Source organism: Borborobacter arsenicus (assembly GCF_003934165.1).
Taxonomy (GTDB): Bacteria; Pseudomonadota; Alphaproteobacteria; order Rhizobiales; family Rhizobiaceae; genus Pseudaminobacter; species Pseudaminobacter arsenicus.
In genome coordinates, this window is the sequence record NZ_ML133510.1 from 56534 (window position 1) to 112482 (window position 55949).

The 55949-nt window shown below is 62.4% G+C and carries 57 protein-coding genes and 1 tRNA gene (1 of these 58 cut by a window edge); 29 read left to right on the forward strand and 29 right to left on the reverse strand.

What is annotated here, in order from left to right; genetic code table 11:
• Positions 1-131: 131 nt before the first annotated feature.
• Positions 132-2087, reverse strand: coding sequence for an acetate--CoA ligase (gene acs, locus EET67_RS03900; RefSeq protein WP_128624912.1), 1956 nt, complete (start codon positions 2085-2087; stop codon positions 132-134).
• A gap of 304 nt (positions 2088-2391) precedes the next feature.
• Here acs and EET67_RS03905 point away from each other — a divergent pair, with 304 nt between their 5' ends.
• Positions 2392-2664, forward strand: coding sequence for an usg protein (locus EET67_RS03905; protein WP_128624913.1), 273 nt, complete (start codon positions 2392-2394; stop codon positions 2662-2664).
• A gap of 165 nt (positions 2665-2829) precedes the next feature.
• On the forward strand, positions 2830-3936 hold the full coding sequence (locus tag EET67_RS03910; protein WP_128624914.1) for an ABC transporter substrate-binding protein: 1107 nt from the start codon (positions 2830-2832) through the stop codon (positions 3934-3936).
• Between the two features lie 67 nt (positions 3937-4003).
• Here the strand turns inward: EET67_RS03910 and EET67_RS03915 are convergent, their stop codons facing one another.
• Positions 4004-4666, reverse strand: a complete 663-nt coding sequence (locus tag EET67_RS03915; protein ID WP_128624915.1) for a YggS family pyridoxal phosphate-dependent enzyme — start codon at positions 4664-4666, stop codon at positions 4004-4006.
• A 147-nt stretch (positions 4667-4813) separates the two neighbouring features.
• Between EET67_RS03915 and leuS the strand changes: the two genes are divergently transcribed.
• Both leuS and EET67_RS03925 read left to right on the forward strand, forming a co-directional pair.
• On the forward strand, positions 4814-7432 hold the full coding sequence (gene leuS, locus EET67_RS03920; protein ID WP_128624916.1) for a leucine--tRNA ligase: 2619 nt from the start codon (positions 4814-4816) through the stop codon (positions 7430-7432).
• Complete coding sequence (locus EET67_RS03925) at positions 7419-7988, forward strand: LPS assembly lipoprotein LptE (protein WP_128624917.1); 570 nt, start codon at positions 7419-7421, stop codon at positions 7986-7988. The genes leuS and EET67_RS03925 overlap by 14 nt, the downstream gene beginning before the upstream one ends.
• A 56-nt stretch (positions 7989-8044) precedes the next feature.
• On the opposite strand, the gene fsa is transcribed toward EET67_RS03925, so the two are convergent.
• Positions 8045-8698: a fructose-6-phosphate aldolase gene (fsa, locus tag EET67_RS03930; protein ID WP_128624918.1), complete on the reverse strand. Its 654-nt coding sequence runs from the start codon at positions 8696-8698 to the stop codon at positions 8045-8047.
• A gap of 93 nt (positions 8699-8791) precedes the next feature.
• Between fsa and EET67_RS03935 the strand changes: the two genes are divergently transcribed.
• The 7 genes from EET67_RS03935 to EET67_RS03965 all read left to right on the forward strand — a co-directional run bounded on the left by EET67_RS03935 (position 8792) and on the right by EET67_RS03965 (position 16902).
• Entirely contained in the window at positions 8792-11002 is a 2211-nt protein-coding gene (locus EET67_RS03935) for a primosomal protein N' (RefSeq protein WP_128624919.1), read from the forward strand.
• Positions 11003-11104: 102 nt separating this feature from the next.
• Positions 11105-11500, forward strand: coding sequence for an AGROH133_08824 family phage infection protein (locus tag EET67_RS03940; RefSeq protein ID WP_128624920.1), 396 nt, complete (start codon positions 11105-11107; stop codon positions 11498-11500).
• Between the two features lie 236 nt (positions 11501-11736).
• On the forward strand, positions 11737-12297 hold the full coding sequence (locus tag EET67_RS03945; protein WP_128624921.1) for a F0F1 ATP synthase subunit delta: 561 nt from the start codon (positions 11737-11739) through the stop codon (positions 12295-12297).
• Positions 12297-13826, forward strand: coding sequence for a F0F1 ATP synthase subunit alpha (gene atpA, locus EET67_RS03950; RefSeq protein ID WP_128624922.1), 1530 nt, complete (start codon positions 12297-12299; stop codon positions 13824-13826). Before EET67_RS03945 ends, atpA begins: the two co-directional genes overlap by 1 nt.
• A gap of 16 nt (positions 13827-13842) precedes the next feature.
• Entirely contained in the window at positions 13843-14718 is an 876-nt protein-coding gene (locus EET67_RS03955) for a F0F1 ATP synthase subunit gamma (protein WP_128624923.1), read from the forward strand.
• 77 nt (positions 14719-14795) lie between these two features.
• Positions 14796-16403: a F0F1 ATP synthase subunit beta gene (gene atpD, locus EET67_RS03960; RefSeq protein ID WP_128624924.1), complete on the forward strand. Its 1608-nt coding sequence runs from the start codon at positions 14796-14798 to the stop codon at positions 16401-16403.
• 100 nt (positions 16404-16503) lie between these two features.
• A complete protein-coding gene (locus EET67_RS03965) occupies positions 16504-16902 on the forward strand; it encodes a F0F1 ATP synthase subunit epsilon (RefSeq protein WP_128624925.1) in 399 nt (132 codons plus the stop codon).
• A gap of 192 nt (positions 16903-17094) precedes the next feature.
• Here EET67_RS03965 and typA read toward each other — a convergent pair whose 3' ends face one another.
• Both typA and EET67_RS03975 read right to left on the reverse strand, forming a co-directional pair.
• A complete protein-coding gene (gene typA, locus EET67_RS03970) occupies positions 17095-18921 on the reverse strand; it encodes a translational GTPase TypA (protein WP_128624926.1) in 1827 nt (608 codons plus the stop codon).
• A gap of 117 nt (positions 18922-19038) precedes the next feature.
• Positions 19039-21096, reverse strand: coding sequence for a M3 family metallopeptidase (locus EET67_RS03975; RefSeq protein ID WP_128624927.1), 2058 nt, complete (start codon positions 21094-21096; stop codon positions 19039-19041).
• A gap of 124 nt (positions 21097-21220) precedes the next feature.
• On the opposite strand from EET67_RS03975, the gene EET67_RS03980 reads away from it, so the two are divergent.
• The gene (locus tag EET67_RS03980) at positions 21221-21697 is read left to right on the forward strand and encodes a MarR family winged helix-turn-helix transcriptional regulator (RefSeq protein ID WP_128624928.1); all 477 of its coding nucleotides are present in this window, start codon (positions 21221-21223) and stop codon (positions 21695-21697) included.
• Entirely contained in the window at positions 21694-22929 is a 1236-nt protein-coding gene (locus EET67_RS03985; protein WP_128624929.1) for a multidrug effflux MFS transporter, read from the forward strand. Before EET67_RS03980 ends, EET67_RS03985 begins: the two co-directional genes overlap by 4 nt.
• A gap of 28 nt (positions 22930-22957) precedes the next feature.
• On the opposite strand, the gene EET67_RS03990 is transcribed toward EET67_RS03985, so the two are convergent.
• From EET67_RS03990 to EET67_RS04005, 4 genes are all read right to left on the reverse strand, one after another.
• A complete protein-coding gene (locus EET67_RS03990) occupies positions 22958-23368 on the reverse strand; it encodes a nuclear transport factor 2 family protein (protein WP_128624930.1) in 411 nt (136 codons plus the stop codon).
• A gap of 42 nt (positions 23369-23410) precedes the next feature.
• The gene (locus EET67_RS03995) at positions 23411-24055 is read right to left on the reverse strand and encodes a carbonic anhydrase (protein WP_128624931.1); all 645 of its coding nucleotides are present in this window, start codon (positions 24053-24055) and stop codon (positions 23411-23413) included.
• A 78-nt stretch (positions 24056-24133) separates the two neighbouring features.
• Positions 24134-25018 carry a pyridoxal kinase PdxY gene (pdxY, locus tag EET67_RS04000; protein ID WP_128624932.1) on the reverse strand — a complete coding sequence of 295 codons (885 nt, stop codon included), beginning with the start codon at positions 25016-25018 and terminating at the stop codon, positions 24134-24136.
• A 4-nt stretch (positions 25019-25022) separates the two neighbouring features.
• The gene (locus EET67_RS04005) at positions 25023-25277 is read right to left on the reverse strand and encodes a hypothetical protein (protein WP_245450719.1); all 255 of its coding nucleotides are present in this window, start codon (positions 25275-25277) and stop codon (positions 25023-25025) included.
• Positions 25278-25415: 138 nt separating this feature from the next.
• On the opposite strand from EET67_RS04005, the gene EET67_RS04010 reads away from it, so the two are divergent.
• The 5 genes from EET67_RS04010 to ppa all read left to right on the forward strand — a co-directional run bounded on the left by EET67_RS04010 (position 25416) and on the right by ppa (position 28903).
• Positions 25416-26048, forward strand: coding sequence for a LemA family protein (locus EET67_RS04010; RefSeq protein WP_128624933.1), 633 nt, complete (start codon positions 25416-25418; stop codon positions 26046-26048).
• A 45-nt stretch (positions 26049-26093) separates the two neighbouring features.
• Positions 26094-26909: a TPM domain-containing protein gene (locus EET67_RS04015; protein WP_245450729.1), complete on the forward strand. Its 816-nt coding sequence runs from the start codon at positions 26094-26096 to the stop codon at positions 26907-26909.
• On the forward strand, positions 26909-27553 hold the full coding sequence (locus tag EET67_RS04020) for a TPM domain-containing protein (RefSeq protein WP_128624934.1): 645 nt from the start codon (positions 26909-26911) through the stop codon (positions 27551-27553). The genes EET67_RS04015 and EET67_RS04020 overlap by 1 nt, the downstream gene beginning before the upstream one ends.
• 126 nt (positions 27554-27679) lie before the next feature.
• Positions 27680-28186, forward strand: a complete 507-nt coding sequence (locus tag EET67_RS04025) for a GNAT family N-acetyltransferase (protein WP_128624935.1) — start codon at positions 27680-27682, stop codon at positions 28184-28186.
• 177 nt (positions 28187-28363) lie between these two features.
• Positions 28364-28903 (forward strand): inorganic diphosphatase, encoded by a 540-nt coding sequence (gene ppa / locus EET67_RS04030; protein ID WP_128624936.1) that lies wholly within the window; start codon positions 28364-28366, stop codon positions 28901-28903.
• Between the two features lie 66 nt (positions 28904-28969).
• Here ppa and EET67_RS04035 read toward each other — a convergent pair whose 3' ends face one another.
• Both EET67_RS04035 and EET67_RS04040 read right to left on the reverse strand, forming a co-directional pair.
• Positions 28970-29290 carry a DUF167 family protein gene (locus EET67_RS04035; protein WP_128624937.1) on the reverse strand — a complete coding sequence of 107 codons (321 nt, stop codon included), beginning with the start codon at positions 29288-29290 and terminating at the stop codon, positions 28970-28972.
• 13 nt (positions 29291-29303) lie between these two features.
• Positions 29304-29594: a YggT family protein gene (locus EET67_RS04040; RefSeq protein ID WP_128624938.1), complete on the reverse strand. Its 291-nt coding sequence runs from the start codon at positions 29592-29594 to the stop codon at positions 29304-29306.
• 138 nt (positions 29595-29732) lie between these two features.
• Here EET67_RS04040 and EET67_RS04045 point away from each other — a divergent pair.
• The 9 genes from EET67_RS04045 (at position 29733) to EET67_RS04085 (ending at position 38586) form a co-directional block, all read left to right on the forward strand.
• A tRNA-Ala gene (locus tag EET67_RS04045) sits at positions 29733-29808 on the forward strand.
• Positions 29809-30011: 203 nt separating this feature from the next.
• Positions 30012-30212 (forward strand): hypothetical protein, encoded by a 201-nt coding sequence (locus EET67_RS04050; RefSeq protein WP_128624939.1) that lies wholly within the window; start codon positions 30012-30014, stop codon positions 30210-30212.
• A gap of 11 nt (positions 30213-30223) precedes the next feature.
• The gene (gene kdpF, locus EET67_RS04055) at positions 30224-30313 is read left to right on the forward strand and encodes a K(+)-transporting ATPase subunit F (protein WP_128624940.1); all 90 of its coding nucleotides are present in this window, start codon (positions 30224-30226) and stop codon (positions 30311-30313) included.
• A gap of 9 nt (positions 30314-30322) precedes the next feature.
• Entirely contained in the window at positions 30323-32026 is a 1704-nt protein-coding gene (gene kdpA, locus EET67_RS04060; protein WP_128624941.1) for a potassium-transporting ATPase subunit KdpA, read from the forward strand.
• Positions 32027-32051: 25 nt separating this feature from the next.
• Positions 32052-34145 carry a potassium-transporting ATPase subunit KdpB gene (kdpB, locus tag EET67_RS04065; RefSeq protein WP_128624942.1) on the forward strand — a complete coding sequence of 698 codons (2094 nt, stop codon included), beginning with the start codon at positions 32052-32054 and terminating at the stop codon, positions 34143-34145.
• 11 nt (positions 34146-34156) lie between these two features.
• Positions 34157-34726 (forward strand): potassium-transporting ATPase subunit KdpC, encoded by a 570-nt coding sequence (gene kdpC, locus EET67_RS04070; RefSeq protein WP_128624943.1) that lies wholly within the window; start codon positions 34157-34159, stop codon positions 34724-34726.
• 10 nt (positions 34727-34736) lie between these two features.
• Entirely contained in the window at positions 34737-35189 is a 453-nt protein-coding gene (locus tag EET67_RS04075) for a PTS sugar transporter subunit IIA (RefSeq protein WP_128624944.1), read from the forward strand.
• Positions 35190-35203: 14 nt separating this feature from the next.
• Positions 35204-37900: a sensor histidine kinase gene (locus EET67_RS04080; protein ID WP_128624945.1), complete on the forward strand. Its 2697-nt coding sequence runs from the start codon at positions 35204-35206 to the stop codon at positions 37898-37900.
• Positions 37897-38586, forward strand: coding sequence for a response regulator (locus EET67_RS04085; protein WP_128624946.1), 690 nt, complete (start codon positions 37897-37899; stop codon positions 38584-38586). The genes EET67_RS04080 and EET67_RS04085 overlap by 4 nt, the downstream gene beginning before the upstream one ends.
• Here EET67_RS04085 and EET67_RS04090 read toward each other — a convergent pair.
• The 5 genes from EET67_RS04090 to EET67_RS04110 form a co-directional block, all read right to left on the reverse strand.
• Positions 38546-38812 carry a hypothetical protein gene (locus EET67_RS04090; RefSeq protein ID WP_245450721.1) on the reverse strand — a complete coding sequence of 89 codons (267 nt, stop codon included), beginning with the start codon at positions 38810-38812 and terminating at the stop codon, positions 38546-38548. The two genes, EET67_RS04085 and EET67_RS04090, sit on opposite strands and share 41 nt — an antisense overlap.
• 70 nt (positions 38813-38882) lie before the next feature.
• Positions 38883-39203: a metal-sulfur cluster assembly factor gene (locus EET67_RS04095; protein WP_128624947.1), complete on the reverse strand. Its 321-nt coding sequence runs from the start codon at positions 39201-39203 to the stop codon at positions 38883-38885.
• Between the two features lie 2 nt (positions 39204-39205).
• Positions 39206-39730 carry a DUF2249 domain-containing protein gene (locus tag EET67_RS04100; protein WP_128624948.1) on the reverse strand — a complete coding sequence of 175 codons (525 nt, stop codon included), beginning with the start codon at positions 39728-39730 and terminating at the stop codon, positions 39206-39208.
• Positions 39731-39752: 22 nt separating this feature from the next.
• The gene (locus EET67_RS04105) at positions 39753-41108 is read right to left on the reverse strand and encodes a hypothetical protein (RefSeq protein WP_128624949.1); all 1356 of its coding nucleotides are present in this window, start codon (positions 41106-41108) and stop codon (positions 39753-39755) included.
• Positions 41109-41165: 57 nt separating this feature from the next.
• Positions 41166-41408, reverse strand: a complete 243-nt coding sequence (locus EET67_RS04110; RefSeq protein WP_128624950.1) for a DUF2249 domain-containing protein — start codon at positions 41406-41408, stop codon at positions 41166-41168.
• 482 nt (positions 41409-41890) lie between these two features.
• Between EET67_RS04110 and EET67_RS25535 the strand changes: the two genes are divergently transcribed.
• Positions 41891-42055, forward strand: coding sequence for a hypothetical protein (locus EET67_RS25535; protein ID WP_165899782.1), 165 nt, complete (start codon positions 41891-41893; stop codon positions 42053-42055).
• 4 nt (positions 42056-42059) lie between these two features.
• On the opposite strand, the gene EET67_RS04115 is transcribed toward EET67_RS25535, so the two are convergent.
• From EET67_RS04115 to EET67_RS04140, 6 genes are read right to left on the reverse strand one after another with little or no spacing between them, the layout of a single operon-like run.
• Positions 42060-43655, reverse strand: a complete 1596-nt coding sequence (locus EET67_RS04115; protein WP_128624951.1) for a GMC family oxidoreductase — start codon at positions 43653-43655, stop codon at positions 42060-42062.
• 6 nt (positions 43656-43661) lie between these two features.
• Entirely contained in the window at positions 43662-44642 is a 981-nt protein-coding gene (locus tag EET67_RS04120) for a branched-chain amino acid ABC transporter permease (protein ID WP_128624952.1), read from the reverse strand.
• A 2-nt stretch (positions 44643-44644) separates the two neighbouring features.
• Positions 44645-45532 carry a branched-chain amino acid ABC transporter permease gene (locus EET67_RS04125; RefSeq protein ID WP_128624953.1) on the reverse strand — a complete coding sequence of 296 codons (888 nt, stop codon included), beginning with the start codon at positions 45530-45532 and terminating at the stop codon, positions 44645-44647.
• A gap of 7 nt (positions 45533-45539) precedes the next feature.
• Entirely contained in the window at positions 45540-46250 is a 711-nt protein-coding gene (locus tag EET67_RS04130; protein ID WP_128624954.1) for an ABC transporter ATP-binding protein, read from the reverse strand.
• Positions 46243-47022 carry an ABC transporter ATP-binding protein gene (locus EET67_RS04135; protein WP_128624955.1) on the reverse strand — a complete coding sequence of 260 codons (780 nt, stop codon included), beginning with the start codon at positions 47020-47022 and terminating at the stop codon, positions 46243-46245. Before EET67_RS04135 ends, EET67_RS04130 begins: the two co-directional genes overlap by 8 nt.
• A gap of 20 nt (positions 47023-47042) precedes the next feature.
• Positions 47043-48251 carry an ABC transporter substrate-binding protein gene (locus EET67_RS04140; protein WP_128624956.1) on the reverse strand — a complete coding sequence of 403 codons (1209 nt, stop codon included), beginning with the start codon at positions 48249-48251 and terminating at the stop codon, positions 47043-47045.
• Between the two features lie 248 nt (positions 48252-48499).
• Here EET67_RS04140 and EET67_RS04145 point away from each other — a divergent pair, with 248 nt between their 5' ends.
• Positions 48500-49411 (forward strand): LysR family transcriptional regulator, encoded by a 912-nt coding sequence (locus EET67_RS04145; RefSeq protein WP_128624957.1) that lies wholly within the window; start codon positions 48500-48502, stop codon positions 49409-49411.
• Between the two features lie 9 nt (positions 49412-49420).
• Here the strand turns inward: EET67_RS04145 and EET67_RS04150 are convergent, their stop codons facing one another.
• The 7 genes from EET67_RS04150 to EET67_RS04180 form a co-directional block, all read right to left on the reverse strand.
• Positions 49421-50170: an ABC transporter ATP-binding protein gene (locus tag EET67_RS04150; RefSeq protein ID WP_128624958.1), complete on the reverse strand. Its 750-nt coding sequence runs from the start codon at positions 50168-50170 to the stop codon at positions 49421-49423.
• Positions 50167-51000: an ABC transporter ATP-binding protein gene (locus EET67_RS04155; RefSeq protein WP_128624959.1), complete on the reverse strand. Its 834-nt coding sequence runs from the start codon at positions 50998-51000 to the stop codon at positions 50167-50169. The genes EET67_RS04150 and EET67_RS04155 overlap by 4 nt, the downstream gene beginning before the upstream one ends.
• On the reverse strand, positions 50997-51914 hold the full coding sequence (gene nikC / locus EET67_RS04160; RefSeq protein ID WP_128624960.1) for a nickel transporter permease: 918 nt from the start codon (positions 51912-51914) through the stop codon (positions 50997-50999). Before nikC ends, EET67_RS04155 begins: the two co-directional genes overlap by 4 nt.
• A 5-nt stretch (positions 51915-51919) precedes the next feature.
• Positions 51920-52963: an ABC transporter permease gene (locus EET67_RS04165; RefSeq protein WP_425359503.1), complete on the reverse strand. Its 1044-nt coding sequence runs from the start codon at positions 52961-52963 to the stop codon at positions 51920-51922.
• A 39-nt stretch (positions 52964-53002) separates the two neighbouring features.
• Positions 53003-54646, reverse strand: a complete 1644-nt coding sequence (locus EET67_RS04170) for an ABC transporter substrate-binding protein (protein WP_165899783.1) — start codon at positions 54644-54646, stop codon at positions 53003-53005.
• Between the two features lie 49 nt (positions 54647-54695).
• Positions 54696-55748 carry a dipeptidase gene (locus tag EET67_RS04175; protein WP_128624962.1) on the reverse strand — a complete coding sequence of 351 codons (1053 nt, stop codon included), beginning with the start codon at positions 55746-55748 and terminating at the stop codon, positions 54696-54698.
• A gap of 99 nt (positions 55749-55847) precedes the next feature.
• Positions 55848-55949 carry the 3' portion of a hypothetical protein gene (locus EET67_RS04180; protein ID WP_128624963.1) on the reverse strand. It continues 147 nt past the right edge of the window, so 102 of the gene's 249 nt are visible here — the last part of the coding sequence; its start codon lies beyond the right edge, outside the window; its stop codon occupies positions 55848-55850.

Here is a 55949-nt window from a genome sequence, read left to right on the forward strand (position 1 = left end):
CGCAAATGCGTTCTGGCGGAGGCTTTCGTCGGCTGCCGCCTCGTCGGTGCAGGCAAGCCTGCAGCCGCATATGAAAAAGGCCGGTGCGAAGCGGTACGCACCGGCCTTTTTGTCTGATGTTCAGATAGTGATCAGGCGCGCTTGTTCTGCCTGTTTTCGATCAGGTCGTCGACGACGGTGGGGTCTGCGAGGGTGGAAGTGTCGCCGAGCGAGCCGAAATCGTCCTCGGCGATCTTGCGCAGGATGCGGCGCATGATCTTGGCCGAGCGGGTCTTGGGCAGGGCCGGTGCGAACTGGATCTTGTCGGGCGTGGCGATGGCGCCGATTTCCTTGCGCACATGCGCAATCAGGTCCTTGCGCAAGGTCTCGCTCGGCTTCTCGCCTTCGGAAAGCGTGACATAGCAGTAGATGCCCTGGCCCTTGATGTCGTGAGGATAGCCGACGACGGCTGCCTCCGACACCTTGTCGTGAGCGACCAGCGCCGATTCCACTTCGGCCGTGCCCATGCGATGGCCCGATACGTTGATGACGTCGTCAACGCGGCCGGTGATCCAGTAGTAGCCGTCCGCGTCGCGGCGGCAGCCGTCGCCGGTGAAGTATTTGCCCTTGTAGGTGGAGAAGTAGGTCTGGATGAAGCGCTCGTGGTCGCCGAACACGGTGCGCATCATGCCGGGCCACGGCTCCTTGATGCACAGATTGCCGTTGCCTTCACCTTCGATGGTGTTGCCGTCCCCGTCCACGATCTCGGGCACGACGCCGAACAGCGGCCGCGTCGCCGAGCCGGCCTTCAGGTCGGTCGCGCCGGGCAGCGGCGCAATCAGGATTCCGCCATTCTCGGTCTGCCACCAGGTATCGACGACCGGGCATTTCTTCTCGCCGACGACGTTGAAATACCACTCCCAGGCTTCCGGATTGATCGGCTCGCCGACCGAGCCGAGAATGCGCAGCGACTTGCGCGAGGTCTTCTTCACCCATTCGTCGCCCGCACCACGCAGCGCGCGGATGGCGGTCGGGGCGGTGTAGAAGATGTTGACCTTGTGCTTGTCGATCACCTCCCAGAAGCGCGACGGTGTCGGATAGTTCGGCACACCCTCGAACATCAGCGTGGTGGCGCCATTGGCCAGCGGTCCGTAGAGGATGTAGGAGTGGCCCGTCACCCAGCCGACATCGGCCGTGCACCAGTAGATGTCGCCGTCATGGTAGTCGAACACATATTGGTGGGTCATCGACACATAGACGAGATAGCCGCCGGTGGTGTGCAATACGCCCTTGGGCTTGCCGGTCGAACCCGAGGTGTAGAGGATGAACAGCGGGTCCTCCGCCTTCATCTTTTCCGGCTTGCAGTCCGGCTTGACCGAGGCTGCTTCCTCATGATGCCAGACATCACGGCCTTCCACCCAGTCGATCTTGGCACCTGTACGGCGAACCACGACCACCTTCTCGACCTTGGTGCCTGCTTTGGCGGCGATCTCGATGGCCTTGTCGGTATTGTCCTTCAGCGGGATGTGCTTGCCCGCGCGTAGGCCCTCGTCGGCGGTGATGACGAAATGCGACTTGCAGTCCTCGATGCGTCCGGCCAGCGCCTCCGGCGAGAATCCGCCAAACACCACCGAGTGGATCGCGCCGATGCGGGTGCAGGCAAACATCGCATAGGCGGCCTCAAGGATCATCGGCATGTAGATGGTGACCCGGTCGCCCTTCTTCACGCCGTGCTTCTTGAGCACATTGGCAAAGCGGCACACATGCTCGTGCAGCTCGTTATAGGTGACCTTCTTCTCGTCGTAGGGATTGTCGCCCTCCCAGATGATGGCGACCTGGTTGCCGCGCTTCTTCAGATGGCGGTCGATGCAGTTATAGGAGACGTTGGTGAGGCCGTCCTCGAACCACTTGATTGAAACCTTGCCTGTGAACGACGTGTTCTTCACCTTGGTATAGGGCTTGAACCAGTCGATGCGCTTGCCGTGCTTGCCCCAGAACTTGTCGGGGTTCTTGATGCTGTCGGCGTACCATTTCAGATAGGTGTCATTGTCAATCAAAGCGTTCTTCTTCCACGCCGGCTGGACGCGGTGGACTATCTCGTCTGACATTTCGATATTCTCTCCCCGGAATAACTGCGGCAGGGCGCCGCCGATTGCGCTGAGTGGCGCGGATACGGGAACTAATAACATTCCTCCGCCCTAGGCAACATTAGACCTTGGATTTGGCCGCTGTCACGAGGCGGGCGGCCGCTCCACCCCCGGGCAGGATCAGCAGCACTTCAGGCTGCTTGCTGCCAAGCTTTTGATTTCATGCATAAATACCGGAATCGTGCTAGACTGGCCATGCTGGTCGAGCCGTGTATCGCTCCACCCCGCGATTCGCGGCAGATCGAAGACGGGCGGGAGAACGATCATGCGCGACAATTCCGAACTGGAACTGATGCTGAAGGGTTATGGGCTGACCACGGCGCAGTTTCTCTATCACATGCCGGACCACCCGCATCTGCTGCAGACATTCATCTGGCAGGATTACGATCTGGCGCCGGACTTTCCGGGCCTGTTCACCTTCATCGACTTCTGGCGGGCAAAGCTCGACGGTCCGCTGCATTCGGTCAGCTACACGCATAAGAGGCTGATAGCGCCGAACGAGTGGCGCAACGTGCATGGCGAATTCCTGCTGAACTAGGTCCTGACCCTAGCGGCTGACGGGAATTGGCCGGGGGAGCGCTGGCACAAGCCAATAGCTGCGGATGCCGCGGCTGGGCCGATTGCCAATGTTGCCCCGGAACGGTATTGCCTGATCCAGAACTTTCGTCGAACCCGAACAGTTCGCCGTTTGAGGAGTAGGATCATGAACATAAAGTCATTCGCGGGCATGACGCTCGCCGCTTCCCTTGCGTTTGTGCCAGCAGCCCAGGCCGATATCGTCATCGGCCTCATTGCCCCGCTCACCGGCCCGGTTGCGGCCTATGGCGATCAGGTCAAGAACGGCGCCGAGGCCGCCGTTGAGGTCATCAACAAGAATGGCGGCATCCTCGGCGAGACCGTGGTGCTGAAGCTTGCAGACGACGCAGGCGATCCCAAGCAGGGCGTCTCCGCCGCGAATAATCTGGTCGGCGATGGGATTCGCTATGCCGTGGGCCCGGTCACATCGGGCGTGGCGATGGCCGTCTCGGACGTTTTGGCCGAGAATGGCGTTCTGATGGTTACGCCGACGGCCACCGCACCCGACCTCACCAATCGCGGCCTGACCAATGTGCTGCGCACCTGCGGCCGTGACGATCAGCAGGCGGAAGTCGCCGCCAAATACGTCCTCGAGCACCTGAAGGACAAGAAGGTCGCCGTACTCCATGACAAGGGAACCTATGGCATGGGCCTGGCCGACGCCTTCAAAAAGGTGCTGAACGAAGGCGGGGTGACGGAAGTTCTCTATGAAGGCCTCACTGCGGGTGAGAAGGATTATTCGGCAATCGTCGGCCGGCTGAAGCAGACCGGCGCCGAGGTCATCTATTTCGGCGGCTACCATCCCGAGGGCGGCCTGCTTGCCCGCCAGCTCGCTGACGGCGGCGTGAAGGCGCAGATCATCGGCGGCGAAGGCCTGTCCAACACCGAATATTGGGCCATCGGCAACCAGGCGGCTGCCGGCACGCTGTTCACCAATGCTTCCGATGCTCTGAAGAGCCCCGATTCGGCCGAAGCCGTCGAGGTCCTGAAGGGCAAGGGCATTCCCGCGGAAGCTTTCACGCTCAACGCCTATGCAGCCGTGCAGGTGCTGAAGGCGGGCATCGAGAAGGCCGGCAAGGCTGACGACACCGCTGCCGTCGCTACGGCCCTGAAGGACGGAGCGCCGATCCAGACTGCCATCGGCAAGCTGACCTATGGCGAGAATGGCGACCTCTCCTCGCCGAGCTTCTCGCTCTACAAGTGGGAAGACGGCAAGATCGTCGCCGCCGAGTAAAATCGGTCAACTGTTGTATTGAAAGAGGCCGGGCGGCTCGCTCCGGCCTTTTTCTTTCGGTGTCGGGTTACCGACTGCCGAAGATCGCAGAGCCGACCCGCACACAGGTCGCGCCGAAGGCGATGGCAAGCTCGTAGTCTGCGGACATGCCCATGGAGAGCTTTTCCACGCCGGCCTGCCGGGCGAGTTTTTCCAGAAGCGCGAAATGCGGACCGGGGTTCTCATCCGCCGGGGGAATGCACATGAGGCCCTCGACCTCGATGCCGTGGACTTCCCGGCAGCGGGCGACGAAGGCAACGGTCTCCTTTGGCTCCACGCCCGCCTTTTGCGGCTCGGAGCCGGTATTGACCTGTATGTAAAGGCGCGGCGACTTGCCCTGCTTGCGCATTTCCTTGGCGAGTTCGGCGGCGATCTTCTCGCGATCGACGGATTCGATGACATCGAACAGCGCGACGGCTTCCTTCGCCTTGTTGGATTGGAGCGGCCCGATCAGATGAAGCTCCGTGTCCAGGAATTCCTCGCGCAGTGCCGGCCATTTGCCTTGGGCTTCCTGCACCCGGTTCTCGCCAAAGACACGCTGGCCGGCTTCGAGCGCGGGGCGGATCGCGCCGGCATCGAAGGTTTTCGAAACGGCGACCAGCGTGACGGAGCCGGCAGCTCGCTTTGCTTCCCGTTCTGCCGCCGCGATCCTGTTTCGCACTGTTTCAAGCCGTTCGAGCGTGTCTGTCATGATAAAGTCCTGCTGCTTTTCGTCGCCGGAAGATTTGCTTGGAGTTGACGGGTCCGGCAATCCGTGTTGAACACCCGCCCATGGATTTTGCGAACTGCCGGATGGCGGCCCGCAGCTTGATGCAAGCTTTTAAGTGAAACGCACCCGATGGCAACCGAACGATACAATCCGCGCGCGGCAGAACCCAAATGGCAGAAGGCCTGGGACGCCAGGAAACTGTTCGAGACGAAGAACGACGATCCACGCCCTAAATATTACGTCCTCGAGATGTTCCCCTATCCATCGGGACGCATCCATATCGGCCATGTCCGCAACTACACGATGGGCGATGTGGTGGCGCGGTTCAGGCGTGCGCGCGGCTTCAACGTGCTGCACCCGATGGGCTGGGACGCCTTCGGCATGCCGGCCGAGAACGCCGCCATGCAGAACAATGTCCATCCCAAGGACTGGACCTACCAGAACATCGCCACGATGCGCGGCCAGCTCAAGACGATGGGGCTGTCGCTCGACTGGAGCCGTGAGTTCGCCACCTGCGATGTCGACTACTACCACCGCCAGCAGATGCTGTTCCTCGACTTCGTCGACAAGGGGCTGGTGACGCGCAAATCGTCCAAGGTGAACTGGGACCCGGTCGACATGACGGTGCTCGCCAATGAGCAGGTCATCGACGGGCGCGGCTGGCGCTCGGGCGCGCTGGTCGAGCAGCGCGAACTGACGCAGTGGTTCTTCAAGATCACCGATTACGCCGAGGACCTGCTGGTCTCGCTGGATGAACTGAACGAGTGGCCGGAAAAGGTGCGCATCATGCAGCGCAACTGGATCGGCCGGTCGGAGGGCCTGCTGATCCGCTGGGAGCTGGCGCAAGGCACCGCCCCTGAAGGCGAGAGCGAGCTGGAAGTCTATACGACGCGCCCCGATACGATCTTCGGCGCTTCCTTTATGGCGGTTGCCGCCGATCATCCGCTGGCGAAGAAGGCCGCGCAGAACAATCCGGCGCTGGCCGCCTTCATAGACGATGTGCACCATATGGGCACCTCGGTCGCGACGCTGGAAGCCGCGGAAAAGAAGGGCATGGACACCGGCATCCGGGTTGTCCACCCGTTCGATCCGAACTGGACGCTGCCCGTCTATGTGGCGAATTTCGTGCTGATGGACTACGGCACGGGCGCGATCTTCGGCTGCCCGTCGGGCGACCAGCGTGACCTCGACTTCGCCAATAAATACGGCCTGCCGGTGGTGCCGGTGGTGATGCCGGAGGGTGGCGATGCGGCCACGTTCCAGATCACCGATGAAGCCTATGTCGATGACGGCGTGATGATCAATTCGCGCTTCCTCGACGGCATGAAGCCGCAAGCCGCCTTCGATGAGGTGGCAAAGCTGCTGGCCGACAGGACCGTCGGCAACCGCCCGATGGCCGAGCGCAAGGTGAATTTCCGCCTGCGCGACTGGGGGATTTCGCGCCAGCGCTATTGGGGCTGCCCGATCCCCATGATCCACTGCGAGGATTGCGGCGTGGTGCCGGTGCCGCGCGCCGACCTGCCGGTGAAGCTGCCGGATGACATCGAGTTCGACCGGCCGGGCAATCCGCTCGACCGGCATCCGACCTGGCTTAATGTGAACTGCCCGAAATGCGGCAAGGCAGCGCGGCGCGAGACCGACACGATGGACACCTTCGTCGATTCGTCGTGGTATTTTGCCCGCTTCACCGCGCCATGGGAAAGCGAGCCCACCGACCGCAAGGCCGTCAACGAATGGCTGCCGGTCGATCAGTATATCGGCGGTGTCGAGCATGCGATCCTGCATCTGCTCTATTCGCGCTTCTTTACACGCGCGATGCGTGAGACCGGCCATCTCGATCTGGCCGAGCCGTTCAAGGGCCTGTTCACGCAAGGCATGGTCGTCCACGAGACCTATAAGGGTCCCGATGGCTGGGTGCTGCCCGCAGATGTCAAGGTCGAGGAAATCGACGGTAAACGGCAGGCCAGGCTGATCGCCACCGGCGAGAAAGTCGAGATCGGCTCGATCGAGAAGATGTCGAAGTCGAAGAAGAATGTCGTCGACCCGGACGACATCATCGCCAGCTATGGCGCCGATACGGCGCGCTGGTTCATGCTTTCCGACTCGCCGCCGGATCGCGATGTGATCTGGACCGAGGCAGGCGTCGAAGGCGCGCATCGTTTCGTCCAGCGTGTGTGGCGGCTGATTTCGGAAGCCGCCCCGGCGCTCGCTGCTATCAAGCCGCAGGCGCAGGGCGCGGGCGATGCGGGGGCTGTCTCCAGATCAGCCCACAAGATATTGAAGGCGGTCGGCGACGATATCGGCAAGCTTGCCTTCAACCGGGCGGTGGCGCGCATCTATGAGCTGGTCAATCTGCTCCAGGCTCCAGTGGCCGAGATCACTGCCGGCAAGGCTTCTGCCGAAATGCAGGGCGCGGTGCGCGAGGCGGTCGACATCCTGGTTGCTATGATTGCGCCGATGACGCCGCATCTGGCGGAAGAGTGCTGGGAGGCCCTGAAAGGTTCTGGCCTGGTGGCCGAGCGGGCCTGGCCGGATTTCGATCCGGCGCTGATCGTGGACGACCAGATCGTCTATCCGGTGCAGGTCAACGGCAAGAAGCGCGGGGATTTGACAATCGCGCGCGACGCAGATCAATCTGCGGTCGAAAAGGCAGCGCTCGATCTCGACTTCGTGCAAAAGGCGCTGGAAGGAAAGACGCCGCGCAAGGTAATCGTCGTGCCGCAAAGGATCGTCAATGTCGTTGCCTGATCAGACGCGCAAGTCCTCGGCCCACATTTCACATCGAGCGATTATCCTCGGCCTGTCGCTGTCGCTGGCTGCCCTGTCGGCCTGCACGGTGCGTCCGCTCTATTCCGATGCCGGGATGGCTGCGGGGGCACATGCCGGCGCGAGCGCGGGATTGTCCTCGATTGCGATCAAGCCGGTGACCACGCGTTATGCGCAGGAAGTACGCAACCATCTGATCTTCGGTTTCAATGGCGGCGCGGGTCAGCCGGCGAACCCGCTTTATTCGCTGACGCTGAACGTTACCGCGCTGGCTACTTCGGCCGCCAATATCCAGCGCGCGCTTGAAGAGGAGCCGACCGCCAGCATGATGACGGTGGGCGCGACCTATGTGCTGACCGATGCCAAGACCGGCAAGGTGGTGGCACGCGGGCGGCGCGAAGCGTCGTCCTCCTATGACGTGCCGCGCCAATCATTTGCAGCGTTGCGCGCCCAGCGCGACGCGGAGAACCGTGCTGCGCGCGAGCTTGCCGAACTGCTGCGGCTGGCGATCGGGCAGGACCTTGCCAAAGCCCGCTGAGTGGGCCACGCGGCGTATTCCTGGGATATGCCGCGTAAGACCTGAAAATCTCGGATTCAGCCGATCTTCTGGCCGGTCTTGGCCCAGTCGGCGAGGAAGCTTTCCAGCCCCTTGTCGGTGAGCGGGTGCTTGACCAGCGCCTTCAACGTTGCCGGCGGGATGGTGGCGACATCGGCGCCGATCAGGGCCGCCTGCTTGACATGGTTGACGGTGCGGATCGAGGCGGCGAGGATTTCGGTCTGGAAATGATAGTTGTTGTAGATCTGCCGGATCTCGGCGATCAGTTCCATGCCGTCGATGCCGATATCGTCAATGCGGCCGATGAAGGGCGAGATGAAGGTCGCGCCGGCCTTGGCGGCAAGCAGCGCCTGGTTTGCCGAGAAGCACAGCGTGACATTGACCTGGCGGCCATCGGAGGTGATGGCCTTGCAGGCCCGCAGCCCGTCCAGCGTGAGCGGCACCTTGATGCAGATATTGTCGGCGATCTTCGATAGGACCTCTGCCTCGCGCATCATCTCAGCATATTCGGTGGCGACGACCTCGGCCGAGACCGGACCCTTGACGATGTTGCAGATTTCCTTGGTGACTTCCGCGATATTGCCGCCGGATTTTAGGATCAGCGAGGGGTTGGTGGTGACGCCGTCAAGCAGCCCAAGCTCGTTCAGTTCGCGGATTTCCTTCACATCAGCGGTATCGACGAAGAATTTCATCGCCATTCTCCTTGATCTTTTTCAGCGCTCCGTGAGCAAGCGCTGCTGGTTCGGCCTTTGCTCTAACCTAAAGTCCGGGCAAGGTCACGCACCATGAAACAAGATTCGCCCCAACGCCTGACAGAGGAAAAACCGGCTGCCGGCCGTTCGGTTCCGGTGCTGGTGCCGATGCCGGCGGAGCGTCCCTATAGCTATGCGGTGCCGGGCGATATGTGTGTCGAGCCCGGTTCGATCGTACGCGTGCCGCTCGGCCCGCGGCAGGTGGCGGGCATCGTCTGGGACGGCGAGTGTGAGGCCATCGACCCAAGGAAACTGAGGCCGATCAGCCATGTCTTCGACTGCCCGCCGATCGATGCCGACATGCGCCGCTTCATCGACTGGATCGCCGCCTATACGCTGTCGCCGCCCGGCATGGTGGCGCGCATGATCCTGAGGGCGCCGGAGGCTTTCGATCCGGAACCGTGGGTGGAGGGCCTGCAGGCGACCGGCGCGGGACCCGACCGGCTGACGGCGGCGCGCACGCGCGTGCTGGAACTTGCAGCCAACGGCATGGCGTGGACGCGCTCCGGCCTTTCGCATGCGGCCGGCGTCTCCTCCACCGTCATCGACGGGCTGAAGGCGCAAGGCGTGTTCGAGACGGTGATGATCCCGCCGCGGCCGGTGGTGGCGGCGCCCGACCCCGCTTATGCCTCGGCTGAACTGACCGGGGATCAGGAGGAGGCAGCCCGGATGCTGCGCGACAGCGTGGCGGCCGATCGGTTTGCGGTTACGTTGCTTGACGGCGTAACAGGTTCGGGCAAGACGGAAGTCTATTTCGAGGCGGTCGCGGCTGCGCTGGAAGAGGGGAGGCAGGTGCTGATCCTGCTGCCGGAAATCGCGCTGACGCAGGCTTTCCTCGAGCGGTTCCAGGACCGGTTCGGCACCAAGCCGGCGGAATGGCATTCCGATGTCGCGCCGCGCAAGCGCGAACGGGTCTGGCGTCAAGTGGCCGAAGGCGGGGTGCGAGTGGTCGCCGGTGCGCGCTCGGCGCTGTTCCTGCCGTTCAAGGAACTTGGCCTGATCGTGGTGGATGAGGAGCACGATCCCGCCTACAAGCAGGAGGATCGCGTCTTCTACAATGCGCGCGACATGGCTGTGGTGCGCGGGCATATAGGCGGCTTTCCGGTAGTGCTGGCTTCGGCGACGCCCTCGGTCGAAAGCCGCGTCAATGCAAGCCAGGGCCGCTATGCGCGCGCCGTTCTGCATGCCCGCTTTGCCGAAGCGGCGCTGCCGTCGATCAGGGCGGTCGACATGCGCCGCTCGCCACCGGCACGGGGCGGTTTCCTGTCACCGATGCTGCTGTCGCATATGCGCGAGACACTGGAGCGGAGCGAGCAGTCGCTGCTCTTCCTCAACCGGCGCGGCTATGCGCCGCTGACGCTGTGCCGGGTGTGCGGCCATCGCTTCCAGTGTCCCTCCTGTTCTTCATGGCTGGTCGAGCACCGGTTTCGCGGGCAGCTCCAGTGCCATCATTGCGGCCATGCTGAAAAGCGGCCGGAAGCCTGTCCGGAATGCGGGACGCTCGACCATCTCGTGGCTTGCGGGCCGGGGGTCGAGCGTATTGCCGAGGAAGTGGTCGGCCAGTTTCCGGATGCGCGCACCATCGTGCTTTCCTCCGATATTCTGGGCGGCGTCAAAAGGCTGCGGCTGGAACTCGAAGCCATTGCCAATGGCGAGGCCGATATCGTGATCGGCACCCAATTGGTGGCGAAGGGGCACAATTTCCCCAACATGACGCTGGTCGGCGTGGTCGATGCCGATCTCGGCCTTGCCAATGGCGATCCGCGGGCCGCCGAGCGGACGTTTCAGTTGCTCAGCCAGGTGACCGGGCGGGCCGGGCGCACCGGCAAGAAAAGCCTCGGCCTGTTGCAGACATTCCAGCCGGACCATCCGGTGATGCGGGCAATCGTGTCGGGTGATGCCGAGGCCTTCTATGAACGCGAAATCGATGAACGGCAGAAAGCCGGTCTGCCGCCTTTCGGCCGGCTTGCCGGCATCATCGTGAGTGCTGCGACGCGCGCGGAGGCGGAGGGCCATGCGCGCGGCTTGCGGCGCGCTGCGCCGCCGGCAAATGACATTCATATACTCGGGCCTGCGGAGGCGCCGCTGGCCCTGATTGCCGGTCGCCACCGGTTCAGGCTGCTGGTGCAGGGCGAGCGCGCGGCCGACATGCAAGCCTATCTGCGCCGGCTTCTCGCCACTGGCCCGAAGATCCGCGGTTCGGTGCGTGTGCAGGTGGATGTCGATCCGCAGAGTTTCCTGTGAGATCACGGTGATTTGGCGGTTCCCACCAGTCGGCTGCATGTTCTAGAACTAGCGACAACTAGCAAAGTGATTTCAGCATGAAATCAGTCTGGAGGGGACATCATGGAATTCGCATTTCCCTGGCCATTCACGCAGGGAGAATGGCTGGCGTGGTCTTCGGCGGCCGTAACGGTGCTGCTCGGCCTGATCCTGCTTTTCGCACCCGCCGTCTCTTTCCGTCTCCTGAGGCTGCGGCCTGCCGAGAATCATCCCGAAGCCGTAGCCGAGGCCCGCGCCCGCATGGCGGGCTTTTATCTCGGCCTTGGCCTGTGCTGTATTCTCCTGGCTCAACCGCTGCTTTACATGGCGCTCGGATTCTCATGGCTGCTGACCGCCTTTGGTCGTATCGTCTCGATGCTGTCGGACCGTGGCAACACACTTTTCAACTGGATTTCGGTTGCGGTGGAACTGGTGCTGGCACTGCTGCCGCTTGCCTTCGCCTTTGGCCTGGTGCCCTGATAGCGGCCCGTTTCGGCATAACTGCCGGCAAGATGCGACAAAACTGCCTGAATGGCGCATCCTCAACGTGTTGCGACTCTGAAAGGCGTGTGCTAGACGGCAATCGACTTTCGATCGGGGGATACGACAGCCGTTTCTTTTCGATCGATAAACCGTAGCAAGGTCAAAGATTTAGCCAGAGTTTACAGCTCGCGCCAAGAATCTTGCGGCCTGTCAGAAAAGAGAAACGACGGCCCGTGGCAAAGTCTAGTTCGCCGATCTCCGCAGTTGCCGAACGCTATGCAGGCTCCCTCTACGAACTTGCCGCCCAGGCGAATGCCGTAGTGAAGGTGGAAAAGGACCTCGGGCGCTTCGAGGCACTGCTTGCCGGCAGCCCCGAACTTTCACGCATGATCAAGAGCCCGGTCTTTTCGTCCGACGAACAGTTCAGGGCCATAGAGAAGATCGCCGACAAGGCGGGGATCACCGGCCTGGTTGGTAATTTTCTGCGTGTCGTGGCCAAGAACCGGCGGCTGTTTGCCGTTCCCGGCATGATCCAGGCCTTCCGCGAAATCGCCGCCGAGCAGCGCGGCGAGGTTGCCGCCGAGGTCACCTCGGCACATGCGCTGACGGCAGCGCAGCAAACCGAATTGAAGGCGGCGCTGAAAAGCGTGGCCGGAAAGGACGTTTCGATTACGGCCAGCGTCGATCCCTCGCTGCTCGGTGGGCTCGTCGTGCGCATCGGTTCGCGCCAGATCGATACGTCGCTCAAAACCAAACTCAACTCGCTTAAGCTTGCACTGAAAGAGGTCGGCTGATGGACATCCGCGCCGCGGAAATATCCGCAATTCTGAAAGACCAGATCAAGAATTTCGGCAAGGAGGCGGAGGTCTCCGAGGTCGGGCAGGTGCTGTCCGTCGGTGACGGTATCGCTCGCGTGTATGGGCTCGACAATGTCCAGGCTGGCGAGATGGTCGAGTTCCCCGGCGGCATCCGCGGCATGGCGCTCAATCTTGAAACCGACAATGTCGGCGTCGTCATCTTCGGTGCCGACCGCGACATCAAGGAAGGCGATACTGTCAAGCGTACCGGCGCTATCGTCGACGTGCCGGTCGGTCCGGGCCTGCTTGGCCGCGTGGTCGATGCGCTCGGCAATCCGATCGACGGCAAGGGCCCGATCAAGGCAGCCGAGCGTCGTCGTGTGGATGTCAAGGCGCCGGGCATCATCCCGCGCAAGTCCGTGCATGAGCCGATGTCGACCGGCCTGAAGGCCATCGATGCGCTCATCCCGGTCGGCCGCGGCCAGCGCGAGCTGGTCATCGGCGACCGCCAGACCGGCAAGACCGCGATCATCCTCGACACGATCCTGAACCAGAAGGCCATTCACGACAGTGGCCCTGATTCGGAAAAACTGTTCTGCGTCTATGTCGCCGTGGGTCAGAAGCGCTCTACCGTTGCGCAGTTCGTGAAGGTGCTGGAAGAGCGCGGCGCGCTTGAATATTCGATCATCGTCGCGGCCACCGCTTCCGATCCGGCGCCGATGCAGTTCCTGGCTCCGTTCGCCGGCTGCGCCATGGGCGAATATTTCCGCGACAACGGCCAGCATGCGCTGATCGGCTATGACGATCTGTCCAAGCAGGCCGTCTCCTATCGCCAGATGTCGCTGCTGCTGCGCCGCCCGCCGGGCCGCGAAGCCTATCCGGGCGACGTCTTCTATCTGCATTCGCGCCTGCTGGAGCGTTCAGCCAAGCTGAACGACGAGAACGGCAATGGCTCGCTGACGGCGCTGCCGGTCATCGAGACCCAGGCCAACGACGTGTCGGCCTATATTCCGACCAACGTGATCTCGATCACCGACGGCCAGATCTTCCTCGAGACCAACCTGTTCTTCCAGGGTATCCGCCCGGCGGTGAATGTTGGCCTTTCGGTGTCGCGCGTCGGCTCCTCGGCCCAGATCAAGGCGATGAAGCAGGTTGCCGGCTCCATCAAGGGCGAGCTTGCACAGTACCGCGAAATGGCGGCCTTCGCGCAGTTCGGTTCGGACCTCGATGCGGCGACCCAGCGTCTGCTCAATCGCGGCGCACGCCTGACCGAGCTTCTGAAGCAGCCGCAATTCTCGCCGCTGAAGACGGAAGAGCAGGTCGCGGTGATCTTCGCCGGCGTCAATGGCTATCTCGACAAGCTGACGCTGGATCAGGTCGGCAAGTTCGAGCAGGGTCTGCTGGCGCATATGCGCTCGGACGGCAAGGAAGTGCTCGACGGCATCCGCAAGGAAAAGGCGCTGAGCGACGATCTGCGGGCCAAGCTGAAAGAGCATATCGACGCTTTTGCGAAAAACTTCGCCTGAGGCTGATGGATAAGGCATGGCTTCGTTAAAAGACCTTCGCAACCGTATCGCCTCGGTCAAGGCAACGCAGAAGATCACCAAGGCGATGCAGATGGTCGCCGCGGCGAAGCTGCGCCGTGCCCAGGAGGCGGCGGAAGCCGCGCGGCCCTATTCGCAGCGCATGGGTGCGGTTCTGGCCAATATCGCCCAGGCGGTCGGCGGCGGCAGCGATGCGCCGGCGCTGATGACCGGCACCGGCAAGGACGACGTGCATCTGCTCGTCGTCTGCACGGCCGAGCGTGGTCTTTGCGGCGGCTTCAACTCGCAGATCGCACGTTTCGCGCGTGATCGGATCCGCAAGCTCCTGGCCGATGGCAAGACGGTCAAGATCGTCTGCGTCGGCAAGAAGGGCTATGACATCCTTCGCCGGGAATATGCGTCGCTGATCATCGACCGGGTCGATCTGCGCGAGGCCAAGCAGCTTGGTTTCGTGCATGCCGACGGCATCGCCAAGAAGGTGATCACCCTGTTCAACGAGGGCGGCTTCGACGTCTGCACGCTGTTCTATTCGGAATTCAAATCCGTGATCAGCCAGGTGCCGACTGCGCAGCAGATCATTCCGGCCGCGCCTGCCGATGAGGCGGAATCGGCGAATGGTGCGGTCTATGAATATGAGCCCGAGCCCGGCGAGATCCTCACCGATCTCATCCCGCGCAACATATCGGTGCAGATATTCCGGGCGCTGCTTGAAAATGCGGCTGGCGAGATGGGCGCCAAGATGAGCGCCATGGACAATGCGACGCGCAATGCGGGCGAGATGATCAACAAGCTGACCATCACCTACAACCGCCAGCGTCAGGCGCAGATCACCAAGGAACTGATTGAAATCATTTCGGGCGCCGAGGCGCTCTAGCGATGCGGGCGCGGAAGGCCGCGGGGCCTTCCGATCGATCGCGTCGAAACGGGAAACGGACCAAAGAGGTTACCATAATGGCTAAAGCAGCTACTCCGAAGGCGGCTCCGGCGGCAAAAGCCCCGGCAGCAAAGAAGGCAGCGCCGGCCAAGGCCGCAGCTCCTGCAAAGGCTGCTGCCGTAAAGGCGCCGGCAAAGGCTGCCGCAGCAAAGGCGGCTCCGGCCAAGTCCTCTTCCGCCGCTCTGTCGGCGAAGGGTGGCGCCGGTCGCATCGCCCAGGTCATCGGCGCGGTGGTCGACGTGCATTTCGACGGTGAACTGCCGCCGATCCTGAACGCACTCGAAACCGACAATGGCGGCCATCGCCTGATCCTGGAAGTGGCGCAGCATCTTGGTGAAAACACCGTCCGCTGCATCGCCATGGACACATCCGAGGGTCTGGTTCGCGGCCAGGCGGTCTATGACACCGGCGGCCCGATAACCGTTCCGGTCGGCGACGAGACGCTGGGCCGCATCATGAACGTCATCGGCGAGCCGGTCGATGAAGCCGGCCCGGTCAAGACCAAGGCGCGCCGCGCCATCCACCAGGACGCGCCGGACTATGTCGACCAGTCGACGGAAGCGCAGATCCTCGTCACCGGCATCAAGGTCGTCGACCTGTTGGCGCCCTATGCCCGCGGCGGCAAGATCGGCCTGTTTGGTGGCGCCGGCGTCGGCAAGACCGTGCTGATCCAGGAACTGATCAACAACGTCGCCAAGGCGCATGGCGGTTATTCGGTGTTTGCCGGTGTGGGCGAGCGTACCCGTGAGGGCAACGACCTCTACCACGAGATGATCGAATCGGGCGTCAACAAGGACCCGCACGAGAACAACGGCTCGACCGAAGGCTCCAAATGCGCCCTGGTGTTCGGCCAGATGAACGAGCCGCCCGGTGCGCGCGCCCGCGTTGCGCTGTCCGGCCTGACCATCGCGGAACATTTCCGCGACCAGGGCCAGGACGTGCTGTTCTTCGTCGACAACATCTTCCGCTTCACCCAGGCGGGTTCGGAAGTGTCGGCGCTGCTCGGCCGTATTCCTTCGGCCGTGGGCTATCAGCCGACGCTCGCCACCGACATGGGCGCGATGCAGGAGCGCATCACCACCACCAACAAGGGCTCGATCACCTCGGTGCAGGCCATCTACGTGCCGGCCGACGACTTGACCGACCCGGCGCCGGCAACCTCGTTCGCGCATCTTGACGCGACCACAGTGCTCAATCGCGCGATCTCGGAAAAGGGTATCTATCCGGCGGTCGATCCGCTCGACTCGACCTCGCGCATGCTCGATCCGCTGATCGTCGGCGAAGAGCACTACCAGGTCGCCCGCCGCGTCCAGGAAATCCTCCAGCGCTACAAGTCGCTGCAGGACATCATCGCCATCTTGGGCATGGACGAGCTGTCGGAAGAAGACAAGATCACGGTTGCCCGCGCCCGCAAGGTCGAGCGGTTCCTGTCGCAGCCCTTCTTCGTGGCCGAAGTGTTTACAGGTTCGCCGGGCCAGCTCGTGCCGCTGGAAGACACGATCAAGAGCTTCAAGGGGCTGGTCGAAGGCGAGTACGATCACCTGCCGGAAGCTGCTTTCTATATGGTCGGCGGCATCGACATGGCGCTGGAGAAGGCCCAGCGTCTGGCTGCTGAAGCGGCTTAAAACGGCAATCGGCAATAGGGAGTAGGCAGTCGGATAGGGGCGGATGGCGGCAATATTTTCGTAACTGCCGACTGCCCACTGCCGACTGCCGAATGAAAACATGGCTGAATCTTTCAAATTCGAACTGGTCTCTCCCGAGCGGCTGCTTGTGTCCGAGCAGGTCGAGCAGGCCGTCATTCCCGGTACGGATGGCGAGATGACGGTGCTGGCCAACCATGCGCCCGCCATGACCACCGTGAAACCGGGCGTGGTGACGGTGAAATTGGCTGGCGGCCAGGAAGATCGCTATGTGGTGTTCGGCGGCTTCGCCGATATTGTTCCCTCCGGCTGCACCTTGCTGGCCGAATCGGCAGTACGCGTTGCCGATGTGGATCGCCAGGACCTTGCTCGCCGCATCCAGGATGCGCGTGAAGACGCGGCCGATGCCAAGGACGATCAGTCACGTGCCAAGGCCGAACAGTTCCTCAATAATCTGACGACGCTGCAGGACGCGCTCTGACGTCTCGGAAACCTCCCGCTGGTTTCCAAAGTTCTTAAGAAGGCCTCCATCGACATCGATGGAGGCCTTTTTGCTGAAGTGTGTCCCGAGCAGCGTTTTCGACAAGGCATCTCTCGAGCCAGCGGGGCGCCCACAAAAACAAAAACGGCCTCGCTGAGGGGGCCGATTTTTCTTGGGTTGGAGAGGAAGGAATCAGGCGGCGCCGGCCGTCTTGGCTTTCTCGAAGCGCTTGCGCTCATTGGGATCGAGATAGAGCTTGCGCAGGCGGATGGTCTTGGGCGTTACCTCGACCAGTTCGTCGTCCTGGATCCAGGCGAGAGCCCGTTCCAGTGTCATGCGCACCGGCGGGGTCAGCTTGACGGCCTCATCCTTGCCGGCGGCGCGGATATTGGTCAGCTTCTTGCCCTTCAGCACATTGACCTCGAGGTCGTTGTCTCTGGAGTGGATGCCAACGATCATGCCCTGATAGACCTTGACGCCGGCGTCGATGACCATCGGTCCGCGGTCTTCGAGGTTCCACAAGGCATAGGCCACCGCTTCGCCCTGCTCGTTGGAGATCAGCACGCCATTGGTGCGGCCGGGAAGTTCGCCCTTATAGGGCTGGTAGGAGTGGAACAGCCGGTTCATGACGGCCGTGCCGCGCGTATCGGTCAGCAATTCGGACTGGTAGCCGATCAGCCCGCGCGTCGGCGCGTGGAAGACCAGCCGCTGGCGGTCGCCACCGGAGGGCTTGAGCTCGACCATCTCGGCCTTGCGTTCCGACATCTTCTGCACGACGACGCCGGCATGCTCCTCGTCGACGTCGATGACGACTTCCTCGACAGGCTCCAGCAGGTTGCCGTTCTCGTCCTTCTGCATGACGACGCGCGGGCGTGAAACAGCAAGCTCGAAGCCCTCGCGGCGCATGGTCTCGATCAGCACGGCGAGCTGCAATTCGCCGCGACCGGAAACATAGAAGGAATCCTTGTCGGCCGATTCCTCGATCTTCAGCGCGACATTGCCTTCCGCCTCGCGCAGCAGCCGGTCGCGAATGACGCGGCTGGTAACCTTGTCGCCTTCGGTACCGGCCAGCGGGCTGTCATTGACGATGAAGGACATGGTGACCGTCGGCGGGTCGATCGGCTGGGCGTGCATCGGCTCGGTGATTGACGGATCGCAAAACGTATCCGCCACGGTGCCCTTGGACAGGCCCGCAATGGCGACGATGTCGCCCGCCTGCGCATCCTCGATCGGCTGGCGTTCGATGCCGCGGAAGGCGAGGATCTTGGAGACACGGCCAGTCTCCAGCAGCGTGCCGTCATGGTGGAGCACCTTGACGGCCTGGTTCGGCTTCAACGTGCCGGACTCGATGCGGCCGGTGATGATGCGGCCGAGAAACGGATTGGCTTCCAAAATGGTGCCGATCATGCGGAAGGGACCGGGATGGACGGTCGGCGCCGGCACATGATTGACCACCAGTTCGAACAGCGGGTTGAGGCCCTGGTCCTTCGGACCTTCGGGGCTGGCAGCCATCCAGCCGTCGCGGCCCGAGCCATAGAGGATCGGGAAATCGAGCTGCTCATCGGTGGCGTCGAGGGCGGCGAAGAGGTCGAACACCTCGTTGATGACTTCGGTGTGGCGGGCATCCGGCCGATCGATCTTGTTGATCGCCACGATGGGCTTGAGGCCGACCTTCAGCGCCTTGCCGACGACGAATTTGGTCTGCGGCATCGGCCCTTCGGCAGCATCGACCAGCACGATGGCACCGTCGACCATGTTGAGGATGCGCTCGACCTCGCCACCGAAATCGGCGTGGCCGGGCGTGTCGACGATATTGATGCGGGTGTTGTTCCAGTCGACGGAAGTCGCCTTGGCAAGGATGGTGATGCCGCGTTCTTTTTCGATGTCGCCGGAATCCATCACGCGCTCAGCTACGCGCTGGTTGTCGCGCACCGAACCGGCTTGTTTCAGGAGTCCATCGACCAAAGTGGTTTTACCATGGTCGACATGCGCGATAATCGCGATATTACGGAGATTCATATGTCAGCTCGGAGGGGTTGCGGGCACAGCCCGGAGGGCGCGCCGCGTTTCACTTGGGCGCGCTCTTACAGGTTTTTTCGCAAATGCGAAAGGGGCAGGCGAAAAAAGCCCGGCCAGTCAGGTCAATCCGCGCTTTTCCATCATGGCGTCGGGTGAGGGCATCTTGCCGCGAAAGGCGGTATAGAGTTCTTCGGGATCGGCCGAGCCACCGGCGGCATAGATGAATTTGCGCAAGCGTTCGGCCATGGCCGGATCGAAGGCGTTGCCGGTTTCCTCGAAGGCGGCAAAGGCATCCGCGTCCAGCACTTCCGACCACATGTAGGAGTAATAGCCGGCCGAATAGCCTTCGCCCGAAAAGACATGCTGGAAGTGCGGCGTGCGGTGGCGCATGACGATGGCATCCGGCATATGCAGTTTTTCCAGCGTCTCGGCCTCAAAGGCCAGCGGATCTTGCGGGGCTTCGGCGCGCGTGTGATAGGCCATGTCCACCAGCGCGGAGGCAGTGAATTCAACCGTGTTGAAGCCGGCGGCGAAATTGCGTGCCTTCAGCATCTTGTCGAGGAGAGCCTTGGGCATGGGCTTGCCGGTCTTGTCGTGGAGCGCGTGCTTTTCCAGCACTTCCGGCACCGTCAGCCAATGCTCGTAAAGCTGCGAGGGCAGTTCGACGAAATCGCGCGAAACCGAGGTGCCGGCAACCGACGGCCAGGTGATGTCGGTGAGCAGGCCGTGCAGCGCATGGCCGAATTCATGAAACAGGGTCTTTGCCTCGTCCAGCGACAATAATGCGGCCTCGCCTTCACCCGGCTTGGCGAAATTCATGATGTTGTAGATGACGGGGCTGGAGCCGTCGCCAAGCTTGTAGCCGGATTGCAGCGCGCTCATCCAGGCACCCGATCGCTTCGACGGCCGGGCGAAATAATCGGCCAGGAACAGGCCGCGTTCGCTGCCATCTTCATTGCGCACCTCGAAGGTCCGCACATCCGGATGCCAGGCAGGGATACCCGATCTTTCGACAAAGCTGATGCCGAAGAGCCGCGTGGCCACGTCGAAGCAGGCCTCGATGATGCGCTCGAGTTGCAGATAGGGCTTCAGCTCGGCTTCATCGAAGGCGTATTTCTCGACGCGCAGCTTTTCCTGATAATAGCGCCAGTCCCAGGCGGCGAGCTTCTCGTTGCTGCCCTCGGCGGCGGCAAGGCGCTGCAGCTCGACCTGGTCGGAGGCGGTTTTTTCGCGGGCCTTGTCCCATACCGGCTCCAGCAACGCCATCACCGCGGCCGGCGTCTTGGCCATGGTGTCGTCCAGCTTCAGCGCCGCATAGCTCTCATAGCCGAGCAGCCGGGCTTTTTCGGCGCGCAGCTTCAGTGTCTGCGCCACCACCTTGCCGTTGTCGGTGGCGCCTCCGTTCTGGCCGCGGTTTGCGAAGGCGCGAAACGCTTTTTCACGCAGATCGCGGCGTTGCGAGAAGGTGGTGAACGGCTCATAGATCGAACGCGACAGGGTCACCGCATAGCGGCCCTTCTGGCCACGGCTTTCAGCCGCCTGCGCCATGGCGTTGCGGAGGAAGTTCGGCAGGCCGGCAAGGTCGGTTTCGTCGAGAAACAACGCCCATTCGCTCTCGTCGGCAAGCACATTCTGACCGAAAGTCGCGCCAAGGGATGCCAATTCCTCGTTGATGGCGGCAAGCCGTGCCTTGCCCTGCGGATCGAGCTTGGCGCCGGCGCGAACGAAACCCTTCCATGTCCGCTCCAGCACGCGCAGGGTCTCGGCATCGAGCCCGAGCGTATCGCGCTTTGCATAGAGGTCATCGATCCGGGCAAAGAGCTTCTCGTTCATCGAAATGGCCGAGAAATGCCGCGCCATTTTGGGCGAGATGTCGCGCTCCAGCGCCTGGATATCGGGGTTGGTGTGGGCGCCGGCGCGGCACCAGAAGATGGACGAGACACGGTCGAGCGCCTGGCCTGAGAGTTCCAGCGCCTTCAGCGTGTTGTCGATGGTCGGCGCTTCGGGACTGTCGGCGATCGCCGCGATTTCCGTCTCATGGCTTGCCAGCGCGGCCTCAAAAACCGGCGCAAAATCACCGTCGCCGATGCGGGTGAAGTCCGGCAGCCCCAGCGGGCCGTTCCATAGCGTGAGTGCGTGGCTCTCAAGATCCAGGGCGGCTTTTTGCGACGACATCGGCTGCACTTTCATAAGGTTCGACATGCCGACTGTGTAGGGCGGGCGGCGGCCCCACGCAACTCTTGACCTCGGGGCATGGAGATAATATGTCTCCCTTATAATAAGGAAGACTGATTATATCATGCCCCGCAATCTCAACCCCGACACGATAGGATTTCTGGTGACCGATGTGGCGCGGCTGGTTCGTTCCGAGATGGACCGTCGTATCACCGATGCCGGTCTTGGCATCACGCCCAGCGAAGCGCGAACGCTGATCCATGCAGAGCGCGCCGGCGCGGTGCGTCAGAACGTCCTCGCAGAGCGCATGGGTGTGGAAGCAATGACGCTGAGTGGTGCGCTCGACCGGCTGGAGGCGCAAAATCTGATCGAGCGCTTGCCCGACCCGACCGATCGCCGGGCCAAGCTGGTCCATCTGACCGCCGAGGCTGACGTCATGCTCGACCGGATAGCGCCGATCAGCGCGTCGCTGCGTGCCGATGCGTCGCGTGGCTTCGCGCCGGAGGTGTGGCTACAGCTTCTGGAGCATCTGAAGATCGTGCGCAGCAACCTGCATGATGCCAAGGCGGCTTCGACAGCCAGGGAAGACGTGGTGTCATGAACATGCAGTCCATGCCAAGGCTTGCGCCGGTAATGAGCGAGCGGCGTGTTTCGGTAATCGGCGGTCTCATGGTGTCGATCGGGCCGATCTCGATGGCACTGTTCACGCCAGCCATGCCGGAGATCGTGCAGGCGTTCGGCACCACCGAAGCTGCGGTTAAGATGACCGTCTCGGTTTATTTTGGCGGCTTCGCGTTTGCGCAGCTGGTGTGCGGCCCGCTGTCGGACGGTTATGGCCGCAGGCCCGTGACCTTGGGCTTCATGGCGATCTATCTAGTCGCAAGCGTGATCGCTCTGCTTGCCCCCACAATCGAAACGCTGATTGCCGCCCGTTTCATCCAGGGTATCGGTGCGGCAGCCGGCGTGGCGATTTCGCGCGCGATGGTGCGCGATCTCTTCACGCATGAACGCTCTGCGCGGATCATGAACCTGATCGGCATCATCCTTGCCGTCGGTCCCGCCATCGCCCCGACGGTGGGCGGCTTGACCATGGAGTTCTTCGGCTGGCATGCGATCTTCCTGCTGATGGTCTTCATGGGCCTGACAATCGTAGGCATGGTGCTTTTCGCCATGCGTGAAACCGTCATGCGGGACCCCTCGCGCATCCGCCCGGCGGCATTGGTGCGAACCTATGGCAAGCTGCTTACGACGCCGTATTTCATGCTGGCCTCTCTCGTCATTGCCGGTACTAGCGGTGCGCTCTACACGCAGGCAAGCGTCCTGCCCTTCATCATGATGGATCAGGTCGGTCTGTCGCCGACGCAATTCGGGCTCGCAATGCTGATGCAGACGGGCAGCTTCTTTTGCGGCTCGCTGGCCGGACGCGTGTTCATCGATCGCTATGGTGCGGCGCGTCTGGTGCTGCCGGGCCTCTTCTTCGTCGGTGTCGGCAGTGTCGGCATTGCGGTTCTGCTAGGCTTTTATGAGCCGACATTCCTGTCGGTGATGGGGCCGGTCGGTTTCTATGCCTTCGGCATCGCCCTTGTCATGCCAGCCATGATGACGGCCGCGATGGCGCCTTTTCCCGAAAATGCGGGCGCTGCCTCGGCCTTGATGGGTTTCACGCAGATGGGTGCCGGCCTGCTGGGCGGTTCGCTAGCAGCGCTGATCGGTGCGCCTTCCCTTGCGATGGGGACCATCATCCCGGTGATGGGCCTTACCGCGATCGTGTCATGGATTGTGTGGCGAAGCCTGCCGGAGCCGAACGTGCTGATCATCGACCGCCACGGATGAGCGAGGAAGTGGCTACGTTCGACGTAACTCAGAACGTGTCGCAGTTTTCGGCAACCGTCGCTTGCGTATTCTCGACGATCAGGCTGCCGGTTACGGTGAAGGTCTCCTGCATCAGCATATCGTTTCCCGGGAAGTCGTAGCAGGCAAGCACGGTCATCACAGTGCCGTGCTTCTCAACGATGCGATGACGGATGGCAGCGCCTTCGGCGGCCACCTGCCACTCATCCATCGATGCGATGAATTCGGATTTCGACTGCTCGACTTCGAGATCTGTCAGCTTGATGATCGCTTCGTCGGCAAGCAGCGACGACAGGCCGTCACGGTCAACTGCAAGCAGCGCCTGGTACCAACGTTCCACCAACGCTTCGTCGGCCGCAGCCGGCAAGGCCGAAATCACCAGGGCCAAGGTGCTCAATATTGCTGCAAGTGCCTTCTTCATCGTGAAACACCTGCCAGCGCCCTTCAAGAGCGCGTCCGGGATTCAATTCAGATCGGGGCGCACGAAATCGCCGGTCTGGCTGTCCATGACCCACAATTCGCCGGTCGAGATGTCGAACCACGCCCCGAATAGCTTGAGCTTGCCCTTCTCCTCGAGGATTTTCACACAAGGGAAGGTGCGCAGATTGGCGATCGAATAGCGGATGGAAATGCGCTCCAGCGCAGTCTGGCGCTCGCCTGGCGTCATCAGCGAATTGCCGGCAACCGCATCGGCGGACGGCGCCAGCAGACTCATCCATTTGCCGATGAAATCGCCGGGCGAAAGCGGTGGCGACTTATGATCGAGCGCAGCCTTGATACCGCCGCAGCGGCCATGCCCCATGACGACGATGTTCTTGACCTTCAGCGCCTGCACCGCAAATTCCAGCGCCGCGGATGTGGAGTGGAATTCGCCGTCGGGAGCGTAGGGCGGTATGAGATTAGCGACATTGCGCAACACGAACAATTCGCCGGCACCTGCACCGAAGATGATTTCGGGTGCGGAACGAGAGTCACAACAGGCAATGACCAGTGTTTCGGGGGCCTGACCGTCACGAGCAAGATCGCGGTATTTTTGTGTTTCCGACAGGAAACGACCGCTCATGAAATGCTTGTATCCGGCAAGAAGCCGTTCAGGAAGGTGGGTCATGGGAGGGAAATAACGGGATCGCCGGGCGCGATCAATAAAAATCGGAGAGTTACAGCGAATCAATAGATGGCAATTCGTCTAAGCCGGCTGATCCTTCCCGGACCGGACCAGATGGCGCAATTGAACCATGGCCATCGGGTGCGACAGGCTTTGCGCGTCGGTTTCCAGTTGCAGTTCATCGCCGCCGCGTTTGGCTGTTCGCGCGAGGATCTCGAACACGGAAGCGGTCGTGGACCGCAGCGCCTTGTCGAGCGGTTGGCCGCCGAGAAGCCGCGCGAGGAATACGGCCGCCGTCAGGTCGCCGAGCCCATTCGGCGGACGCTCGATGATGCGATGTTCCGCCAGCAGCGTCGTGGACGGGGTGACAAGCAGATTGCCGGTGCTGCCCGCCAGCATCGCCGGCGCGGAAGTGATAAGCATTTTCTCGGGCCCGAGCTGAGATGCGGCCCGTGCGACAGAGGAGATGTCGTCAAGCCGGGCGCCGCCTGACAGCCATTCGAGTTCGTAACGGTTGGGGGTGGCGATATCGGCGATCGGAATGAGTTCGTCGCGAAGTGCGGCGGCCAGCGCTTCCGGCACGTAAAGGCCGCCAAGGTCGCCCATCACCGGATCGCATATATAAACGGCCTTGGGATTGCGGGCACGCACTGCGGCAACCAGCGAGGCGACGGCGGCTGCTTGTGTCGCATCGCCCAGATAACCGGAAAGGACGCCTGCCACCTCGCCAAGCCAAGGCGCGGTTTCCAGGTCCTTCATCAGGGCGGAGAACTGTTTCGTATCCGGTACGATCCGTGTCGCGCGGCCATGGCCGGGGTGCCAGGGCAGTATGACCGTAGGCACCGCCCAGACCGGGTAGCCGAGCGTCTCGAGCGCGAAGACCGCGGCCCGGTTGCCCACCGATCCACGCGCCACATGGCTTGAAATGACGATGACCGCGCGGGGCGCCCCTGTCTCGACGCTCATTGGATCACCCGCTCTGCAGGACGGATGAGAGCAACCAGACGAGCAAAACGGTGCAGACCACCAGGCCAAGCACCCGGCCGATGCGGGTTCCCCAATATTCGATCCGGTCGGAGGGGTCGGCATCGCTCGCCGAAATATGGTCGTGGGCCCGTTTGGCGGTGCGCGAGATCATGGAGGGTCCGCTGCTGTCGGCTTCCCGCATCACGCGATCGAGGATGCGCCGGGATTCCGTCTCCCTGTCCTGATCTGGGTTTGGCACGGTCGACTTCTCCTGTCACCCGAAGGCTATAACGTATTCGCCGGCCAAGCGGTATGCCAGTTTCTGCAGCGATGCCGGTTTTCTTCGAGGGGGATTGTGCTACCTGTTGGTCATTCGATTTGATCCAGGGAATGACCCATGTTCGCCCAGAGCTTTCCGTCGACCTTGTCACTCCGGACCTTGCCGGCCTTTCTTCTGCTGGCCATCGTGCTGCCATTGCTGGCGGGGTGCGGGTTCAACACCATTCCGACTGCCGAGGAACAGGCCAAGGCGGCCTGGAGCGAGGTGCTCAACCAGTATCAGCGCCGCGCCGACCTCATTCCCAATCTTGTCGAAACGGTGAAGGGCTATGCTTCCCACGAAAAGGAGGTGCTGGAATCCGTGGTTGAGGCACGCGCCAAGGCCACTCAGGTGACGCTGCCGCTCGATGCGCTTGATGACCCGGCGAAGTTCAAGGCCTTCCAAGACAGCCAGTCCGGCCTGACCAGCGCGCTATCGCGCCTGCTTGCCGTGGTGGAGAACTATCCCGACCTCAAGGCCAATCAGAATTTCCTCGCCTTGCAGGCGCAACTCGAAGGCACTGAAAATCGTATCGCGGTGGCACGGCGCTACTATATCGAGGCGGTGAGGGTTTATAACACCACGCTGCGCACCTTCCCGTCGATCCTCTGGGCAAAGCTCTGGTTCACCGACAACCAGCCGTTCCAGAACTTCACTGTCGCCGAAGACAAGCTTGAGGCGCCCAAGGTCGATTTCAACACGGGCGGGTGAGGCGTGGTCGCTCACGCGCTGCGCAGACGCGTCGATAGCGTTCGGCTGATCGGACGAAGTGCCGCTGCGATTGTGGCGGTGCTGTTGTTGGCCGGTGCTGCCCTGGCCGCGCAATTGCCGGCCCTTAGCGGCCGTGTCGTCGACCAGGCCGGCCTGATGACGGCTGTCGAGCGTAGTGCGCTGGAACAAAAGCTTGAAGCATTCGAGCAGAAATCCTCCGACCAGCTCGTCGTCGCCACCATTCCGAGCCTGGATGGGGAGGCGATCGAACCCTATGCCAACCGCCTGTTCCGTAGCTGGGAGCTGGGGCAGGCAGGCGAGGACAATGGCATCCTGCTTCTGGTGGCAAAAGCCGACCGCAGGATGCGCATCGAGGTTGGCTATGGGCTTGAAGGCACGCTGACCGACCTGCATTCGAAGCTGATCATCGAAAATACCATGGTTCCGGCATTTCGCGCCGGTGACTTCGCCGGCGGCATCAGCGGTGCCGTCGATGACATCATCATGGTGCTGGAGGGCAATGGCGCGGAACTGGAAGCGCGCGCCCGGCGCAACCAGGCAAGCGATGCAGAGCCGGTTGACATCGTCCTGCTGCTCTTTCTGGCCGTCTGGGCAACGATCTTCTTCGGTGGCCTTGCGGCCGCCGTCCTGCCGCCGATCTTCGGCCGGAAGCTGGGGCCCGGCCGCTACAGGTGGCTTGGCATGGACTTCACCTATGGCGGCAGCGGGCACTCGTCCGGAAGCGGCTGGTCCGGCGGCAGCGGGGGCTGGTCCGGAGGTGGCGGCGGATGGTCTGGCGGCGGCGGCTTTTCAGGTGGGGGCGGATCATCCGGTGGCGGTGGTTCGTCGGGGAGTTGGTGATGGGTACGAATTCAACATCGCTCGATGCCACGCAGCATGCCCGTATCGCCGCTGCCATCCGCGCGGCGGAAGCGAAGACTGCCGGCGAGATCTATTGCGTGGTGGCACGCAGCAGCGACAGCTATTTCTTTCCGGCCGCCTTCATTCTCAGCGCTGCCATGCTGTTGGCCAGCCTGCCGGTGGCGCTCGGGCTCGAATATTGGTGGGTGAGCATCAGGCTGCCGTTCTTTGTTGCCGCGCAGCTCCTCGCGCTTGCCAGCGCCTTGCTGCTGCTCTGGATCGTGCCTTCACTTCGCATCCGGCTGGTGCCGAGAGCACTGCAATATCGCCGCGGGCATGACAATGCGCTGAAGCAGTTCCTGGCCCGCAATGTCCATATTACCACGGCAAGGACCGGGGTGCTGATTTTCGTCTCGCTTGCCGAGCATTATGCAGAGATTGTCGCCGACAGCGGCATCAACCGGCATGTGCCGCAGGGGGAATGGGATGCGATCCTGCGCGATCTGCTGGCCCATGCTCGCGCAGAGCGCCTGGCCGACGGTTTCGTTGTGGCGATAGGCGCCGTGGGAGAGCACCTGACGAAATATTTTCCAGTGTCGGCAGGGGACGTCAACGAGCTGGACGACCATCTCGTGGAAATCTGACCGATCCTGATCGAGGGATGCGGCCGGTCTTCAAGATGCTCCGCCTCCTTTACGAGTCTCCGATCGATGAACGCAGCCATGAGTTGCTTGCAATGGCCCCGGCCTCGCGTTTATGGTTAACAAACCATGAATACGCTGACGATCGACATCAGGAAAGCCGAGCCGCGCGATGCGGAGCAGATCGCCGATGTGCACCATTCCGCCTGGCAGGGCGCCTATGCCGGTATCATACCCTATAAGGCACTGAATTCGATGATCGGCCGTCGCGGCAGCGCTTGGTGGGCCAATGCGATAAGACGTGCCGCGACCGTCCTGGTCGTGGAAATTGGCGGCACCGTTGCCGGTTACGCCACCATCGGCCGCAATCGCGCGCGCGAATTGCCGCAGCAGGGCGAGATCTACGAGCTTTATCTGCGCCCCGAATATCAGGGCGTCGGGCTTGGCACCCGCCTTTTTGCCGCTGCACGCGAGAAGCTTGCCGCACATGGCCTGCATGGCCTTGTGGTGTGGGCACTGGAAGACAACGCCAATGCGCTTGCATTTTATGCCGGCGCCGGCGGCCGCGATGTCGCCGAAGGTGTGGAAGTCTTCGACCAGAAGGCACTGCGCAAGGTCGCCTTCGTCTGGGACTGAGAGAGTTGCGAACCCTGCCCTGCCGGCCATCTGATGCGGCTGGGCGAGTTGTCAAACCGTCTCTCTGAACGCTTCCAGCATCGTCTATACAAAAGTTGAGCGGCAATCCGTGTTCGTGCTGTTGCGCCGATGGCGCGGCGCCGCTATTCGGGGCGCGACAAAGGAGAAATACCGGTAATGCGTATAGAAGCGATCCCCACGGGAAAGAACCCACCCGAGGACATCAACGTTATCATCGAGGTTCCGGTCGGCGGCGAGCCGATCAAATATGAGCTGGACAAGGAGGCCGGTACGCTTTTCGTCGACCGCTTCCTCTACACGCCGATGCGCTACCCCGGAAATTACGGATTCGTACCGCACACGCTGTCGGGCGACGGCGATCCGATCGATGTTCTGGTGTGCAACACCCGCGCGCTGGTGCCCGGCTGCGTGATCAATGTCAGGCCGATCGGCGTGCTGATCATGGAAGACAATGCCGGCCAGGACGAGAAGATCATCGCCGTGCCTTCCGGCGACATCACCAAGCGCTACGACAAGATATTCAACTATACCGACCTGCCGCAGATCACGCTTGAGCAGGTGGCGCATTTCTTCGAGCACTACAAGGATCTGGAGCCCGGCAAGTGGGTCAAGATAGGTGGCTGGCACGATGCTGCACGCGCCAAGGAGATGATCGTGGAAGCGGTCGAGCGGGCGAAGGCGAACGGCGTCGGTTGAGACGCGACCTGCAAAGATGACGATTGCAGCCTCGCCTCAAGGGGAGGCTGCGTCAGGCGAGGATGTTCACTCCGCTGTCGCGGTGAGCTTGCGCAGCAGGCTGGCGATGGCGTCCGGATTTCCCGCCACGCGGATGGTTTTCAGACGCGCAGTGGTGCCTGCGATCACGCAAACCGTGCTTTGCGGCACGCCCAGAAAACCGGCGATAAGCTTTTCGAGTGCGGCATTGGCGGCTCCCTTTTCGGGCACGGCGCGCACGCGGGCGTTCAGGTGGAATCGACCATCCGCGCCTTCATCCACGTTGCCAATGGCATCCCTGGCCGCGCGCGGGGTCAGACGCACGAAAATGTCCAACCCCTTGTCATGGGTCCTGAAGAAACCCGCCACCCGATACGATCCCTCAGAGGATGAGCGGCGCGATCGTGGTCAGGATGAACTGGCGGAGAAAGAAGAGGATCAGCAGCACGATGATCGGTGAAATGTCGATGCCGCCGAGATCCGGCATGAAGCGCCGGATCGGAGCCAGGACGGGTTCGGTCGCCCGGAACAGGAAGTTACCGATCGTGCCGACGAACTGGTTGCGCGAGTTGACGACATTGAACGCGTAGAGCCATGAGAAGATGGCCGAGACGATGATGATCCACCAGTAAAGGTCCAGCGCCAGAACCACGGTCTGAATGAGAGCGAGCATGCCATTCTCCGTTGAATTGGCGACATTTAGCGGCTGGGCGGCGGTGCGGCAAGTGCCAGGCGAAGCGTTGTGCTCATGGCCTGCGCAGATCGCTTGACAGCAATTGGCGCCGACCATAAATACGACCATCCACTGAACGGGGCTGTAGCTCAGCTGGGAGAGCGCGTCGTTCGCAATGACGAGGTCAGGAGTTCGATCCTCCTCAGCTCCACCAGTGGATCGGAACACGCGCAGCGTGAACCTGCCTTTCTGTCGATGCGCGTAACGCCGAAGTGGCGGCGGATTAGCTCCTAACGAACCCGGTATTGTTGGCACAGGCCGCTGAACGCGGTGGTGGAGCTCGATGACCGAGCGGCGACAGGTCAACCCGGCCACGAGATCAGGCGGCCGTGAGCATCCCTCATATATGAAAATACTATGCGCGGCGGCCGCGAGCCGTCTCGAAAATATATGCCCTTCCGGCCAATTTTTACCGGTTCGCGGCTCACGGGCCTGATGGTCAGCCAGCCGCGCGAGCGCTGGAGATTGGTTCAAATGCTCGACATGGCGATGCTGGCAATCGGCCTTGGTTTCTTTGCCCTGGCAATGGCTTACGGCATGGCCTGCGACCGGCTGTGAGGGAACCGACGATGGTTTTCGACTATGCGCTGGGCGGCATCATGGCTGCCCTAATCCTTGGCTACCTCGTCTACGCGCTCATTCGGCCCGAACGGTTCTGAGGCTTTGCGATGACCATCAATGGCTGGATTCAAATCCTGATCTTCTGCGCGATCGTGGTCGCTCTGGTAAAGCCGCTCGGCTGGTACATGGCACGCGTGTTCGAAGGTGAGCGCACGCTGCTTTCGCCCGTCCTGATCCCGGTCGAGCGCGGACTCTACGCGATCGCCGGCGTCGATGAGCGCCGGGAGCAGCACTGGCTCACCTATGCCGTGGCGCTGCTGTTCTTCAATGCTGCCGGGTTCCTTCTGCTCTTCCTGCTGCAGCGCCTCCAGGGTCTTTTGCCCCTCAATCCGATGGGCTTGGGCGCTGTTGCCCCGGATTCCTCCTTCAATACCGCCGTCAGCTTCGTCACCAACACCAACTGGCAGGGCTATGGCGGCGAAAGCACGATGGGCTATCTGGTGCAGATGGCCGGGCTGACCGTGCAGAATTTCGTTTCTGCCGCCACCGGCATTGCCGTCGCCATGGCGCTGATTCGCGGCTTCTCGCGTGCCTCGGCCCGCGTCGTCGGCAATTTCTGGGTCGACCTTGTGCGCGGCACGCTCTACATCCTGCTGCCGATCTCGCTGGTCTATGCGTTGTTCCTCGTATTCCAGGGCGTGCCGCAAACGCTTTCCGCCTATGTGGATGCCACGACGCTCGAGGGCGGCAAACAGACCATCGCCGTTGGCCCGGTCGCCTCGCAGCTTGCGATCAAGATGCTCGGCACCAATGGCGGCGGTTTCTTCAACGCCAACTCTGCACATCCGTTCGAGAATCCGAACGCGATCACCAATCTTGTGCAGATGGTGTCGATTTTCGCCATCGGTGCGGCACTGACCAATGTGTTCGGCCGCATGGTCGGCAACCAGCGGCAGGGCTGGGCAATCCTCGCCGCCATGGGCATCCTGTTCATTGCTGGCGTGGCGGTGGCCTATTGGGCCGAAGCCGCCGGCAACCCGGCCTTTGCCGCCTTGGGCATCGATGGCGGCAATATGGAAGGCAAGGAGGTGCGCTTCGGGGTCGCGCTGTCGGCGCTGTTTGCGGTCATCACCACGGCCGCATCCTGCGGCGCGGTCAACGCCATGCATGACAGTTTCATGCCGCTTGGCGGCATGATTCCGCTGATCAACATGCAACTCGGCGAGGTGATCATCGGCGGCGTCGGCGCCGGGCTCTACGGCATGCTGCTCTTTGTCATCCTCGCGATCTTCATCGCAGGCCTGATGGTCGGCCGCACGCCCGAATATCTCGGCAAGAAAATCGAGGCCAGGGAAGTCAAGATGACGATGCTCGCCATCCTGTCGCTGCCATTGGCCATGCTCGGCTTCAGCGCCATGGCGGTTGTGCTCCCGACGGCTCTCGCCTCGCTTGCCAATCAAGGGCCGCACGGCTTTTCCGAGGTCCTCTACGCCTACACTTCGGGCGCGGCCAACAATGGCAGCGCTTTTGCAGGGCTCTCAGCCAATACGCTCTGGTACAATCTGACGATCAGCCTTGCCATGCTGATGGGCCGCTTCCTGATCATCGTGCCGGTATTGGCAATCGCCGGCTCGCTCGCCGCCAAGAAGACCGTCCCGGCATCGGTCGGCACCCTTCCTACCGATAGCGGTCTCTTCGTCGGGCTTCTGACCGGTGTGGTGCTCATCGTCGGCGGCCTTACCTTCCTTCCGGCTCTGGCACTTGGTCCGATCGTCGAACAGCTGGCGATGCTGGCCGGTCAGACGTTCTGAGACCCTGCGTTTCGAGGAATCAGCCATGGCTCGCTCCGTAAAGATCGACGTCTTCAGCAACGAAATCCTTTGGCCCGCAGTCAGCTCGGCCGTCGCCAAGCTCGATCCGCGTCGGCAATTGCGCAATCCGGTGATGTTCGTGGTCGAGGCCGTTGCCATATTGGCTACGGTGCTTCTGCTGCGTGATCTCGGGTTCGGGGGAGATAAGCTCGGCTTCTCCTTCCAGATCGTGCTGTGGCTCTGGTTTACGCTTCTGTTTGCCAATTTCGCCGAGGCTGTCGCCGAGGGACGCGGCAAGGCCCAGGCGGACGCGCTGCGCCGCACGCGCACCGAAACCGATGCCAAGCTTCTGTCGCCCGACAGGCATACGACCTACGAACTGGTTCCGGCCACCAGCCTCAAGGTCGGAGACGTCGTCGTGGTGGAGGCCGGGGACATCATTCCCTCCGATGGCGAGGTGATCGAAGGGGTCGCTTCCGTCAACGAGGCCGCCATCACCGGCGAATCGGCACCCGTCATTCGCGAGGCTGGCGGCGACCGATCGGCGGTCACCGGCGGCACCCAGGTCCTTTCCGACCAGATCAAGGTGCGCATCACGGCTGCCGCCGGCTCGACCTTCCTCGACCACATGATCAGCCTGGTGGAGGGGGCGCAGCGCCAGAAGACGCCAAACGAGATCGCGCTGAACATTCTGCTTGCCGGCATGACCCTCATCTTCGTGCTGGCGGTCGCTACCATCCCGAGTTTCGCATCCTATGCAGGCGGCACGGTTTCCGTCGTGGTGCTGGCAGCCCTGTTCGTGACGCTCATTCCGACAACAATCGGCGCGCTGTTGTCGGCGATCGGCATTGCCGGCATGGACAGGCTCGTCCGCTTCAACGTGCTCGCCATGTCCGGCCGGGCCGTGGAGGCCGCAGGCGATATTGACACGCTGCTTCTCGACAAGACCGGTACGATCACGCTCGGCAATCGACAGGCGACGGAGTTCCTGGCGCTGCGCGGGGTTGACGAGCGTGACCTGGCCGATGCAGCGCAGCTTGCCTCGCTGGCTGATGAAACACCCGAAGGCCGCTCCATCGTCGTGCTTGCCAAGGAGAAATACGGCATTCGCGGGCGCGACATGGGACAGTTGCACGCCCATTTCGTGCCGTTTACCGCACAAAGCCGGATGAGCGGCGTGGATGTGGAGGGAAGTTCGATCCGCAAGGGCGCGATCGATGCCGTGCTTGCTCATGTGGGTGCGCCGGCTTCCAGCACTCGGGGCGGCGAGCTGCGGTTGCTCCGTCCGGGCGTCAATGCCGAGAGCGTGCGTGAAATGCAGGCCATTGCCGAGCGCATCGCCAAGGCAGGAGGCACCCCTCTTGCAGTCACACGCGACGGGCGGCTGCTCGGCGTCATCCACCTGAAGGACGTGGTCAAAGGCGGCATCCGCGAGCGCTTCGCCGAACTCCGGCGCATGGGCATCCGCACGGTGATGATCACCGGCGACAACCCGATGACGGCCGCGGCTATCGCCGCCGAGGCAGGCGTCGACGACTTCCTCGCCCAGGCAACGCCTGAAAACAAGCTTCAGCTGATCCGAAATGAGCAGGCGCTGGGCAAGCTGGTCGCCATGTGCGGCGACGGCACCAATGACGCACCCGCGCTCGCCCAGGCCGATGTGGGCGTTGCCATGAACACCGGTACGGTGGCCGCGCGCGAAGCGGGCAACATGGTCGACCTCGACAGTGACCCGACCAAGCTCATCGAGATCGTCGAGATCGGAAAGCAGCTTCTGATGACGCGCGGTTCGCTGACCACATTTTCCATCGCCAATGACGTTGCCAAATATTTCGCGATCATCCCGGCGATGTTCGTCGCCTTCTACCCGCAGCTCCAGACGCTCAATGTGATGCGGCTCGAAACTCCGGAAAGCGCGATCCTCTCCGCTATAATCTTCAACGCGCTCATCATCATCGCGTTGATCCCGCTTGCCCTGAAAGGGGTCCGGTATCGCGCCATCGGTGCCGCCGCGCTGCTGCGCCGCAATCTCCTCCTCTACGGCCTCGGCGGCGTCGTCATCCCGTTCATCGGCATCAAGGCGATCGACCTTCTGATCACCACCATCGGGCTCGCATAAGGACCAAGACCATGCTGGCTGAGCTTCGCCCCGCACTCATCATGATGACCGCGCTGACCCTGATCACCGGGCTTGCCTATCCGCTTGCGGTGACGGGCATTGCGCAAACGGTCTTTCCGAACCAAGCCAATGGCAGCCTGATCGAACGTGATGGCAAGGTGATCGGCTCCACGCTCATCGGACAATCATTTGCTGGCGAGCGATATTTCCATCCACGTCCTTCTGCTGCCGGTAGCGGCTATGATGCGGCCGCCTCGGGCGGCTCCAATCTTGGCCCGACCAGCCAGAAGCTGATCGAGCGGGTCACCGCCGACGCGGCAGGGCTGAAGAGCCAGAACCCGTCGATGCCGATCCCTGTCGATCTGGTCGCCACCTCCGGCAGCGGCCTCGATCCGCATATCTCGCCGCAAGCGGCGCTGTTCCAGGTGCCGCGGGTCGCGCGGGCGCGCGGCATTGCCGAAGAACGGCTGCGCGAGATCGTTGCAGCTCATATCGAAGACCGGACGCTGGGGCTATTCGGCGAAGCCAAAGTGAACGTTCTTATCCTGAACCTGGCACTCGATGCAGAAACGGCGCGATGAGGTCCTGACAATGCTGAAAATAGGCAGTTTGCTCCGACCCGAAAACGTGGCCGTCGGCGTGAAGGCGGCAAGCAAGAAGCAGGTCTTCCTGGAGGCTGCGAAAATGCTGGCCGCGTCCTCCGGGTTGACGGAAGCGGAGATATTCAGGGCGCTGCTCGATCGCGAGAACCTCGGCTCCACCGGGTTCGGACGAGGAGCGGCGGTGCCGCACGCCCGCATCCACGATCTCGGCAACACATATATGGTTTTCATGCGATTGGCTCAGCCGGTGGATTTCGACGCCAATGACGGTCAGCCCGTCGATCTGGTCTGCGCGATCGTGGGCAATTACGGCGCGACGGTGGAGCCGTTGAAGGCCCTGGCCGGAGCCTGTCGCAGCTTGCGAAATTCGGATACCTTGGCAAAGCTGCGGCAAGCGAGGAACGCGGCCGATCTTTACGCCGGCCTGATTGAGGCAGGCTGAGCCTGGGCCAAGCCATGTCCGACCAGTCCATGCAGGACAAGCGTCCGTCCCCCGAAGCTCTTCTCGAAGAGGCCGCACGGGAAACGCGCGGCCGCCTGAAAATCTTCCTTGGGGCAGCGCCTGGCGTCGGAAAGACCTATGAGATGCTGCTGAGCGCCGCCGCACGCCGGCGCGACGGCGTCGACGTGGCGATCGGCATCGTCGAGACCCATGGGCGCGAGGAGACGCAGGCGCTGGTCGAAGGGTTCGAGGTCATTCCGCGCAAGCGTGTCGATTACAAGGGACGCACGCTGGAGGAGATGGATCTCGAAGCGATCCTCCAACGGGCACCGCAACTCGTCCTGGTCGACGAACTCGCGCATACCAATGCCGCTGGAGGCCGGCATCCCAAGCGGCACATGGATGTCGAGGATCTGCTGGCCGCCGGCATCGATGTCTACACCACGGTCAACATCCAGCATCTCGAAAGCCTGAACGACGTCGTCGCCCAAATCACGCGAATCCGGGTGCGCGAGACCGTACCCGATGCTTTTGTGGACCAGGCCGACGAGATCGAAGTCATCGACATCACGCCGGGCGACCTCATCCAGCGGCTGAAAGAGGGCAAGGTCTATGTGCCAAAGACCGCGCATCGCGCCCTGACCCATTATTTCTCGCCGGGCAACCTCACCGCGCTTCGTGAACTGGCCCTGCGACGCACTGCCCAACGCGTCGACCAGCAACTCCTCACCCATATGCAGGCGCATGCGATCTCGGGGCCGTGGGCGGCGGGCGACCGCGTCCTCGTGGTGATCAACGAGCATCCCAAGGCCGCGGCCCTGCTGCGCTATGCGCGGCGGCTTGCCGAGCGGCTCCGTGCTCCCTGGGTGGCGCTCTATGTCGAGACGCAGCATGCGCTGCGTCTTTCGGAAGCGGAGCGCGACCGCATCGCCGACGCCATGCGGCTGGCCGAAAGGCTCGGCGGTGAAGCGGTCACAATTCCCGGAGGTGAACTGGCGAATGATATTCTGCGCTATGCGGAAGCCAATAATTTCAGCCATCTGGTCATTGGCCGCACCAAGCGCTCGCGCCTTTACGAGATGTTCTTCGGGTCGGTCACCTACGAACTTGTCCGATCCGCCGGAAATATCGCCGTGCATGTCGTCACGGGACAGGAACATGAACAGATCGGTGCCAAGACCGTTGCGACCCGGCCGGTGTCCACCAGCGGCGATCCATGGTCCTATCTGGTCAGCACCGGCCTGGTGGGAGCAGCACTTGGCGTCGGCCTGGTTCTCACCCGGATTCTCGAGGTCCAGAATGTCGCCCTGGTCTTTTTCGCTTCCGTTCTCGTGAGTGCCGTCGCCTACGGTCTTTGGCCGGCGCTGTTCGTCAGCGCCCTTAGCGTGCTTGCCTTCAACTTCTTTTTCCTCCCGCCGCTCTACACCTTCACGATCAGCGACCCAGAGAATGTGGTGGCGCTTTTCTTCTTTCTTGTGGTGGCGCTGATTGCGAGCAACCTGACGGCCAATGTCAGGCGGCAGGCCATGGTCGCGCGCAGGCGGGCCAAGACGACCGAGGACCTTTACCTGTTCAGCCGCAAACTTGCCGGTATCGCGTCACTCGACGATCTGCTGTGGGTGACGGCCTCCCAAGTGGCGTCGATGTTGCAGGTCAGGGTGGTCCTTTTCCTTCCTGACAATGGTCCGCTTGCCCTCAAGGCCGCATGGCCGCCCGAAGATGTGGCCGAGGAGGCGGACCTCGCGGCAGCGAAATGGTGCTGGGAGAGCAACAAGCCGGCCGGACGCGGCGCCGACACGCTTCCGGGCGCACGACGCCTGTTCCTGCCGATGCGGACGGGCCGCGGGCCGGTCGCCGTCATCGGCATCGACAGCGACAAGACGGGACCGATCCTCGACCCGGACCAGAGGCGGCTCCTCGATGCGCTGACCGATCAGGCGGCGCTGGCGATCGAGCGGGTCAACCTGGCCGAGGATGTCGACAGGGCGGAACGCGCAGCCGAGAAGGATCGCCTGCGGTCCGCCTTGCTTACCTCCATCTCGCATGACCTGCGTACACCGCTCGCCTCGATTCTCGGGGCGGCGGCAAGCCTCAGAACCCTATCCGGGCTGAGCGCCACCGACAGGGAGGAGCTGCTGTCGACCATTCAGGAGGAGTCCGAGCGGCTCAACCGCTTCATCGCCAACCTACTCGATATGACGCGCCTGGAATCCGGGGCGATCGCACCGAATATGAGCCTCCTCTATATCGGCGAGATCGTGGCGAGCGCGCTGCGACGGGCTGAGAAAATCCTTGCGGGCCATCGTATCGAGCGCCGCATTGCGGCCGATCTGCCGATGGTGAAGCTTGATGCGGTATTGTTTGAGCAGGTGCTGTTCAACCTGCTCGACAACGCCTCCAAATACGCGCCACCGAACTCGACCATACGCATCCAGAGCTGGAGCGACGGGACAGCGGTGCACCTTCAGGTGCTCGATGAAGGCGATGGTATCCCGAAAGAGGACCTGCCACGCATATTCGACAAATTCTATCGCGTTCGCAAAAGCGACAGTCAGCGAGCTGGAACCGGCCTTGGACTTGCTATTTGCCGCGGCTTCGTTGAAGCGATGGGTGGCCTGATCGAAGTTGCCAACCGAAGCGACCGGTCCGGAGCGGTGTTCACCATCACGCTGCCCGTGCCAGCCGAGCAGCCGGAAACGGAAGCAGCATGAACGGTAGTGCCACAAGAGTCCTGATCGTCGAAGACGAGCCGCCGATCCGCCGCCTGCTGCGCACCAGTCTCGCCTCACAAGGCTTTTTGGTGACGGAGGCAGCAACAGGTCGCAGCGCGCTCGCCGAAATCGAGCGAGCCGAGCCTGACCTGGTCATTCTTGACCTCGGCTTGCCCGACATTGAAGGGAGTGAGTTGATCCGCGAGCTGCGGAACCAGGGCTCCTCGGTGCCGATCCTGGTTTTGTCCAGCCGCGCTGACGAGCCGGGCAAGGTGGAAGCGCTCGATCTCGGCGCCGATGATTATGTGACCAAGCCCTTCGGCACCGACGAATTGCTGGCCAGAATAAGAACCGCGCTGCGCCATCGTCTTCAGCGGCAAGGCGAACTTCCGCTGTTTCGCAGCGGTGATCTCTGCGTCGATCTGGTTCGCCGCATCGTGCGGGTGCGGGACGTCGAGGTGAAGCTGTCGCCGAAGGAATACGACATTTTGCGCGTGCTGGTCGCGCATGCCGGCAAGGTCCTGACCCATCGTATGCTGCTGAACGAGGTCTGGGGCGGCGAGACGGACGTCCAGTATCTGCGCATCTATATCCGCCAGCTCAGGCAGAAGATCGAAGCCGACCCGGAGCAGCCGCGCCATATCCTCACGGAGACGGGGGTCGGCTATCGGCTGAGGGCGGAGTGATTTCGATCAGGCGTGACAGGCGGTGCAACAGGACGTCGAAGCGCCGGGCCGTCCAGGGTTCGGTTTGCCGCAGGGCGACATAGGCGCGGCCGGCCAGGCGACAGGCCTTGTCGACCTCGCCGCAGGCGGCCAGCGCCGCTACGCTTTCAAGCAGTATGTCGGCCATGGGATTGTCCGGCGGCGGCTGCCTTGCTTCGCGCCCATGGCCGTGGATGCTGCAACTCACTTGTTGCTTCCTTGCTCTGCTTGTTGGAGCGCAACCTTTTCCGAAGGCCGGCACCCGCTTGTCTCATGCTTCAGGCGATGCCCAGGCGTGTCCTGGCTTCCGGCGTCATCATCTGCGGGGTCCATTGCGGCTCATAGGTGAGGCTGACGTCCACGAACTCGATCCCCGGAACGGCCCATGCGCCGTCGCGGGCGCCGTTCTTGAGATAGTTCGTGGCCGGACATCCGCGCGTCGTCGTGGTCATGACGATGCTGGCCACGCCGCCTTCCTGGACGCCGACATAATAAACCAGGCCGAGCTCGATGATGTTGTCGCCGAGTTCGGGATCGATCACGAGGCGCAACGCCTCCCTGACCTTGTGGACGAGTTCGTCCGTCTCCTCGACGGTCATCTTCAAGCCTCCTTGGCCTCGATGCGCACGAGAAGCCGGTAGGTCGTGCCATCGGGCTCGAATGCGCCCTGCCAGCGATGGCCGCGCTTGGCGAGTTCAGGCAGGAGGAAGATCGGCTCGCGGCACAGCAGCGCCGACAGCACCTCGCCGGGGTTCATCTCTTCTACGGCCGCGAGGATGCGCACCATCGGCTCGGGCGGGTCCAGTTCGCGATTGTCCATGTGGCGGGCCGGCTGCGGCCATTCTTCGTCTTTGGACGCGGGCAGCGGGGCAGGCGTTTCCTCCGGCTGGGCAGTTCCAGCCGGCGTGAACAGAACCTCCCAGTCACCGCCGCCGATCTCGCGCGCCTCGTAGGAAAACCCTTTCGAACCCAGGACGGAGAACAGGGGGATCGGCTTGAATGTCGCCAGCAGTCGAAGCCCTTCGCCCTCGCCGAGCGCCGAGACGGTCTCCATGATCTTGCCGAAGGGTTCTTCGCCGGCAGACAGCAGCGGCCGGACGTCGAGATCCACGAATGTCGTCGTCATGATTGCATCATCCTCTTTCGGTTCAGATTCCCTGGACGGCAGCGTGCAGCAATGCGGGCCGGCGCGTATCGGCGGGGAAGCGGTCGTCAACCTTTACGTCGGCAAGCCGGCGAATGCGGACGAGTTGCACGACAATGCCGAGCGTAGCGACCAGCATGGCAAGTGTCATTGTTTGGAAGACAAGCGGGCGGCCCCAGAGGAGGGCGGCGGTGCCGAGCCAGACGGCGATAAAATAGAGATAGAACCATTTTTGCGCCCGTTTCTCGATGACGAGGTCCTGCACGCGTGGCGTCGGCTTCTTGCCCAGGACAGGGCCGTAGCATTCGAGCCACGTCAGGAAGGCGACGATCTTGTAGAGCTTGCCGAGCCCCAGTCCCGACAGCCAGCCGAAGGCGACAAGAAAGACGACTGCCGCCACCTGCTCCTGCAACCTCCCAAGGGCGAGCAGTGCGATGACGAGCATCACCGCCAGGCCGAGCGAGGCGAAGGCGAAGGTCGCCATGCGGGCGTTGAGCTCAATGATGCGCCGCTTGCGGGCGCGGTAGAGATGAAGCATGTCGCGCCCATAGAAGGCGAGGGCTGCAAGGCCAGGCAGGCCGGCGGCGAGCAGCATGAGGTTGCGGCTCCACTCCAGGCAGATGGCCACCGCGCCGCCGATGATGGCAAGGGCAAGCGCGCAACTCCCCAGATGCAGCGCCAGGCGGCTGCCGCGTCGGTCGAGTTCGGGTGCCAGCATGAACATGGCGAGCAAGCGGTAGCTCACTCCCATGGCGGCAAAAGTGAGCCAGCCGCCGAGGCCGGCTATCGCATGGATAGGAACACCTGCGACCGTGAGATCGACCAGATGCGGCTCGGCGACGATCCCGCCGCGAACCAGGGCAAAGATGATGCCGAGCGTGGCGGTCAAGGCCACGCCGGCCAGTGCGACAGCAACGAAACGGGCCGACAATGGCAGCGGGCGGCCGGTGAGAAGGGTGTGGGCAAGGCCCCACACGACCAGCGCAAAGCCGAGGCCGAGAAGCGTTGCGGCCATGGGAAAGAAAGGCAGGGTGGTGTCGATGCCGCCATCCAGCCACAAGAAGCCGCACAGCAGCGAGAAAAGTCCGAGCAACAGGCAAATCAATGCCGGCAGCGGGAGCTGTTCATTGGCGAGCGGGCGGGCAATCAATACCGGCACGAACTGGAAGAGCGCACCGCACATCAGCAGGCTCAGCCAGCCGATGGCTACGAGATGCACGATGATGAGGGTGGGCGGGGCGTCGACCGGCGCATGGGGATAGCCATAACCAGCCGTCATCAGGCCGAGTGCCGTAATGAGGGCAACAATCGCCGCGGCGAAATAGGACATCGTCCAGCGGGAAAGCGAGGCGCCGATCAACGTAGTGCTCCTTTGTTCAGAACCGTATCGCTTGCGTAACGATCCGGAGCAGGCGGCTTAGGCTGCCTGCTGGAGCTTGCCGATTTCCACGCGCCACACTTCGGGCCCGCGTTCGAGATAGGTCCAGGAGAACTGTTTCGGATACTCCGCCTCGAGCTGGTAATAAAGCGGCTTCGGGTCGTGGTCATTGACCAGCACGAAGGACGAGCCGGCGGCCAGTTCATTGACGAGTTGGAAGATCTTCGCATGGCGCTGTGCCGGCACGAGCGTGCGGACATCGACAGTGTTTTCCGAGGACATGGATTTGCTCCTTGAGATCGCAACCGCGGATGACCAGCACGCGCTCGATCGAGCCCGGTGTCCCGCTGCGGGTTTCAAGTAGCAGATAAAAGATATATCTACAATATATCTTTTAAGGGAAGGCTGAGATTTGTGCGCGCCTTGGTGTCCAGCCCCTGATCCGAGCGCCGGTTCCTGCTCCGGCTGCTGACCCGGTTCGCGCCGGAATCGTCAGGCTTGGCACGGAACTTTTCGGCGTCTTGGGGCTTAGCAAAGAGGAACGCGTTTCAAGCGTTTTCTGCACATCGAAGCTGGCGATCCGGCAGGCTTGGATACTTCCACAAGGAGATGATGAGGATGCGGCTGTTGTTTCTCGCCTTGGCGGCCTATGCGGTGCGTCGGATCATCCAGGAGAATCTCGAAACTCCGGCCGTGCTTCCGGCGTCGTCGTCGAAGGCAGGGCGTCGACAGCCGGCCAGGCGGAAAAAGCGGGAGGCAAGGCCATGAAGCCGCTGCCGTTTGTGCTCTGCCTAGCGTTATGCGCGCTCGGCGGCACGGCGGTGGGAGCCGCCGCCGGCAATCCCGATTCCGGTTTGACGATAGGGCTGGCGGCAGGCGCTGCCATTGCCAGTGTGCTCATCCTGCTTGGCGGCAAGACGACCGGATAACGGATCAGCGGCCCGCCAAGATCATATCCGCCGCCTTCTCCGCAATCATCAGGGTCGGCGTATTGGTGTTGCCGGAGGTGATGTTGGGCATGATCGAGGCGTCGGCAATGCGCAGCCCTGCAATGCCCCGGACATTGAGCTTCTCGTCAACGACGGAATCGGGGTCGGGACCCATGCGACAGGTGCCGACAGGATGGAAGATCGTGGTGCCGATCTCGCCAGCGGCCCGCACCAGATCCTGTTCCGTCCGGTAGTCCGGGCCGGGCTTGAATTCTTCCGGCTTATAGGGCTTGAGCGGCGCCTGATCGACGATATGCCGGGTCAGCTTGATGGAGTCGGCTGCGACCAGCCTGTCGGTTTCGGAGGAAAGATAGTTGGGGCGGATCGCCGGCTGCTTGCGGAAATCGGCGCTCTGCGCGTGTATCGATCCCCGGCTTTCCGGGCGCAGATTGCACACGCTGGCGGTGAAGGCGGGGAAGGGGTGCACCGCGTCGCCGAACTTCTCCAGGCTGAGCGGCTGGATGTGATATTGCAGGTTCGGCGTGTCGTAGGAAGGTGACGAGCGGGTGAAGATGCCGAGCTGGCTCGGCGCCATCGCCATCGGCCCGGAGCGCTTCAGAAGATATTCCAGCCCGATCGCCATCTTGCCGAACAACCGGCTCGCCTGCTCGTTGAGTGTGCGGATGCCCGACACCTTGTAGGCCAGCCGCAGCTGCAAATGGTCCTGCAGGTTCTCGCCGACCTCAGGCCGGTCGAGGACGACGGGGATGCCTGCCTCCTGCAACACCGTCCCCGGTCCCACCCCGGAAAGCTCGAGCAGGTGGGGAGAGCCGACCGAGCCAGCGGCGAGGATGACTTCGCGACGAGCCCGCACGGTGCGCTTGGTGTCGCCCTGCACGAATTCCACGCCACGCGCAGTCAGGTTCTCGATCAGCAAGCGGCGGGCATGCGCGCCGGTTTCGACCTTGAGATTCTTGCGCCCGGCTGCCGGCCGCAGAAATGCCTTGGAGCTGTTGACCCGGACGCCGCCGCGCTGATTGACCTTGAAATAGGAGGACCCTTCATTGCTGCCACGATTGAAGTCCCGGGTGCGGGGGATGCCAGCGGCTTCGGCTGCGGCCTGGAAGGCGTCGAGAATGTCCCAATGGACACGCATTTCCTCGACCCGCCACTCGCCACCGGCCCCATGCATCTCGTCGGCGCCGGCAAAATAGTCCTCAGACCTGCGGAAATAGGGCAGCACATCGTCCCAGCCCCAGCCGACGCAGCCTTTCTGCCGCCACAGATCATAGTCGCGTGCCTGGCCGCGCATATAGATCATGCCATTGATTGAGGAGCAGCCGCCAAGCACCTTGCCGCGCGGATAGGCCAGCGAGCGCCCGTTGAGGCCAGGCTCGGCATCGGTGCTGAAGCACCAATCCGTGCGTGGGTTGGCGATGCAGTAGAGGTAGCCAACCGGTATGTGGATCCAGTGGTAATTGTCGCGCCCGCCGGCCTCCAGCAGAAGCACGGTGACGTTGGGGTCCCTGGAGAGACGGTTGGCCAATAGGCAGCCGGCCGTGCCGGCGCCCACGACGACGTAGTCGAATTCAGCGTCCATTTTAATTCAGTCTTTCGCAGCCCGCGCTGCCGGAGTGAGAAGCCGCGCATAGATTTCGCCGACGATGCCACGCCGGAAGATCAGCACGCAGACCATGAAGATCAGGCCGGTGGCGATGGTCACCGGAAAATCGGAAGTGGCCAGCGTGTTCTGCAGCCCGACCACGAGGCCTGCGCCGATGATCGGCCCGACCATGGTGCCGATGCCGCCAAGCAGCGTCATCAGGATGACCTCGCCCGACATCTGCCAGGCGACGTCGGTTAGCGTCGCGAACTGGAACACGATGGCCTTGAGCGAGCCTGCAAGACCCGAAAGGGCTGCCGACATGACGAAGGCCGCAAGCTTGTAATTGGCGACGGTGTAACCGAGCGAAGTAGCCCGGTTCTCGTTTTCACGGATCGAGCGCAGGATCATGCCGAAGGGCGAGTTGACGATGCGCCAGATGATGAAGACGCCGATCAGGAATACCGCCAGCACGAAATAATAGATGTTCAGCGGCACATGCAGGTCGACAAGGCCGAAGAGCATGCCGCGTGGCACGCCCTGGATGCCGTCCTCGCCGCCGGTGAAGGATGCCTGCACGCAGAAAAAGAAGAACATCTGCGCCAGCGCCAGCGTGATCATGGCAAAATAGATGCCCTGGCGGCGAATGGCGAAGAAGCCCATCACCAGGCCGAGGATCGCCGCGCCGACGACACCGAGAATGATGCCCGCTTCAGGTGACCAGCCCCATACTTTCACGGCGTGGGCGGTGAAATAGGAGGCCCCGCCGAAGAATGCGGCATGGCCGAAGGAGAGCAGGCCGGTATAGCCGAGCAGCAGGTTGAAGGCGCAGGCAAACAGCGCAAAACACAGCATCTTCATCATGAAGATCGGGTAGATGACGAAGGGCGCGGCCACCAGGCCGAGAATGCCCAGCGCCACCAGAACCCATTCGAGCCGTCCCGAGGTCTTTACGCGCGCCTCGCTAAGCGTGAGTTCGGCCATGTTCACGCATCCTTTCCGAAGAGCCCGGCTGGCCGGACCAGAAGTACGATCGCCATGATGACGAAGATGACGATGTTGGAGGCTTCAGGATAAAACACCTTGGTCAATCCTTCCGCGAGCCCAAGCATGTAGCCGGTGACGATCGCGCCGAGGATCGACCCCATGCCACCGACCACGACCACCGCGAAGACGACGATGATGAGGTTGGAGCCCATCAGCGGGCTGACCTGATAGACGGGTGCCGCCAGGATGCCGGCAAGCCCGGCCAGAGCGGAGCCGAGCCCATAGGTGAGCGTCAGCAGTAGGGGAACATTGACGCCGAAAGCCTGCACCAGCCGCGGATTTTCGGTTGCGGCACGCAGATAGGAGCCCAGCCGGGTTTTTTCGATGGCAAGCCATGTGCCCAGGCAGACGATCAGCGAGGCTACGACGACGAAGCCGCGATAGACCGGCAGGAACATGAAGCCGAGATTGGTGCCGCCTGCCAGCAATGGCGGGACGGTATAGGGATTGCCTGAAACGCCGAAATAATAGCGGAAGATGCCCTCGATCACCAAGGCGAGGCCGAAGGTGAAAAGCAGGCCATAGAGCGGATCGATGTCGTAGAGCCGGGCCAGCGCCAGACGTTCGATGACGATGCCGATGATGCCGACGATGAGCGGCGCTATGATCAGTGCCGGCCAGTAGCCGATGCCGAGATGGGCAAGCAGGAGATAGCCGACAAAGGCGCCGAGCATATATTGGGCCCCATGCGCGAAATTGATGACGCGCAACAGGCCGAAGATGATGGCAAGGCCAAGGCTCAGCATGGCATAGAAGGACCCGTTGATCAGGCCTACCAGCAACTGGCCGAGGAAGGCCTGGATTGGAATTCCGAAGATCATCGTCATGGCCGGGTCATACCCCCAGAACGTCGTGGAGCAGGTTCATGCGATCCGGCAGTTCGCCTACCGGGAACTGCGCCATGACCTTGCCATGCTCCATCAGATAGAAACGATCGGCGATGCGGCTGGCGAAGCGGAAATTCTGCTCCACCAGCAGGATCGTCATGCCGCGCTTTTTCAAGGTCGCCAGCAACTCGCCGATGCGCTGGACGATAACCGGCGCCAGCCCCTCCGTCGGCTCGTCGAGCAGCAGAACCTTGACCCCGGTCCGCAGCATGCGCGCCATGGCCAGCATCTGCTGCTCGCCGCCCGAGAGCTTAGTGCCCTGGCTGTTGCGGCGTTCCTTTAGATTGGGAAAAAGCTCGAAGATTTCCTCCACGCTCATGCCGCCATCGGCAACGACAGGGGGAAGGATCAGGTTCTCATCGACCGTCAATGTGGCGAAGATCCCGCGTTCCTCCGGCACGTAGCCGATGCCGGCATGGGCGGTGCGGTGGAGCGGCAGATGCATCAGGTCCTTGCCGTCGAAGGTGATCTGGCCTGTGCGCTTGCGGATGAGGCCCATTATGGCACGCAGCGTCGTCGTCTTGCCGACGCCGTTGCGGCCTAGAAGCGTCACCGTCTCGCCCTTGAAGACTTCGAGGTTCACGCCATGCAGCGCATGGCTTTCGCCGTACCACGCATTGAGATCGCGGACGGACAGAAGCGGCTCGGCCCTATTCATGTTCCGTCCCCATATAGGCGATTTTGACACGCTCATCGCTGCTGACGGTCGCATAATCGCCAGCCGCGAGGATCTCGCCGCGCTGCAGGACGGTGATCCAGTCACAAAGATCAGCGACCACGGTCAGATTGTGCTCCACCATAAGCACGGCGCGATCACGCGCCACCGAGCGGATGATGTTGGAAACGGTGCCGACATCTTCCTGGCCCATGCCGGCCATCGGCTCGTCGAGAAGGAGAACCTTGGGATCGAGCGCCAGCGTGGTTGCGATTTCCAGCACGCGCTTGCGCCCATAGGACAGATCGCCGGCCAGACTGTCGCGGGCGTTTTCGAGCCCGACCGTCTCAAGCAGTTCCTCGGCACGCGGCGTCAGCCTGTCGAGAGCGGAAAGCGAACGCCAGAACTGCACGCCAAGCCCATTGGGCCGTTGCAATGCCACCCGCACATTGTCGAGCACGGTCAGATAGGGAAAGATCGCCGAGATCTGGAAGGACCGTACCAGGCCTAGCCGTGCAACCTTGGCCGGCGAGGTATAGGTGATGTCCCTGCCGAGCAATTCGATGCGGCCATTGGTTGGCGGCAGGAACTTGGTCAGCAGATTGAAAACCGTCGTCTTGCCGGCCCCGTTGGGGCCGATCAGGGCGTGGATCTTGCCATGGTGGACATCGAGATCGACATTGTTGACGGCCACGAAACCTGCGAACTCCCGGCGCAGGCCACGGGCGGAAAGCACCACCCGTGGTTCGGTTTCATGCGCAGGGGTCGCGGGCACGGCTGCGTAAGCCTCTACGCTCACTGGCTAACCAGCGGGCAGCCGCTTTCCTCGGGCTTGATATAGGCTTCTTCGCCGGGCACCGTGGCCAGAACCTTGTAGTAATCCCAAGGCTGCGTGCTTTCCGACGGCTTCTTCACTTCCATCAGATAGAGATCGGAAATGAGACGTCCGTTCGCACCGACCTTGCCGCCGCGCGCGAACACGTCTTCCACCGGCATTTCATGCATCAGCTTGGCGACGGCCTCGGTCTCGTCGGTTCCGGCCTTGTCGATGGCCTTCAGATATTGCAGGACGCCCGAATAGGTCGCGGCCTGGATCATGTTCGGCATGCGGCCGGTCTTGTCGAAGAAACGCTTGGAGAACTCGCGCGATTGGTCGTCGCGGTCCCAATAGAAGCTTTCCGTGAGCGTCAGACCCTGTGCGGCTTCCAGTCCGAGACCATGGACTTCGGCCAGCGTGAAGAGAAGTGCTGCCATGCGCTGGCCACCCGCGACGATACCGAATTCTGCCGCCTGCTTGATGGCATTTGCGGTGTCGAGGCCGGCATTGGCCAAGCCGACGACCTTGGCGCCGGAGGACTGCGCCTGCAGCAGGAAGGAGGAATAATCCGTCGTGCCGAGCGGATGACGCACAGCGCCGAGGACCTGGCCGCCCTGCGATTTCACGAAGTTGGAGGTCTGCTCCTCCAATGAATAGCCGAATGCATAGTCGGCAGTCAGGAAGAACCAGGTGTCGCCGCCCTGCTTGACCAGCGCGCCGCCGGTGCCGACCGCAAGTGCATGGGTGTCGTAGGCCCAGTGGAAGCCATAGGGCGAGCAGGCCTTGCCTGTAAGGTCGGCGGTCGCGGCGCCGGTGACGAGGTCGATCTTCTTCTTTTCCACGGAGATGCCGCGCACAGCAAGCGCCACCGACGAGGTGGTCAGTTCCATGATGGAATCGACCTGCTCGGTGTCGTACCACTGGCGGGCGATGTTGGAGGCGATATCGGGCTTGTTCTGGTGATCGGCGGTGATGACCTCGATCGGGGCGCCCTGAACGGTGCCGCCAAAATCCTCGACCGCCATCTTGGCGGCTTCAAACGACCATTTGCCGCCGAAATCGGCATAGACGCCCGACTGATCGTTGAGGATGCCGATCTTGACCTTGCCGTCGGAGATTTCGGCCGCCGAAGCGGGGATGGCGGTGGCGGCCAGAAGCGCCGCAGAAACAAGATGTAATAGTTTCACTGCTGATGTCCTCCCATGTGATCAGCCGTCGAGCGGAATGCCCAAGGCTTTGTGACGGCTCAAAACGGCCGATCACAACGTCCTCCTGAAGGCGCCACCTCGCTCCCGCGTGCAACAAACCTCCAAACAGTGCAGAGGCGCGACCGAGGGCCACGCCTAAAAGTGCACATTTCAAAACCGTAACATTGACGTGTGTTGGCGAGAATATTTATTTACGTACAAGATACGTACAAAAATGCACAGATCCTATGCACCGCTTCACCTGGGACGACCTTCAGTTCTTTCTCGCCGTAGCACGCAGCGGCCAGCTTTCCTCGGCCGCCCGCCAGTTGCGCACCAATCACGCTACGGTGTCGCGCCGCATCGACCGGTTGGAGCGGGCGCTGTCGATCAAGCTGTTCGAGCGCAATCCCCGAGGCTACATGCTGACGGCGGTCGGCGAACGGCTTGTCGAATCCGCCGAGATGATCGAGCGGGAGACGGCGAGTTTCCGCAACGAGGCCTCGACCGGCGCCTCGCAGGTCGCCGGTGTGGTCCGGCTAAGTACTTTGGAAGGCTTTGGAAATTTCTTCCTGGCCGATCGTCTGCCGCGCTTTGCGCGGGCGCATGCCAATCTGTCGATCGAGATGGTGACCATCCAGCAGATCGTTTCGCTGTCACGCCGCGAGGCGGACATGTCGATCACGCTCACCTCGCCGCGAACGGATTTTTATCACTATGAGCCGATCACGACCTATCGGCTGTTCATGTATGGAACGCGTTCCTATCTGAACAGCCATCCGCCGATCGAACGGCGGGAGGATTTTCTTGCCCATCGCCTGATCGGTTATATAGAGGATATGATCTTCACGCCGGGACTGGATTACCACCGCGAAATCCTGCCCGGTCTGCATGCCTCATACCAAAGTTCGAGCATCCATGCGCAGCTGCGGGCTACGCTGAACGGCATCGGGTTGTGCGTGCTGCCCAATTTCATGGCCGCGTCCTATCCGGAGCTGGTCCCGCTGATCCCCGGGGAGGTTTTTCTCGACCGGGACTACTGGTGTGTATGCCACCGCGACCTGGCGGCTACGCCGCGCATCCGTGCGCTCACCGATTTCATCAAGACGGAAGCTGCCGACGCGGCCGATCTTTTCCTGGGTCATCACGTCGGGAAATGATGGAGCGCTTTACGCGCCGGATCGGAAGCCCTCGCTGGCGACCAGCAGGTTGCGCGTATAGTCCCTCTCAACCCGCCGCGCCGTAAGCTCGGCCGCCGTCAATTGTTCCACTTCCTCGCCGTTCTGCATGACCATCAACCGGTCGCACATATGGGCGATGACGGCGAGATCATGGCTGACCATCACGAAGGTGAGCTTGCGGTCGGCGCGCACCTGTTCGAGCAGGTTCAGAACCTCCGCCTGCACCGATGCATCGAGCGCGGAAGTCGGTTCGTCGAGCAAAAGGATCGACGGCTCAAGGATGAGGGCGCGTGCAATGGCCACCCGCTGGCGCTGGCCGCCGGACAATTGATGGGAATAGCGGAAACGGAATCCGGAGCCCAGCCCGACCTCGTCAAGCGCGCGCATGATGCGTCTTTCGCTATTGTCGAAGCCATGGATGGCAAGCGGTTCAAGCAGCAGGCGGTCGACCGTCTGGCGCGGATGCAATGAGCCATAGGGGTCCTGGAACACCATCTGGACTTCCCGGTAGAAGGCCTTGTCGCGGTGCCTGCCGAGACGCTTGCCGTTGACGTTGATCGTCCCGCCCGAGACCGGAGCAAGGCCGGCGACCGCGCGCAGCAGCGTCGATTTGCCGGAGCCGGACTCGCCGACCAGGCCGTAAGACTCGCCTGATTCCACGGCGAGGCTGACATCCTTCAGCGCGGTAAAATCGTCGAAGGTGACGCGCAGCCGGTCGATTGCGAGTGCTGTCGTCATAGCGCCCATTCCGGCTTGCGTTCGAGGACGGGCAGGGGGTGCCGGTCGGCGCCGATCCGCGGCATGCAGTCGAGCAGACCTTGCGTGTAAGGGTGCTCGGCACGACTGAGTTCGGAGGCGGCAAGTTCCTCGACGATCTTGCCGGCATACATGACGATCACGCGGTCGCAGAAGGATGAAACCAGCCGCAGATCGTGCGAAATGAAGATCAGCCCCATGCCGCGCTCGCGCACCAACCGGTCGAGAATTCCCAGCACTTCAAGCTGCACGGTGACATCGAGCGCCGAAGTGGGCTCGTCGGCGATCAGCAGTTCGGGTCCGGCGACCAGCATCATGGCGATCATGGCGCGCTGGCCCATGCCGCCGGAAACTTCGTGCGGGTAGAGGTCGTAGACGCGGGCGGCATCCCTGATCTGCACTGCTTCGAGCATGGCAAGCGCCCGCTTGCGCGCCTCGGCCTGGCTGACCTTTTCATGGGTGCGCAGCGTCTCGACGATCTGGCGGCCGATGGTCATCACCGGGTTGAGCGAATATTTCGGGTCCTGCAGGATCATGGCGATGCGATTGCCACGAAGTGCGCGGCGTTGCGCAGGCGGAGCACGCAGCAGGTCGATGCCGTCGAATTCCATGCGCTTGGCCGAAATCTCGGCATGCGTTGGGGTCAGGCCCATGATGGCGCGGCCGGTCTGCGATTTGCCGGAGCCGCTTTCGCCGACAATGCCCAGCCTTTCGCGGCCAAGCGTGAAGGAGACGCCGCGCACGGCCTCAACCACGCCGGTCCGGGTGGGGAAGCGCACATGCAGGTCTTCGACCGTCAGAAGCGGGTTCATTGGCTGCTGCCGCGCGGATCGAGCGCGTCCCGCAGGCCGTCGCCCAACAGGTTGAAGCCGAGACTGACGATCAGGATGGCGAAGCCCGGCATGGCCGCAACCCACCATTGGTCGAGGATGAAGCGCCGGCCCGACGCGATCATCGCACCCCATTCGGGCAGCGGCGGTTGCGCGCCGAGGCCGAGGAAGCCAAGGCCGGCTGCGGTGAGGATGATGCCCGCCATGTCGAGCGTGACGCGCACGATCAGCGAGGAGATGCAGAGCGGCATGATGTGGCGCAGCACGATGCGCCAGGGCGAGGCGCCCATCAGCCGCACCGCCGAAATATAGTCGGAATTGCGCACCGTCAGCGTCTCGGCGCGCGCGATGCGGGCATAGGGTGGCCAGGAAGTGATGGCGATGGCGATGATGGCGTTGCCGATGCCGGGCCCAAGCGCTGCGACGAAGGCCAGCGCCAGCACCAGCTTGGGAAAGGCAAGGAAGATGTCGGTGATGCGCATCAGCACAGCATCCAGCCAGCCGCCAGCATAGCCGGCGACCGTGCCGACGAGCAGGCCGATGGGGGCCGCGATGACCGCGACCAGCACGACCACCTGAAGCGTGAGCCGCGAGCCGTAAATGAGGCGCGAGAGGATGTCGCGGCCCTGGTCGTCGGTGCCCAGCCAATGGCCGGCGCCCGGCGGCAGCAGGCGCTTGCCGGCCAGATCGCCGATATAGGGCGAATAGGGCGCCAGGAGCGGCGCAAACAAGGCGATGAGGATCAGTCCCATTATGATGAGCATGCCCACAACGGCGAGCCAGTTTGCGGTGAAGCGCCGCCATGTGACATAGGCGCGGCCGAGCCTTGCCTGCAGGCGCGATTGCGGCCGGTCGGTGAGGAGCCATTCGCGGCGCGTCATCGTGGCTTGGCTCATCCTCGTCAGTTCCTCGTGCGGGGATCGAGCATGCGGTAAAGCACGTCGGAAAACAGGTTAATGGCGATGAAGACGGAACCGATGATGATGGTGCCGCCGAGCACCGCGTTCATATCGGCATTTTGCAGCGAATTGGTGATGTAGAGGCCGAGCCCCGGCCAGGCGAATACCGTCTCGGTCAGCACGGAGCCTTCGAGCAGGCCGGCATAGGAAAGCGCGATCACCGTCACCAGCGGCACGGCGGCATTGCGCAGCGCATGGCCCCAGATGATGCGGGTTTCGGACAGGCCCTTGGCACGCGCGGCGACGATATATTCCTGGCTGAGCTCGTTCAACATGAAGGAGCGAGTCATGCGGCTGATATAGGCCAGCGAGAAATAGCCGAGCAGCGAGGCCGGCAGGATAATGTGCGAGAAGATATCGCGGAAGGCTGCCCAGTCGCGGTTGATGACCGCATCGATCAGGTAGAAGCCGGTGACCGGGGTGAAAGAGTATTCATAGACGACGTCGATGCGGCCGGGGCCCGACGTCCAGCCGAGCCTTGCATAAAATACCAACAGCGCCAAAAGGCCGAGCCAGAAGATCGGCACGGAATAGCCGATGAGGCCGAGGATGCGCACGATCTGGTCGGCGATGCTGCCGCGCTTGACCGCCGCCAGCACACCGAGCGGTATGCCGAAGGCAGCACCGATGATGGTGCCTGCGGTGGCGAGTTCCATGGTGGCCGGGAAGACACGGCGGATATCGGTCATCACCGGGTTGGTGGTCAGCACCGAGGTGCCGAAATCGCCTTGCAGAACACCTTTCACATAAAGCACGAACTGCTGGTAATAGGGCAGGTTGAGGCCCATTTCCTGGCGCACGCGCTCCACTACATGGGCGGGCGCACGATCGCCGACGATCGCCAGCACCGGATCGATCGGCACCACCCGGCCGATGAAGAAGGTGACGGCGAGCAGGCCGAGATAGGTGGTGGCGACGATCGCCACGAAACCGGCGACCGATTTGAGAATAGGCAAGGCGCGCCGGCTGGCGCGCCTTGCCGGCATCTGCGTTTCAGTGCTGCTCACCGGGCTGATCCTTCAGGATCATTCCTTGGAGACGGGCGCAAGCGGGTTGGAATCGAAGCTCGGTCCCAGCCGGTAGTTCTTGACGTTGCCGCGCAGGCCGGCAACTTCGATCTGCTGGAAGATCATGACGAAGGGGCTGGTGTCCAGCGCCTCCTGCTGCAGCTTCTGGTACATCTCGGCGCGCTTGTCGTTGTCTCGCTCCAGAAGGGCGGCCTGCACCTGCTTGGTCAGTTCCGGAATGTCCCAGGCATTGCGCCACGCCAGCGACTTCACCGCGGCATCGTCGCTGTTGTCCGGGTTGGAGGTGAAGGCGTCGGCATTGGTGTTCGGATCCCAATAGTCCATGCCCCACTGGCCGATATACATGTCGTGGTTGCGGGCGCGGTACTTGGTCAGCGTCTGCTTGCCGTCGCCGGGGATGATCTCGATCTTCACGCCCGCCTGGCCGGCGGTCTGCTGGAAGGATTCGGCAATGCCGGTTACCGGCTGCGTGTTGCGCACATCGAAGGTAACGGAGAAGCCGTCCTTCAGCCCTGCCTTTTCCAGGAGTTCCTTGGCCTTGGCCACGTCGAACTTGTAGGGGTTGGAATCGAGCGCGCCAAGCACGCCCTTGACCTGGTAGGTCTGGTGGATCTCACCGATACCCTTGATCAGCGTGGCGCCGATGGCGTCGTAGTCGACCAGATATTTGAAGGCCTCGCGAACCTCGGGCTTGGCAAGGTTCTCGTTCTTCTGGTTGAGGCTGATGTAATAGACCGTGCCCTTGGGCGCGCTGGTGGAAGCGAGATCGGCGTTCTTCTGCACGGCCTCCAGATCGCCCGGCTCCAGATTGCGGGCTACATCGACGTCACCGGCCTCCAGCATCAGGCGCTGGGTGGCGCTTTCCTTGACGTGGCGATAGATGACGCGGGCGAGTGCGGGCTTTTCGCCATAATAATTGTCGTTGCGCTCCAGCACCACGAGTTCGTTGGCGCGCCAGTCGCGGATCTTGAAGGGGCCGGAGCCGGCATAGTTGGTCTTCATCCACGCATAGCCGAAATCAGTGTCGTATTTGTAGTCGTCGCTCGGCGTCTTGGCCTCGGCATGTTCCATCACCAGCTTCTTGTCGAGCACGGCGCCCACCGTGGCGGTCAGGCAGTTGAGAACGAAGCTCGGCGCATAGGGCTTGTCGACGGTCAGTACGAAGGTGCCCTCGTCGACGGCCTTGGCCTTTTCGGTGACGTTGTCGCCGGTAAGGCCGAACTGGGTGAGGATGAAGGCCGGGCTCTTGTCGAGCTTGACGACGCGTTCGAACGACCAGGCAACGTCCTCGGCGGTGATCGGGTTGCCGGAAGCGAACTTGATGCCGGGCTTCAGCTTGAAGGTATAGGTGAGGCCGTCGTCGGAAATCTCCCAGCTTTCGGCGATGCCGGGTTTGACCTTGGTGGTGTCGTCGATATCGAGGCGCACCAGCATGTCATAGGCGTTGCCGATGAATTCGGCCGGGCTGAGCTCGAAGGATTCCGCCGGATCAAGCGTGATGGTGTCGTCGATGGCCCAGGCCTGAACCAGCGTGTCCGCCGGTGTATCGGCAAGCGCAGGCGAGCCGGCAAGGAAGAGCATGGACAGCGCAGCTCCAGCCAAACGGGGGCGGAAGCGCGCATTCATTTTTCCCATCATCATTTCACTTGTTCCCTGTTTTGTTGCCGAAATTATCGTTCTGGTTGCAAATTCAGTTCTCATGCCAGGCGGAACGCAAGACCCGGAACCAGTTTTCCCGGCACAATTTAGCCAGTTCCGCGTCACCATAGCCCGCACCTTGGAGGGCCACAACGAGCTTTTGCAACCCGGCTGCGTCACCGATTTCATGCGGGATCAGCGCACCGTCGAAATCCGAACCGATGGCAACGCCGTCGATTCCAAGCCGTTCGACCAGATAGTCGATGTGGCGGACCATGTCGCTCAAGGGGGTGTCGGCGTCTTCGCGACCGTCCTCGCGCAGCATGGTCACGGCGAAGTTCAGCCCGACCAGGCCGTTGCTGGCGCGGACGGCATCGAGTTGCTTGTCGGTGAGGTTGCGGGCGACCGGAACCAGCGCATGCGGATTGGAATGGCTGGCGATCAAAGGCTGGTCGCTGATTTCGGCGACGTCCCAGAAGCCTTTTTCGGTGATGTGCGAAAGATCGATCAGGATACCGAGCCGGTTGCATTCCCTGACCAGGGCCCGCCCCGCATCGGTCAGCCCGGGGCCGGTGTCGGGACTCATGGGATAAGCGAAGGGAACGCCGTGGCCGAAGATGTTGTCGCGGCTCCAGACCGGGCCGAGAGAACGCAGGCCAGCAGCATGGAAGACCTCCAGTGCGGCGAGATCAGCGCCGATCGCCTCGCAGCCTTCCATGTGAAGCACGGCGGCAAAGCGTCCCTCCGCCATTGCCTCGTCGATATCGGCCATGGAACGGCATAGGCGCCAACCGCCGGCGCGTTCGAGCCGCAGCGCAATCGCTGCCATCTCCAGCGCGATGTCGAGTGAGGGCGCACGCGCGAGCGGAGCCGAAAGCGGGGTGGCATAGCTGCCGTCGGCAGCGGGGCTCTTCAAGACAAGATGCCCGGACGGAACATAGATCGCGCACAGACCGCCGGCCAGGCCGCCGGCGCGAGCGCGGGGCAGGTCGATATGGCCCTCATCCGTGCCCTTGATGAATTCGTCGACGGGGTCGGCGCCATCCCGCTGATGGTTCCAAAGGCGCAGCAGAACGTCGTTGTGGCCGTCAAAAATCGGGTGCATCTGAACTCCATCTTTTGTTGGCGATGATGCAAATCGCCAAGAGGAGATCAAGGGTCACAGGCGGCAGTCGCGTCGGCCAGAGTTCAGACCAGGCTGCGATCAATCCTCCTCCTCGGCGTCGGTGGGGGATAGCCAGGAATGCGGATTGATCTTCTTTTGCGTGCTGGAATCGATGAAGGCCCACCACCCGATATCGGCCTC

Excerpts from the sequence above, each read along its gene's own strand:
- acs (WP_128624912.1), bottom strand. The coding sequence starts at position 2,087 with ATGTCAGACGAGATAGTCCACCGCGTCCAGCCGGCGTGGAAGAAGAAC.
- EET67_RS03905 (WP_128624913.1), top strand. The coding sequence starts at position 2,392 with ATGCGCGACAATTCCGAACTGGAACTGATGCTGAAGGGTTATGGGCTG.
- EET67_RS03910 (WP_128624914.1), top strand. The coding sequence starts at position 2,830 with ATGAACATAAAGTCATTCGCGGGCATGACGCTCGCCGCTTCCCTTGCG.
- EET67_RS03915 (WP_128624915.1), bottom strand. The coding sequence starts at position 4,666 with ATGACAGACACGCTCGAACGGCTTGAAACAGTGCGAAACAGGATCGCG.
- leuS (WP_128624916.1), top strand. The coding sequence starts at position 4,814 with ATGGCAACCGAACGATACAATCCGCGCGCGGCAGAACCCAAATGGCAG.
- EET67_RS03925 (WP_128624917.1), top strand. The coding sequence starts at position 7,419 with ATGTCGTTGCCTGATCAGACGCGCAAGTCCTCGGCCCACATTTCACAT.
- fsa (WP_128624918.1), bottom strand. The coding sequence starts at position 8,698 with ATGAAATTCTTCGTCGATACCGCTGATGTGAAGGAAATCCGCGAACTG.
- EET67_RS03935 (WP_128624919.1), top strand. The coding sequence starts at position 8,792 with ATGAAACAAGATTCGCCCCAACGCCTGACAGAGGAAAAACCGGCTGCC.
- EET67_RS03940 (WP_128624920.1), top strand. The coding sequence starts at position 11,105 with ATGGAATTCGCATTTCCCTGGCCATTCACGCAGGGAGAATGGCTGGCG.
- atpA (WP_128624922.1), top strand. The coding sequence starts at position 12,297 with ATGGACATCCGCGCCGCGGAAATATCCGCAATTCTGAAAGACCAGATC.
- EET67_RS03955 (WP_128624923.1), top strand. The coding sequence starts at position 13,843 with ATGGCTTCGTTAAAAGACCTTCGCAACCGTATCGCCTCGGTCAAGGCA.
- atpD (WP_128624924.1), top strand. The coding sequence starts at position 14,796 with ATGGCTAAAGCAGCTACTCCGAAGGCGGCTCCGGCGGCAAAAGCCCCG.
- EET67_RS03965 (WP_128624925.1), top strand. The coding sequence starts at position 16,504 with ATGGCTGAATCTTTCAAATTCGAACTGGTCTCTCCCGAGCGGCTGCTT.
- typA (WP_128624926.1), bottom strand. The coding sequence starts at position 18,921 with ATGAATCTCCGTAATATCGCGATTATCGCGCATGTCGACCATGGTAAA.
- EET67_RS03975 (WP_128624927.1), bottom strand. The coding sequence starts at position 21,096 with ATGTCGTCGCAAAAAGCCGCCCTGGATCTTGAGAGCCACGCACTCACG.
- EET67_RS03980 (WP_128624928.1), top strand. The coding sequence starts at position 21,221 with ATGCCCCGCAATCTCAACCCCGACACGATAGGATTTCTGGTGACCGAT.
- EET67_RS03985 (WP_128624929.1), top strand. The coding sequence starts at position 21,694 with ATGAACATGCAGTCCATGCCAAGGCTTGCGCCGGTAATGAGCGAGCGG.
- EET67_RS03990 (WP_128624930.1), bottom strand. The coding sequence starts at position 23,368 with ATGAAGAAGGCACTTGCAGCAATATTGAGCACCTTGGCCCTGGTGATT.
- EET67_RS03995 (WP_128624931.1), bottom strand. The coding sequence starts at position 24,055 with ATGACCCACCTTCCTGAACGGCTTCTTGCCGGATACAAGCATTTCATG.
- pdxY (WP_128624932.1), bottom strand. The coding sequence starts at position 25,018 with ATGAGCGTCGAGACAGGGGCGCCCCGCGCGGTCATCGTCATTTCAAGC.
- EET67_RS04010 (WP_128624933.1), top strand. The coding sequence starts at position 25,416 with ATGTTCGCCCAGAGCTTTCCGTCGACCTTGTCACTCCGGACCTTGCCG.
- EET67_RS04020 (WP_128624934.1), top strand. The coding sequence starts at position 26,909 with ATGGGTACGAATTCAACATCGCTCGATGCCACGCAGCATGCCCGTATC.
- EET67_RS04025 (WP_128624935.1), top strand. The coding sequence starts at position 27,680 with ATGAATACGCTGACGATCGACATCAGGAAAGCCGAGCCGCGCGATGCG.
- ppa (WP_128624936.1), top strand. The coding sequence starts at position 28,364 with ATGCGTATAGAAGCGATCCCCACGGGAAAGAACCCACCCGAGGACATC.
- EET67_RS04040 (WP_128624938.1), bottom strand. The coding sequence starts at position 29,594 with ATGCTCGCTCTCATTCAGACCGTGGTTCTGGCGCTGGACCTTTACTGG.
- EET67_RS04050 (WP_128624939.1), top strand. The coding sequence starts at position 30,012 with ATGCGCGGCGGCCGCGAGCCGTCTCGAAAATATATGCCCTTCCGGCCA.
- kdpF (WP_128624940.1), top strand. The coding sequence starts at position 30,224 with ATGGTTTTCGACTATGCGCTGGGCGGCATCATGGCTGCCCTAATCCTT.
- kdpA (WP_128624941.1), top strand. The coding sequence starts at position 30,323 with ATGACCATCAATGGCTGGATTCAAATCCTGATCTTCTGCGCGATCGTG.
- kdpB (WP_128624942.1), top strand. The coding sequence starts at position 32,052 with ATGGCTCGCTCCGTAAAGATCGACGTCTTCAGCAACGAAATCCTTTGG.
- kdpC (WP_128624943.1), top strand. The coding sequence starts at position 34,157 with ATGCTGGCTGAGCTTCGCCCCGCACTCATCATGATGACCGCGCTGACC.
- EET67_RS04075 (WP_128624944.1), top strand. The coding sequence starts at position 34,737 with ATGCTGAAAATAGGCAGTTTGCTCCGACCCGAAAACGTGGCCGTCGGC.
- EET67_RS04080 (WP_128624945.1), top strand. The coding sequence starts at position 35,204 with ATGTCCGACCAGTCCATGCAGGACAAGCGTCCGTCCCCCGAAGCTCTT.
- EET67_RS04085 (WP_128624946.1), top strand. The coding sequence starts at position 37,897 with ATGAACGGTAGTGCCACAAGAGTCCTGATCGTCGAAGACGAGCCGCCG.
- EET67_RS04095 (WP_128624947.1), bottom strand. The coding sequence starts at position 39,203 with ATGACCGTCGAGGAGACGGACGAACTCGTCCACAAGGTCAGGGAGGCG.
- EET67_RS04100 (WP_128624948.1), bottom strand. The coding sequence starts at position 39,730 with ATGACGACGACATTCGTGGATCTCGACGTCCGGCCGCTGCTGTCTGCC.
- EET67_RS04110 (WP_128624950.1), bottom strand. The coding sequence starts at position 41,408 with ATGTCCTCGGAAAACACTGTCGATGTCCGCACGCTCGTGCCGGCACAG.
- EET67_RS25535 (WP_165899782.1), top strand. The coding sequence starts at position 41,891 with ATGAAGCCGCTGCCGTTTGTGCTCTGCCTAGCGTTATGCGCGCTCGGC.
- EET67_RS04115 (WP_128624951.1), bottom strand. The coding sequence starts at position 43,655 with ATGGACGCTGAATTCGACTACGTCGTCGTGGGCGCCGGCACGGCCGGC.
- EET67_RS04120 (WP_128624952.1), bottom strand. The coding sequence starts at position 44,642 with ATGGCCGAACTCACGCTTAGCGAGGCGCGCGTAAAGACCTCGGGACGG.
- EET67_RS04125 (WP_128624953.1), bottom strand. The coding sequence starts at position 45,532 with ATGACGATGATCTTCGGAATTCCAATCCAGGCCTTCCTCGGCCAGTTG.
- EET67_RS04130 (WP_128624954.1), bottom strand. The coding sequence starts at position 46,250 with ATGAATAGGGCCGAGCCGCTTCTGTCCGTCCGCGATCTCAATGCGTGG.
- EET67_RS04145 (WP_128624957.1), top strand. The coding sequence starts at position 48,500 with ATGCACCGCTTCACCTGGGACGACCTTCAGTTCTTTCTCGCCGTAGCA.
- EET67_RS04150 (WP_128624958.1), bottom strand. The coding sequence starts at position 50,170 with ATGACGACAGCACTCGCAATCGACCGGCTGCGCGTCACCTTCGACGAT.
- EET67_RS04155 (WP_128624959.1), bottom strand. The coding sequence starts at position 51,000 with ATGAACCCGCTTCTGACGGTCGAAGACCTGCATGTGCGCTTCCCCACC.
- nikC (WP_128624960.1), bottom strand. The coding sequence starts at position 51,914 with ATGAGCCAAGCCACGATGACGCGCCGCGAATGGCTCCTCACCGACCGG.
- EET67_RS04165 (WP_425359503.1), bottom strand. The coding sequence starts at position 52,963 with ATGCCGGCAAGGCGCGCCAGCCGGCGCGCCTTGCCTATTCTCAAATCG.
- EET67_RS04170 (WP_165899783.1), bottom strand. The coding sequence starts at position 54,646 with ATGATGATGGGAAAAATGAATGCGCGCTTCCGCCCCCGTTTGGCTGGA.
- EET67_RS04175 (WP_128624962.1), bottom strand. The coding sequence starts at position 55,748 with ATGCACCCGATTTTTGACGGCCACAACGACGTTCTGCTGCGCCTTTGG.